49 protein-coding genes and 5 tRNA genes (1 of these 54 cut by a window edge) are annotated in these 56197 nt (G+C 66.7%); 20 read left to right on the top strand and 34 right to left on the bottom strand.

Translation table 11 applies throughout. The features are described from left to right. From mobH to AC3WT6_RS07165, 4 genes are all read left to right on the top strand, one after another. Positions 1-517, top strand: the 3' end of a protein-coding gene (gene mobH, locus AC3WT6_RS07180; protein WP_492652901.1) for a MobH family relaxase. It extends 1139 nt beyond the left edge of the window; 517 of the gene's 1656 nt are visible here — the last part of the coding sequence; its start codon lies beyond the left edge, outside the window; it ends in the stop codon at positions 515-517. A gap of 12 nt (positions 518-529) precedes the next feature. After that, on the top strand, positions 530-2566 hold the full coding sequence (traD, locus tag AC3WT6_RS07175; RefSeq protein WP_492652900.1) for a type IV conjugative transfer system coupling protein TraD: 2037 nt from the start codon (positions 530-532) through the stop codon (positions 2564-2566). Next, the gene (locus AC3WT6_RS07170; protein ID WP_492652899.1) at positions 2559-3233 is read left to right on the top strand and encodes an IncC plasmid conjugative DNA transfer DtrJ family protein; all 675 of its coding nucleotides are present in this window, start codon (positions 2559-2561) and stop codon (positions 3231-3233) included. Before traD ends, AC3WT6_RS07170 begins: the two co-directional genes overlap by 8 nt. Positions 3234-3360: 127 nt before the next feature. Next, positions 3361-4248 carry a tyrosine-type recombinase/integrase gene (locus AC3WT6_RS07165; RefSeq protein ID WP_492652898.1) on the top strand — a complete coding sequence of 296 codons (888 nt, stop codon included), beginning with the start codon at positions 3361-3363 and terminating at the stop codon, positions 4246-4248. 182 nt (positions 4249-4430) lie between these two features. Here the strand turns inward: AC3WT6_RS07165 and AC3WT6_RS07160 are convergent. The 19 genes from AC3WT6_RS07160 to leuC form a co-directional block, all read right to left on the bottom strand. Next, a tRNA-Lys gene (locus tag AC3WT6_RS07160) sits at positions 4431-4505 on the bottom strand. Positions 4506-4522: 17 nt separating this feature from the next. Further along, positions 4523-4598: transfer RNA gene (locus AC3WT6_RS07155), tRNA-His, on the bottom strand. A 36-nt stretch (positions 4599-4634) separates the two neighbouring features. Then, a tRNA-Arg gene (locus AC3WT6_RS07150) sits at positions 4635-4711 on the bottom strand. Between the two features lie 19 nt (positions 4712-4730). Next, a tRNA-Ser gene (locus tag AC3WT6_RS07145) sits at positions 4731-4818 on the bottom strand. A 44-nt stretch (positions 4819-4862) separates the two neighbouring features. Further along, positions 4863-4938: transfer RNA gene (locus AC3WT6_RS07140), tRNA-Thr, on the bottom strand. 48 nt (positions 4939-4986) lie between these two features. Beyond that, on the bottom strand, positions 4987-5640 hold the full coding sequence (locus AC3WT6_RS07135; protein ID WP_492652897.1) for an SPOR domain-containing protein: 654 nt from the start codon (positions 5638-5640) through the stop codon (positions 4987-4989). A gap of 8 nt (positions 5641-5648) precedes the next feature. Continuing rightward, positions 5649-6911, bottom strand: a complete 1263-nt coding sequence (gene folC / locus AC3WT6_RS07130; RefSeq protein ID WP_492652896.1) for a bifunctional tetrahydrofolate synthase/dihydrofolate synthase — start codon at positions 6909-6911, stop codon at positions 5649-5651. Continuing rightward, positions 6901-7770, bottom strand: a complete 870-nt coding sequence (accD, locus tag AC3WT6_RS07125) for an acetyl-CoA carboxylase, carboxyltransferase subunit beta (protein WP_492652895.1) — start codon at positions 7768-7770, stop codon at positions 6901-6903. Before accD ends, folC begins: the two co-directional genes overlap by 11 nt. Beyond that, positions 7767-8579, bottom strand: coding sequence for a tryptophan synthase subunit alpha (gene trpA / locus AC3WT6_RS07120; RefSeq protein ID WP_492652894.1), 813 nt, complete (start codon positions 8577-8579; stop codon positions 7767-7769). Before trpA ends, accD begins: the two co-directional genes overlap by 4 nt. A gap of 57 nt (positions 8580-8636) precedes the next feature. Then, on the bottom strand, positions 8637-9845 hold the full coding sequence (gene trpB / locus AC3WT6_RS07115) for a tryptophan synthase subunit beta (RefSeq protein ID WP_492652893.1): 1209 nt from the start codon (positions 9843-9845) through the stop codon (positions 8637-8639). Between the two features lie 7 nt (positions 9846-9852). Continuing rightward, the gene (locus AC3WT6_RS07110) at positions 9853-10515 is read right to left on the bottom strand and encodes a phosphoribosylanthranilate isomerase (protein WP_492652892.1); all 663 of its coding nucleotides are present in this window, start codon (positions 10513-10515) and stop codon (positions 9853-9855) included. Next, entirely contained in the window at positions 10512-11306 is a 795-nt protein-coding gene (gene truA / locus AC3WT6_RS07105; protein ID WP_492652891.1) for a tRNA pseudouridine(38-40) synthase TruA, read from the bottom strand. The genes AC3WT6_RS07110 and truA overlap by 4 nt, the downstream gene beginning before the upstream one ends. Positions 11307-11377: 71 nt before the next feature. Further along, a complete protein-coding gene (locus tag AC3WT6_RS07100; protein ID WP_492652890.1) occupies positions 11378-14302 on the bottom strand; it encodes a FimV/HubP family polar landmark protein in 2925 nt (974 codons plus the stop codon). Between the two features lie 227 nt (positions 14303-14529). Further along, positions 14530-15546 carry an aspartate-semialdehyde dehydrogenase gene (locus AC3WT6_RS07095; protein WP_492652889.1) on the bottom strand — a complete coding sequence of 339 codons (1017 nt, stop codon included), beginning with the start codon at positions 15544-15546 and terminating at the stop codon, positions 14530-14532. After that, entirely contained in the window at positions 15543-16658 is a 1116-nt protein-coding gene (gene asd / locus AC3WT6_RS07090) for an aspartate-semialdehyde dehydrogenase (RefSeq protein ID WP_492652888.1), read from the bottom strand. The genes AC3WT6_RS07095 and asd (AC3WT6_RS07090) overlap by 4 nt, the downstream gene beginning before the upstream one ends. A gap of 24 nt (positions 16659-16682) precedes the next feature. Beyond that, on the bottom strand, positions 16683-17780 hold the full coding sequence (gene leuB, locus AC3WT6_RS07085) for a 3-isopropylmalate dehydrogenase (protein ID WP_492652887.1): 1098 nt from the start codon (positions 17778-17780) through the stop codon (positions 16683-16685). 10 nt (positions 17781-17790) lie between these two features. After that, the gene (locus AC3WT6_RS07080) at positions 17791-18648 is read right to left on the bottom strand and encodes a hypothetical protein (RefSeq protein ID WP_492652886.1); all 858 of its coding nucleotides are present in this window, start codon (positions 18646-18648) and stop codon (positions 17791-17793) included. A 22-nt stretch (positions 18649-18670) separates the two neighbouring features. Further along, positions 18671-19306 (bottom strand): 3-isopropylmalate dehydratase small subunit, encoded by a 636-nt coding sequence (gene leuD, locus AC3WT6_RS07075; protein ID WP_492652885.1) that lies wholly within the window; start codon positions 19304-19306, stop codon positions 18671-18673. A 9-nt stretch (positions 19307-19315) separates the two neighbouring features. Next, a complete protein-coding gene (gene leuC / locus AC3WT6_RS07070) occupies positions 19316-20731 on the bottom strand; it encodes a 3-isopropylmalate dehydratase large subunit (RefSeq protein WP_492652884.1) in 1416 nt (471 codons plus the stop codon). A gap of 109 nt (positions 20732-20840) precedes the next feature. Between leuC and AC3WT6_RS07065 the strand changes: the two genes are divergently transcribed. The 3 genes from AC3WT6_RS07065 to AC3WT6_RS07055 are packed head-to-tail and all read left to right on the top strand — an operon-like array spanning position 20841 to position 23587. Continuing rightward, positions 20841-21707 (top strand): LysR family transcriptional regulator, encoded by an 867-nt coding sequence (locus tag AC3WT6_RS07065; protein WP_492652883.1) that lies wholly within the window; start codon positions 20841-20843, stop codon positions 21705-21707. Further along, positions 21707-22885: a BaiN/RdsA family NAD(P)/FAD-dependent oxidoreductase gene (locus AC3WT6_RS07060; protein WP_492652882.1), complete on the top strand. Its 1179-nt coding sequence runs from the start codon at positions 21707-21709 to the stop codon at positions 22883-22885. Before AC3WT6_RS07065 ends, AC3WT6_RS07060 begins: the two co-directional genes overlap by 1 nt. A gap of 12 nt (positions 22886-22897) precedes the next feature. Then, entirely contained in the window at positions 22898-23587 is a 690-nt protein-coding gene (locus AC3WT6_RS07055) for a pseudouridine synthase (RefSeq protein ID WP_492652881.1), read from the top strand. A gap of 10 nt (positions 23588-23597) precedes the next feature. On the opposite strand, the gene AC3WT6_RS07050 is transcribed toward AC3WT6_RS07055, so the two are convergent. From AC3WT6_RS07050 to nirK, 3 genes are read right to left on the bottom strand one after another with little or no spacing between them, the layout of a single operon-like run. After that, complete coding sequence (locus AC3WT6_RS07050; RefSeq protein ID WP_492652880.1) at positions 23598-24164, bottom strand: SCO family protein; 567 nt, start codon at positions 24162-24164, stop codon at positions 23598-23600. Next, complete coding sequence (locus AC3WT6_RS07045; protein ID WP_492652879.1) at positions 24161-24958, bottom strand: formylglycine-generating enzyme family protein; 798 nt, start codon at positions 24956-24958, stop codon at positions 24161-24163. Before AC3WT6_RS07045 ends, AC3WT6_RS07050 begins: the two co-directional genes overlap by 4 nt. After that, positions 24945-26456 carry a copper-containing nitrite reductase gene (gene nirK / locus AC3WT6_RS07040; protein ID WP_492652878.1) on the bottom strand — a complete coding sequence of 504 codons (1512 nt, stop codon included), beginning with the start codon at positions 26454-26456 and terminating at the stop codon, positions 24945-24947. Before nirK ends, AC3WT6_RS07045 begins: the two co-directional genes overlap by 14 nt. 125 nt (positions 26457-26581) lie before the next feature. On the opposite strand from nirK, the gene AC3WT6_RS07035 reads away from it, so the two are divergent. The 3 genes from AC3WT6_RS07035 (at position 26582) to AC3WT6_RS07025 (ending at position 29792) form a co-directional block, all read left to right on the top strand. Further along, on the top strand, positions 26582-27781 hold the full coding sequence (locus tag AC3WT6_RS07035) for an NnrS family protein (protein ID WP_492652877.1): 1200 nt from the start codon (positions 26582-26584) through the stop codon (positions 27779-27781). A 35-nt stretch (positions 27782-27816) separates the two neighbouring features. Continuing rightward, positions 27817-28224, top strand: coding sequence for a SirB2 family protein (locus AC3WT6_RS07030; protein WP_492652876.1), 408 nt, complete (start codon positions 27817-27819; stop codon positions 28222-28224). A gap of 122 nt (positions 28225-28346) precedes the next feature. After that, entirely contained in the window at positions 28347-29792 is a 1446-nt protein-coding gene (locus AC3WT6_RS07025) for a DHA2 family efflux MFS transporter permease subunit (RefSeq protein ID WP_492652875.1), read from the top strand. Between the two features lie 57 nt (positions 29793-29849). Here the strand turns inward: AC3WT6_RS07025 and AC3WT6_RS07020 are convergent, their stop codons facing one another. Beyond that, entirely contained in the window at positions 29850-31637 is a 1788-nt protein-coding gene (locus AC3WT6_RS07020) for an acyl-CoA dehydrogenase C-terminal domain-containing protein (protein WP_492652874.1), read from the bottom strand. A gap of 346 nt (positions 31638-31983) precedes the next feature. Then, on the bottom strand, positions 31984-33948 hold the full coding sequence (locus tag AC3WT6_RS07015) for a DEAD/DEAH box helicase (protein WP_492652873.1): 1965 nt from the start codon (positions 33946-33948) through the stop codon (positions 31984-31986). A 99-nt stretch (positions 33949-34047) separates the two neighbouring features. On the opposite strand from AC3WT6_RS07015, the gene AC3WT6_RS07010 reads away from it, so the two are divergent. Next, positions 34048-34455, top strand: coding sequence for a hypothetical protein (locus AC3WT6_RS07010; RefSeq protein ID WP_492652872.1), 408 nt, complete (start codon positions 34048-34050; stop codon positions 34453-34455). Positions 34456-34526: 71 nt separating this feature from the next. Here AC3WT6_RS07010 and AC3WT6_RS07005 read toward each other — a convergent pair whose 3' ends face one another. The 4 genes from AC3WT6_RS07005 to AC3WT6_RS06990 form a co-directional block, all read right to left on the bottom strand. Next, entirely contained in the window at positions 34527-36317 is a 1791-nt protein-coding gene (locus AC3WT6_RS07005) for an Ig-like domain-containing protein (RefSeq protein ID WP_492652871.1), read from the bottom strand. 198 nt (positions 36318-36515) lie between these two features. Beyond that, entirely contained in the window at positions 36516-36992 is a 477-nt protein-coding gene (locus tag AC3WT6_RS07000) for a hotdog fold domain-containing protein (RefSeq protein ID WP_492652870.1), read from the bottom strand. 26 nt (positions 36993-37018) lie between these two features. Next, positions 37019-39043, bottom strand: coding sequence for an oxidoreductase (locus AC3WT6_RS06995; RefSeq protein ID WP_492652869.1), 2025 nt, complete (start codon positions 39041-39043; stop codon positions 37019-37021). A 74-nt stretch (positions 39044-39117) separates the two neighbouring features. Continuing rightward, positions 39118-39936: a crotonase/enoyl-CoA hydratase family protein gene (locus AC3WT6_RS06990; RefSeq protein ID WP_492652868.1), complete on the bottom strand. Its 819-nt coding sequence runs from the start codon at positions 39934-39936 to the stop codon at positions 39118-39120. A gap of 500 nt (positions 39937-40436) precedes the next feature. Between AC3WT6_RS06990 and AC3WT6_RS06985 the strand changes: the two genes are divergently transcribed. Further along, a complete protein-coding gene (locus AC3WT6_RS06985) occupies positions 40437-41243 on the top strand; it encodes a hypothetical protein (protein WP_492652867.1) in 807 nt (268 codons plus the stop codon). A 711-nt stretch (positions 41244-41954) separates the two neighbouring features. Here AC3WT6_RS06985 and AC3WT6_RS06980 read toward each other — a convergent pair. Then, a complete protein-coding gene (locus AC3WT6_RS06980; protein WP_492652866.1) occupies positions 41955-42833 on the bottom strand; it encodes an SDR family oxidoreductase in 879 nt (292 codons plus the stop codon). Between the two features lie 84 nt (positions 42834-42917). Here AC3WT6_RS06980 and AC3WT6_RS06975 point away from each other — a divergent pair, with 84 nt between their 5' ends. Continuing rightward, a complete protein-coding gene (locus AC3WT6_RS06975) occupies positions 42918-43385 on the top strand; it encodes a winged helix-turn-helix transcriptional regulator (protein WP_492652865.1) in 468 nt (155 codons plus the stop codon). A gap of 16 nt (positions 43386-43401) precedes the next feature. Here the strand turns inward: AC3WT6_RS06975 and AC3WT6_RS06970 are convergent, their stop codons facing one another. Next, on the bottom strand, positions 43402-44556 hold the full coding sequence (locus tag AC3WT6_RS06970) for an MFS transporter (protein ID WP_492652864.1): 1155 nt from the start codon (positions 44554-44556) through the stop codon (positions 43402-43404). An 847-nt stretch (positions 44557-45403) separates the two neighbouring features. On the opposite strand from AC3WT6_RS06970, the gene AC3WT6_RS06965 reads away from it, so the two are divergent. Then, positions 45404-46333: a glutathione S-transferase family protein gene (locus tag AC3WT6_RS06965; protein WP_492652863.1), complete on the top strand. Its 930-nt coding sequence runs from the start codon at positions 45404-45406 to the stop codon at positions 46331-46333. Between the two features lie 38 nt (positions 46334-46371). After that, positions 46372-46884 carry a DUF1993 domain-containing protein gene (locus AC3WT6_RS06960; RefSeq protein ID WP_492652862.1) on the top strand — a complete coding sequence of 171 codons (513 nt, stop codon included), beginning with the start codon at positions 46372-46374 and terminating at the stop codon, positions 46882-46884. A 125-nt stretch (positions 46885-47009) separates the two neighbouring features. On the opposite strand, the gene AC3WT6_RS06955 is transcribed toward AC3WT6_RS06960, so the two are convergent. Genes AC3WT6_RS06955 through prmB form a run of 4 tightly spaced genes read right to left on the bottom strand, consistent with a single transcriptional unit; the run spans position 47010 to position 50500 of the window. Further along, positions 47010-47543, bottom strand: a complete 534-nt coding sequence (locus tag AC3WT6_RS06955; RefSeq protein ID WP_492652861.1) for a YaeQ family protein — start codon at positions 47541-47543, stop codon at positions 47010-47012. Between the two features lie 17 nt (positions 47544-47560). Next, complete coding sequence (locus AC3WT6_RS06950; protein ID WP_492652860.1) at positions 47561-48469, bottom strand: DMT family transporter; 909 nt, start codon at positions 48467-48469, stop codon at positions 47561-47563. Then, positions 48470-49570, bottom strand: coding sequence for a chorismate synthase (gene aroC, locus AC3WT6_RS06945; RefSeq protein ID WP_492652859.1), 1101 nt, complete (start codon positions 49568-49570; stop codon positions 48470-48472). Positions 49571-49573: 3 nt separating this feature from the next. Further along, entirely contained in the window at positions 49574-50500 is a 927-nt protein-coding gene (gene prmB, locus AC3WT6_RS06940; RefSeq protein ID WP_492652858.1) for a 50S ribosomal protein L3 N(5)-glutamine methyltransferase, read from the bottom strand. Positions 50501-50563: 63 nt separating this feature from the next. Here prmB and AC3WT6_RS06935 point away from each other — a divergent pair, with 63 nt between their 5' ends. The 5 genes from AC3WT6_RS06935 to AC3WT6_RS06915 are packed head-to-tail and all read left to right on the top strand — an operon-like array spanning position 50564 to position 56064. Next, complete coding sequence (locus AC3WT6_RS06935) at positions 50564-51175, top strand: SCO family protein (RefSeq protein ID WP_492652857.1); 612 nt, start codon at positions 50564-50566, stop codon at positions 51173-51175. Beyond that, positions 51175-52065 carry an archaetidylserine decarboxylase gene (gene asd / locus AC3WT6_RS06930; protein WP_492652856.1) on the top strand — a complete coding sequence of 297 codons (891 nt, stop codon included), beginning with the start codon at positions 51175-51177 and terminating at the stop codon, positions 52063-52065. Before AC3WT6_RS06935 ends, asd (AC3WT6_RS06930) begins: the two co-directional genes overlap by 1 nt. Positions 52066-52079: 14 nt before the next feature. Further along, positions 52080-52988, top strand: a complete 909-nt coding sequence (locus tag AC3WT6_RS06925) for an AAA family ATPase (protein WP_492652855.1) — start codon at positions 52080-52082, stop codon at positions 52986-52988. A 16-nt stretch (positions 52989-53004) separates the two neighbouring features. Continuing rightward, on the top strand, positions 53005-54057 hold the full coding sequence (locus AC3WT6_RS06920) for a DUF58 domain-containing protein (RefSeq protein ID WP_492652854.1): 1053 nt from the start codon (positions 53005-53007) through the stop codon (positions 54055-54057). A 3-nt stretch (positions 54058-54060) separates the two neighbouring features. Beyond that, the gene (locus tag AC3WT6_RS06915; protein WP_492652853.1) at positions 54061-56064 is read left to right on the top strand and encodes a transglutaminase TgpA family protein; all 2004 of its coding nucleotides are present in this window, start codon (positions 54061-54063) and stop codon (positions 56062-56064) included. Positions 56065-56197: the final 133 nt, after the last annotated feature.

Raw genomic sequence — 56197 nt, 5'->3', positions numbered from 1 at the left:
AGCCGAACCACAAGCGCCGAACAAGGAGCAGAGATTCACAGAAACGGTTCCAGGAGCAGCGTCGGGCGAAGACAGTCCCGACGACACGGAGGGTGAATCTAACGCACGCCATCCCCCCAGCGATTTCCTGAGCTGGCTGCGAGAAGGCATCGTCGGCGGGCGACTCAAGGCCAATACTGCCGATGCACGAGTTCACTACGTCGAGGAAGGCCTGTTCCTCGTCTCACCGGCGGTGTTCCGCGACTTTGCCGGGGTCAGCGGCTGGGAGTCGGCCCAGAAGAAGCTGCTGAAGCTGCGCCTGCACCGCAAGACCGCGCAGGACACCAACATCTGGACGTATCGCGTGGTGGGCGAGAAGAAGTCGGGGGCCTTGCTCCGTGGTTTGCTGCTGCCCGATCCGGAAGGCTTGCTCGGCATCGCCGTGCCTCGCGTCAATCCGGTGCTGCATCGGGCGACGGAGCCGGGTGAGCTGGCGGCAGCAGGCCGCCCGGAAGTGTTTCCAGTGGAAACACCTTGAGGCCGACTGCCGATGAGTGAGTATTTCGACAACCGGCTGCGGCCAGCCTTCGAGTTCTTCCCGGCGGTGGTGCTGGGAGCCACCGCCATCGCGCTCTGGAAAGACGCAGGCCAGCTGATTCCAGTCATGCCTGACCTTGCCAGCGCAACCGCTGGAGTATTCGGCGTCCTATCGCTCTGGCGCGGCTGGCAGGGGCTGAGAATCCTGCGCTACCGGGCCAATCTGAGGCAGCTGCCGCGCTACGGGCTCGATGCCGACGCTATTCCGGTTTCGCGCAGCAAGCTGTTCCTGGGCCGGGGCTTCCGCTGGGATCAGCGGCACAGTCAGCGATTGATCGAGACTCTCGACCCGGCCAAGCGCCGCTGGCTCGATCCGGGGCCGCTGTATCGGGTGGCCAGGGAACTAGAGCTAGCCGCAGAAGCCCGGCCCTGGCTGGAACCACTGGCGCGTCTGACGCGCCGCGACAGCCGCTGGAACCCGCTGCGCCCGCTGCCGCCAGTGGGTGGCAACGCCTGCCTGCACGGCGTGGGACTGGAAGACGAGCGCGAAGTCTGGATGGACTTGGGCGACCGCGTGGCGCACACCCTAGTGCTGGGCACCACCCGTGTCGGCAAGACCCGGCTGGCGGAGCTGCTGGTGGCCCAGGACATCCGCCGGGGCGAAACCGTCATCGTCTTCGACCCGAAGGGCGATCTCGACCTGCTCCGGCGCATGTTCGCGGAATGCCAGCGCACGGGGCGGCTGGAGCAGCTCCACATCTTCCACCTCGGCTACCCGGAGTTCTCGGAACGCTACAACCCGGTCGGTGAGTTCGGGCGCATCACGGAGGTGGCCTCGCGCATCGCCACGCAGCTCCCGTCCGAAGGCAACTCGGCCGCCTTCCGCGAGTTCGCCTGGCGCTTCACCAACATCGTAGCGAGGGCGCTGGTGGGTCTGGGCCGCAAGCCCGCCTATGCCGACATCGCCCGCTATGTGACCCACATCGAGCCGCTGCTGATCGAATATCACGAGCTGTGGTTCCGCACGAACGGCCCGGCGGATTGGCGCGAGGCGGTCGCCACCATCGCTGCAAATGTGAACGAGAAGAACCTGCCGATAGCACTGCGCGGGCGCGATCCGCGCGCCATTGCGATGGTGCGCTTTGCGAAAGAGCGCGGCCTCTACGAGCCGGTAGCCGATGGCCTGCGCAGCGCCTTTGAATACGACAAGACCTATTTCGATAAGCTGACCGCCAGCCTGCTGCCGCTGCTGGAAAAACTCACCAGTGGCCGCGCGGGCAGCCTGCTGACGCCGGACTACGGCGATCTTTCCGACCAGCGGCCGGTGCTGGACTGGATGCGCGTCATCCGCCAGCGGGGTGTGGTCTATGTGGGGCTGGATGCGCTCTCCGATACCGAGGTGGCCAGCGCGGTCGGCAATTCGATGTTTGCCGATCTCACCTCGGTGGCGGGTTCGCTCTACAAGTTCGGCGATACCCACGGCCTGCCGGAGGTGCCGGGGCATCAGCGCGGCAAGGTCTGCATCCACGCCGACGAGTTCAACGAGCTGGTTGGCAACGAGTTCATTCCCCTGCTCAACAAGGGCGGTGGCGCGGGGATGCAGATCACGGCCTACACGCAGACGGCGTCCGACATCGAGGCGGGCATCGGCGATCCGGCAAAGGCCGGGCAGATCTCCGGCAACCTCAACAGCCTCATCATGTTGCGGGTGAAGAACGAGGAAACCGCCGAGTTCCTCACCACCCAGCTTCCGAAGGTGCGCGTCTATACAAAGCTGGCAGAGAGCCGCAGCACCGACGACAACGACCCGGAGACCGCCACCGATTTCACCTCCGCCAACGCGGATCGCGTGACCGAGGTGGAGGCGGAGATGCTGCAACCTGCGGACCTGGTGCAGCTGCCGAAGGGCCAAGCCTTCGCGCTGCTCGATGGCGGACGCCTCTACAAGCTGCGTCTGCCACTGGCCGGAGCCGATCCCCTTTTGCCAGACGGCGTCGAGGCCATCCGCGCCTGGGCACGGAACCGTCACCGTAAAGCCCCAAGTGAATAAGACCCGCTGGATTGGCCTGCTCTGGTGGCTGAAATGGGCGCTGATCGTGCTGGCGCTCACCCTCGTCAGCCACCTCTTCTACACGTTGTGGCCCTACCCACAGGGTCAGGCGCGCGGCGCCGCCGCCCTGCAAGCCAATCTGGAACAGGAGTGGGCGCTGCTGGTGGAGTTGGGCGACTCACGCTTCCCGCCGCTGGCCTATGCCATCCACGACGGGCTGTATGGGGTGCTTTTTGAGGCTCCGGGCTTCGACTTCATGCTGCGCCGGGCGGTTGATCCGTCGCCGATGGCCGATGGCGACGAACTGATGCGCAAGTTCGTGCTCGGGACTCGCGAGTTCTGGGAATCCGCCGCCACCGGCCTTCAACTGTTCTCGGCGCGGCTGGCTGTCCTGGTGTTGACCTTGCCGTTGCTGAGCCTGGCTGCGCTGGGCGGCTTTGCGGATGGCCTCGTCGCCTGGTTTCTGAGGCGCACGGGTGGTGGTCGGGAATCCGGCTTCATCTACCACCGCGCCAAGCGGGCCGTGGCCTATAGCCTGGTGCTGACAGCGGCGGTTTACCTGGTGCCGCCCATCCCGATGAACCCCCGCTGGGTGCTGCCCCCGCTGCTGCTGGTTTTTGCAAGCGGAATCCGATTTGCCACCGCTTACTTCAAAAAATACTTGTAGCTGATTGCGATCAGTAGGGTTCCTATCACATCAAGAAAGGGGTGGAACCATGTTCGACGCACAACCCAGTCACAGCTTCCGCGACATCTACGTCCACTACATCCGGTTGCACCGCACGAGTCCGGCCATGCATCGCCAGCTCGATCTGGTCATCCGGCTGATGGAAGAGGACTTGGCCGTCAGCCGTCCTAGCGAGCTGAACACTGACAAGCAGGTGCTCTGGCGCGAGAAAGTTCTGGAGCGCGCCAGCGCCGTGACTTGGAACAACTACCGCCGGCATGTGCAGGTGCTGTTGCGCTATGCCGTCACCAAGAAGCTGATCGCGGAAAACCCCTGGGAGCTGTCGTCGGAGCCGGTGGAGGAGGTGTTGCCGAAGACCGTCAACATTGACCGCCTCAACGACATCCTGGCTGCCTTGGGGCGCGAGGGCGGCGATGTTGATCCGCCGTGGTTCTGGCTCGCGGTGCTGCGCACCCTCTACATGACCGGCATTCGGCGACGGCAGCTGCTGGGCCTGCGCTGGCCCGACTTCGATTTTGAGAACGGCCAGATCACCCTGCGCTCGAAGACCAGCAAGACACGGCGCGAATGGTCGGTGCCGATGATGAAGGAGCTGGCCGCCGACATCCGTGTGCTCCAGGCCAAGACCAGGGCCGTGACCGGCGAGGACTACCTGAGTCACGGGCAGGTGTTCAACGTGACTCTGTTCCTTCGCCGCCGCCGCAACCCGGCGCTGAAGGAGATGAACGAGTGGCATCTGGCCAACTTTTTCCGCGCGCTCCAGAAGCATCACGGCTTCAAGGCCAGCCCGCACAAGGTGCGCCACACCTTCGCCACCGAGCTGGCGAGGACAGGGCGGATCAAGACGCTCCAGCGCATCCTCGGCCATCGGGACGTGCGCACGACATTCTGCTACGTCCACCCGGACATGGATGAGATGCGCGACCTGATGACCAATCTCCGTGCCCGTAAGCCCGCGCGCGGCTTTGTTGACGCTACTGTCTCGCGGGAGTAGCCTGCCAGTGACCAGATCAACACTGGCGTCAAGGTGGCGATTCTGTTGAGTTTTCTAGGCTGGAGAAGCGGGCCGGAAGACTGTACGGGAAGCATGAAGGGGAGGACTCCTTCGTGCCTCAAGCTCAAAAGAAAAACCCGGCGTGTTGAGCGCCGGGTTTGAGAGTTGAAGCTGCGAAGGATTGGTGGGCTGCCAGGGACTCGAACCCCGAACCTACTGATTAAGAGTCAGCTGCTCTACCATTGAGCTAGCAACCCGCTTTGAAACTTTTATCTGGGGTGACCGACGGGGCTCGAACCCGCGACAACCAGAATCACAATCTGGGACTCTACCAACTGAGCTACGGCCACCGTAGACCGCTATTGTATCAAACCTCTTTTCAAATTTGGTGCGCCCGGAGGGAATCGAACCCCCGACCGACTGCTTAGAAGGCAGTTGCTCTATCCGACTGAGCTACGGGCGCGTACCGACAATCGTAGCAATGGCGGAGAGGGAGGGATTCGAACCCCCGGACGGTTGCCCGTCAGCGGTTTTCAAGACCGCCGCAATAGACCACTCTGCCACCTCTCCGGGATCGCAAGCCTGGGGTCACACTGCCTTGAGACTGGTGTAGCTGGTGCCGAAAAGAGGAATCGAACCTCCGACCTACTGATTACGAATCAGTCGCTCTACCGACTGAGCTATTTCGGCATCCGCCTATGATAACGGATCGCCCCTGCACTCGATAGATTCTCGTGCCTAGGGTTCCTTCTGCAGCTTGGCACCGGTGAGCCCTTCGACGATTAGCGTGGCGCGTGCGCTCTGTGCTTCCGACTCGCTCTTGAAGGGCCCTACCCGCACGCGATTCAGCGTGCTGCCACCAGTTTGAATCCGGCTGACATCGACACTGAAACCGGCACTCTTTGCTCGCTGGGCCAAGGCGCGGGCATTGGCCGCATCGCTGAACGAACCAAGCAGGATGTACCAGCGATTTTTCTTCTTTGCCGACTCGCTCGTCGAGGCAGTCGATTTTTCCTTTTCCTTCGGCGTGACCGCCGGTGGCTTGGCGGGTTTCGGCGGCGCGAGCTTGGGCACGGGTGCGCTGGTCGTAGGCTTGCTGATCGGCGCGGGGGCTACCGCAGCTGGTGACGCGGGTTCTGTCGGCGCGTCTTCTGCAACGGCCTCTTCTGGCTCCGGTGCGGCCAGTATCGTGGCGGTATCGGTAGCGGGCAGTTCACTGCCGCCCAAGGGCACCACGACGGTTTGAAGCTTGCTCTCGTCTGCCGTCGGACCGCCGAGGCCACGCAGCAGCACGCTCAGACCAAACACCACCGCCAGCAATACCAGGAGACCAAGCAGGCGCCGCTTGATGATTTCAGCAGTCGATACTTCGGGTTCGGTCGGGCTGCTCATGATGGGGTTCAGAGTAAGGCTTCGAGTGCGGCAATGGTAAGGAAGGAACCGCAGGCGAGGATCGGCAGCCCCTCCTGCGAATGACTTCGTGCCGCCGCCAGAGTGTTGTCAGCGCTTCCGCAAGCCACGGCGCTGATGCCAACCGTGTTCAAGCGGCGCGTCAGCTCGTTCGCGGACAGTCCACGCGGCGGCGGCAGATCACAGACCCAGGCCTGGGCTATGTGCGGTGCGAGGATTTCGGCAATGCGTTCCACCGGCTTGTCGGCCAACATGCCTACCAGCCAGTGCAGCTTTCGTCCGTGGTACTGGTGATCAAGGTAGGCAGCTAGCACCTCGGCGGCCTCGGCGTTGTGGGCTACATCCAGCAGCAGATCAGCGCGGCGCTCCAAGCGCCCGGCCAGGCGCAAGGCCGGCAAGGCGGCTCGAATGGCCGCGTCGCTGACCGGCAATACCGCTTGTAGGGATTCGATGGCGGCGATGGCGCCGGCGGCGTTGAGCAGCTGGTGTTCACCCGGCAGTCCCGGCAGTGGCAGATCGCGAAGCTCGCGGCCAGCCCCCTGCCAATGCCAACCTGCGCTGCTGTGCTGGGCGCCAAAGTCCTGCCGATCCCAGCGCTGCAAGGGAATCTGCAAATCGGCCGCTGCCTTCAACAGACTCGCCGGCGGCGCGGCGTCCACGCAGACGGCAGGGCGCTGTGCGCGGAAGATACCGGCTTTCTCGGCGCCGATGGATTCCCGATCCGGCCCCAGCCAGTCGCGATGGTCGAGGCCGATGTTGGTGACCAGGGCGAGATCGGCATCAAGGATGTTGACCGCATCCAGGCGCCCACCCAGGCCAACCTCCAGTACCTGCACCTCGACCGCCGCTTCGCGGAACAAGTACAGCGCGGCGAGCGTGCCGAATTCGAAATAGGTCAGCGACTCCCCTGCCCGGGCCGCCTCCACCGCCAGAAAAGCCCGGCACAGCGCCTCATCTCCGGCTGGCGCACCGTTTATCGCTACCCGCTCGTTGTAGCGGTAGAGGTGTGGCGAGGTGTAGGCGCCGACGCGGTAGCCGGCCTGTCGGTAGATCAGCGCCAGCAGCGTGGTGGTCGAGCCTTTGCCATTGGTGCCGCCGATGGTCAGTGTGACCGGCGGTGATCGGCGCAGGCCAAGGCGGTCGGCGACCCTGGCGACCCGGTTCAGCCCCAGCTCGATGGCGGCCGGATGCAGGCGCTCCTGATAGCGCAGCCAATCGTCCAGGGACCAGCTTGCGGTGGCTTCAGGCGGCAAGCGGCGGCTTGAAGTGCGTGAGCATGGACAGCAGCTTGTACAGCCGCTCGCGCATGTCGCGGCGATCGACGATCAGGTCGATGGCGCCCTTGTCCTTGAGGAATTCCGCACGCTGGAAACCTTCCGGCAGCTTCTCGCGCACGGTCTGTTCGATGACGCGCGGGCCGGCAAAACCGATCAGGGCGTTAGGCTCGGCGATGTGCAGATCGCCGAGCATCGCAAAGCTGGCGGAAACGCCGCCCATGGTCGGATGGGTCAGCACCGAGATGAACGGCAGGCCGCGCTCGTGCATCTTCGCCAGCGCCGCGCTGGTCTTGGCCATCTGCATCAGCGAGAACAGCGACTCCTGCATGCGCGCGCCACCGGAGGCGGCGAAGCACACCAGCGGGATGCCGTGATCCAGGCAGGTGTTGACGCCGCGCACGAACTTTTCGCCGACCACCGAACCCATGGAGCCGCCCATGAAGCTGAACTCGAAGGCCGCGGTGACCAGCGGCAGACCCATCAGCTGGCCGCGCATCACGATCAGCGCATCGTTTTCCTGCGAGTCGTCGATCGCTTCACTCAGGCGCTCGGTGTATTTGCGGCTGTCTTTGAAACCCAAGGGATCGACCGACTTGATGCCGGCAGCGATCTCGATGCGCGGCTCCGGGTCGAGGAAGTGGTGCAGGCGCGCGCGGGCGCCAATCGGTCGGTGGGCGCTGCACTTGGGGCAGACTTCCAGGGTGCGTTCCAGCTCGGCGCGATAGAGCACCGACTGGCAGCTCTCGCACTTGGTCCACAGGCCTTCCGGCACGCTCTTGCGGCGGACGCCTTCAGTGAGCAGACGGGAACCGGAAATCTTGTCGAGCCAGCTCATGGGGAAATCTCGTCTAGGGCCTTGCGGATGGCTCCGAGTTTAGCCGTGAGCAGCGCCGGTAGCACCTCCGGCGTGGCGGCGTGCTTTTCGATCTCGGAAACCAGGGCGGACCCCACCACTACCCCGTCCGCGACCCGGCCGACGGCGGCGGCACTGGCGGCGTCGCGAATGCCGAAGCCGACCGCCAGGGGCAGCGCGGTGTACTGCCGGATTTCCGCCAGCTTGTGGGCGACGCCGACGACATCCAAGGTCGCGGCGCCGGTCACGCCCTTAAGCGAGACGTAATAGAGGTAGCCACTGCCAACCGCGGCGACGGCACGGATGCGCGCCGCCGAGCTGGTCGGCGCCAGCAGAAAGATCATGTCCAACCCGGCGGCGCGGAACAGCGGTGCGAATTCCGGGGTTTCCTCCACCGCCAAGTCAACGATCAGCACGCCATCAACGCCGGCATCGCGCGCCTGCTCGGCAAACTTGTCGACGCCGCGATGCATGATCGGATTGAGATACCCCATCAGCACCACCGGCGTGGTCTGGTTGCTGCGGCGGAACTCGCGCACCAACTCCAACAGCTTGGTGACGGTGGTGCCGGCGGCGAGTGCGCGTTCGCAGGCCAGCTGGATGGTGGGACCGTCGGCCATGGGATCGGAAAACGGCATGCCCAACTCGATCACGTCGGCACCGCCCGCCACCAGGGCGTGCATCAGCGCCACCGTATGCGCCGGCGCCGGATCGCCACCGGTGATGAACGGGATCAGCGCCTTGCGGCCCTGGGCCTTGAGGTCGGCGAGTTGTTTCTGCAAACGGCTCATGCGGGATACGGGTGGTGTAGCCGGGCCGCGGGCGGCGGCTCTGGAAACCGGGGGCGGTCAGGTCAGCGAAATACCTTCGCGCTTGGCAATGGTGAAGATGTCCTTGTCACCCCGGCCGGAGAGGTTGATCACGATATGGCGATCACTGCCCAAAGTCGGCGCCAGCTTCTTGGCATGGGCCACGGCGTGGCTGGATTCCAGTGCCGGGATGATGCCCTCGCGGCGGGTCAGTTCGTAGAAGGCCGCCATCGCTTCGGTATCGGTGGCCGAGACGTAGTTGACCCGGCCGATGTCCTTGAGCCAGGCGTGCTCGGGGCCGACGCCGGGGTAGTCGAGCCCAGCGGAAATGCTGTGGGTGCCGATGATCTGGCCGTCCTCGTCAGCCATTACATAGGTGCGGTTGCCGTGAAGGACGCCGGGCTGGCCGGCAGTCAGGGGCGCGGCATGATGGCCGGTGGCAATGCCCTCGCCGCCCGCCTCGACGCCGTACATGGCGACCTCCTCGAACGACAGCAGCGGATGGAACATGCCAATGGCATTGGAGCCGCCACCGACGCAGGCGACCAGGGCATCGGGCAGGCGGCCGATCTGCGCCCGGCTCTGGCCGATCAGCTCGCGGCCGACGATGCTGTTGAAGTCGCGCACCAGCATCGGGTACGGATGAGGGCCGGCGACAGTGCCGATCACGTAGAAGGTGTCGTCGACATTGGTGACCCAGTCGCGCAGCGCTTCGTTGAGGGCGTCCTTGAGCGTGCGGGTGCCGCTGGTCACCGGCACTACTTCGGCGCCCAGGAGCTTCATGCGGTAGACGTTCGGCGACTGGCGCTCGACATCATCGACCCCCATGTAGACCACGCACTTCAGCCCCAGCCGCGCGGCGATGGTCGCGGAGGCCACACCGTGCTGGCCGGCGCCGGTCTCGGCGATGATCCGGGTCTTGCCCAGATGCTTGGCCAGCAGCGCCTGGCCGATGGTGTTGTTGATCTTGTGCGCGCCGGTGTGGTTGAGGTCCTCGCGCTTGAGCCAGATCTGCGCCCCACCCCAGGCCTGGCTCAGGCGCTCGGCGTGATACAGCGGGCTGGGCCGGCCGACGTAATGGGTGTAGTCGCGGTCCAGTTCGGCCAGGAACTCGGGATCGTTTTTAAGCCGCGCATAGGCTTCTTCCAGCTGGCGCAGCGGTTCCATCAGGGTTTCGGCGACAAAGCGCCCGCCATAGGCCCCGAAATGACCGCGGGCATCGGGGAACTGGGCGTAGTCGTAAACCATGTCTTTATCAGGAATCCAGCTGGGCGTCGGCGGCGCGGACCGCCGCGACGAAGGCGCGCATTTTAAGGGCATCCTTGATGCCTTTCGCGGCCTCGATGCCGCTGCTGACATCCACTCCCCAGGGGCGCACCTGCCGTACTGCCTCGGCCACCGTCTCTGGGCGCAAGCCGCCAGCCAGGATCAGCGGCCGCTGGCGCTCTTCCGGCGCCGGTAGCTCCGACCAGGCAAAGCCGGTGCCGGTGCCACCGCCGCCCTGGCGGCCATGGCTGTCGGCGAGCAGTGCCCAGGCGTCAGGATAGTCATGCTCCCAGTCCGCCCAGCGCTGCGGCTCGCCCATCGGCACCGCGCGGATGTAGGGCAGGCCTGCGCCACGCACCAGGCTGGCAGGCTCGTTGCCGTGGAATTGCAGCAGATCCGGGGCCAGCTGCGCGCGCACCGCGGAGATCACCTCGGTCTCGGGGTTCTGCAGCAGCGCGACGGCGAGCGGCCCGGGCGGCAGGGCGCGGCGGATCGCGGTGGCGGCTTCGAGGCTCAGTTGCCGCGGGCTGCCCGGCACCAGCACGAAACCGATCAGATCGACTCCCAGCTCCGCCGCCAGCAAGGCGTCTTCCAGGCGGGTGATGCCACAGAACTTGATGCGGGTTTTGCTGGGAGTACGGCCTCTGCTCATACCACTATTGTCGCCGGAAACCAGGGTTCCGGCGGTGCCGGCAGGCCGAATTCCGGCGCGTATTCGGGGCCTACGAAGTACAGGCCATCGGCCGGCGCGGTCATGCCTGCCAACCGCCGCTGACGCAAGGCCAGCACTTCGGCCAGCCATTCGGGCGGCTGCTTGCCCTGCCCCACCTCGGCCAGCGAGCCGGCGATGTTGCGCACCATGTGGTGCAGAAAGGCGTTGGCGCGAATGTCCATCACCACGAACTCATCGTGGCGCCAGACGTGCACCGCACTGACATTGCGGAACGGCGTCGGTGACTGGCACTCGGAGTCGCGGAAGGCGGAGAAGTCGCGCTCGCCCAGCAGCGCCTGTGCCGCCGCGTGCATCGTTGCCGCGTCGAGCGGACGCGGCCAGAACGTCACCCGCCCCGCCAACAGGGCCGAACGAGCGCGCGAGTTGAGAAACACATAACGGTAGCGTCGTGCCAGCGCCTGATAGCGGGCGTGAAAGCTGTCAGGCACCGGCTGCACCCAGCGCAAGGCGATGTCGTCGGGCAGATGGACATTGCCGCCCAGCAACCAGGCCAGCGGCGTGCGCGGTGCCGGGCTGTCGAAGTGCACCACCTGCCCCAGACCGTGCACGCCGGCATCGGTGCGGCCGGCGGCGAAGACCTGCACCGGATGGTCGGCGATGGTCGACAGGGCCTGTTCCAGCTCGCCCTGCACGCTGCGGATATGCGACAGCCGCTGCCAGCCGGCGTAGGCGCCACCCTGGTATTCAACGCGTGCGGCCCAACGCGGCATCGGACTTAAAGTGCTAGTGCTTGCGTGGCGAAGGCCGGCCGACCTTGTAAGGGCTGGCCGGCGCGGGGACCCTAGGCCGGCAGGCGTTCCAGCAGATTGCTGGCCTCGCTCTTCTGCACGGCGCTGCCCTGTTGCTGGACTTCCTGCAGCAGGCCGCGTGCCATCTCGTTGTCGCCCATCTCGACATAGGCGCGAGCGAGATCGAGCTTGGTATTGAACTCATCCTCGACCGAGCCGGCATCCATTTCGCGCGGCGTCAGGCTGATCTCGAAATCGGCGAGATCCAGCTCCGGCTCCGGCGTTGCCCGGGAGGCGGGCGCCAGCGAGGACTGCGGCGCATCGCCGGAGAGCGACAGCTGCAAGTCCAAGCCCGGCAGCTCGTCGACCACACCCGGCGCCTTGACCTTGGCGTGGGCGGGTGAGGAGTTCATCGAACTGTCGAGGTCGAACTCCAGCAGATTGCTGTCCAGCGCCGGCGGCGGCGAGGCACTGGCGGCACCCAGCGGGGTGATGCTCTGGCCCAGCATGAAGTCAATGGAATCCGGATCTTCCTCGGGGATGTCCTTGACGTCGCCGACCAGCGCCGGGTCCAGCTCCAGCTTGAATTCCACCGGGCTGGGAGTCACCGGCGGCACCTCAGCCAGCGGCGGAATCGCCACGTCCGGCAGCTCCAGTGGCGCCAGATCCAGCGACGGCGACTCGATCGCGACCGGCGGCGGCAGCGGCGAAGGCGGCGGCGAGATCGCGGCGGGAATCGACTGGATGGGTTCCGGCGGCAGCGACAGGTCCGGCTCGTCAAAGCCCAGGTCGAAGTCGGCCGCCAGTTCGGCGCCGGCATCGGACTTGAACAAGGCCACGCCCGGGCACAGCTGCGAGCCCATGATCGCGATCTTGCCCCACTCCGCCGGGCTCAGCCGCGGCTTGAGTTCTTCGGCCAGCAGCTGGAATTCCAGCGGCTTGCCGGCGGCGAAATAGGTTTCCGCCAGCTTCACCCGCACATCGTCGCGGTCCGGCGTCTTGCCCAGCGCCTGCTTGAGCAGCAGGATCGCCTCGTCGTAGAGCCCGTAGGCGAGATGGAAATCGGCCTCGGAAATCGGGTCGTTGGCATCCAGATTGATGTGCAGGGTTTCCGCCTGCAGCTGGGTGGTCATGTCGAAGTCGGTCTTCTTCTGACCAACCTGGGTTTGCGGCACCGCGTTGTGCAGCGTCGCCGCCATTTCCGGCTGGATCACCAGCGTCGACTCGAACGCCGAGGGCTTGGTGCCCTCGTTGCCGCTGTCGAAGCTCTGGGTGATTGCCTGCGTCTGCTCCATGTTCGGCGCCGGCGCGCCGCGAGTGGCGTCGACCTGGGTGTCTCCGAGCTTGCTGCCAGCCGCCGCCGTTGCGGCCACCGCAGCAGCGGCGGTAGCGGCGCGCGGGCTTTCGGGGGCGCTGGGCGTAGCCTTTTTGCCGCCACGACGGGCGGTCAGCGCGCGGGAGCCGACCATGCCGATCAGGATCAGGGCCAGCAGACCGCCCAGCGGCAGCGCCCAGGCGGACAGCAGTTCGAGGATGCCGCCCTCTTCTTCCTCGGCCGGCAGCGGTTGCGCCAGGGCCGGCGTGCTAGGCGGCGGCGGGGGCGGCTCGACGACCGGCTCCGCGGTCGGCGCCGTAGCGGGCGTCTCCGCCGTGGGCGCAGCCGAAGCAGAGGTCTCGGGTTTGATGGCCGCGGCAGCAGTCGTCGCCGCCGCCGTAGTCAGGCTGGGCTCGACGGCGGGCGCGGCCGGCTTTACCTCCGGCGTCGCTTCGATCCTGGCGGCCGGAGCGGGCGTGGCGGCGGATGCTGGCGGCGGCGCTGAGGGCAAGGTCTTTGCCGCTTCCGGCTTGACCGCCGAGGGGAAGGCCTCGGCCACCGACTTCACCAGGGGCTTGGTCGGTGCGGCGCTCGCCGCGGCCGGCGGTGGTTCGCTGGGTTTGATTGCCGGCGGCGCTGCCACCGGAGCGGCCGGTTTGCTGATCGCAGGCTCGGCCTTGACCTCAGGCTTGACCTCGGCCTTGCTGGGAGCGGCCTGCGGCTTCGCTGGCGGGCTGGGCTTGCTGACGACCGGTGCGGCGGCGGCTTTCTCCGGCTTCTCAGCCTTGGGCAGACCGCCAGCCGGCTTGCGTAGCGCGGCGAGACCGGCCTTGGCTTCGGCCGGCGTGTACGCCGCCATCGCCGGCAGCAGGGGAACGTTGAGTAGCGCGCCCTTGTTGACCGTGGTGCCACGCTGAATGGTCTTGGGATTGGCCAGGGCCAGGGCGTACATCACCTGGTCCATGCTCACCGAGGCGTCGGGGCGCAGGCGGCTGGCGATGCTCCACAGGGTTTCCTGGGCCTGCACCGGCCCATAGCTTGGGCCACTGATGGCCGGCGCGGCGGCGGCACTGGCGGCCTCCGGCTTGCGTACCGGCGCGGCGGCCGGCTTGGCGGCGGGACGAGGGGCCACCTCGGTGCTGGTTTCGTAGAACTCGGTTTCCGTCTTTGCCGGCGGCGGCGCGGGCTTGGGCGCTGCCAGCGGCGGCGGAGCGGCGGCAGGTGCGACCACCGCCGCCGGTGCCAGCAGCGGCGGCGGAACAGCGGGCTTGGCTTCCTTGACCGGCTTGCTAACCACTGGCAACGCCAGCTGTGGCGGGTCCAGCAGCACGGTGTATTCGCGCATCAGCTTGCCGCCCGACCAGCGCGCCTGCACCAGCAGGTTCATCACCGGCTCGTGGGCGATCTGCGAACTGGTGATCACTACGCGCGGACGTCCCTGGTCGTTCTTGATCACGAACTCCAGGCTCGACAGATAGTCGGAGCGCTCCAGCCCGGCGCGATCAAAGGCCTCGGCGGGGGCCAGACTCAGGCTCAGGGTTTCGAGGTCCTCGGCGTCGATCTCGTAGAGTGGGATCACGGCGGAGAAGCGCTGATTCAACAGCGAATCAACATTGATTTCGCCCAGACCCAGGGCCTGCGCCGCGGTCGTGTGGACGAGCACGGCCGTAGCCGCTGCCGCAGCCAGACCCCGAACCCGCGCGAATGTGCGTCGCATAACCGCTCCCTAAACCCCGCCAAGACCACATATCCGGCGCCGGGCAATGTGAGAGTAATGCATGAAAATCCGGCGCTAAGCTGTTTTATAACCTATTGTTCTCGCGCCAATCAACGACGCCGGAAGCGCTCTTTCCCGGCGCGGCTGGCACCTCCGGACCAGGGCCGGCCGATCTACAGCAGATTCCGCTCGACCAGCGCCTCGGCGATCTGCACCGCGTTGAGGGCCGCGCCCTTGCGCAGATTGTCGGTCACCAGCCAGAAACTGAAGCCGTTCGCCGGTGGCAGGTCGCGGCGCAAACGGCCGATGAAGACCGCGTCCTCGCCCGAGGCCTGGCCGATCTGGGTGGGATATTCCACTCCCTCGGACAGGCATAGTCCGGGCGCCGACTCCAGCAGGCGACGCGCCGCGTCGAGTTCCAGCGGCCGCTCGGTCTGAATATGCACGGCTGCGGCATGGCCGTAGAACACTGGCACCTGCACGGCGGTGACGCCGATCGCCAGCTCCGGCGCGTTCAGCAGCTGGCGGGTTTCCCGCACCAGATCCAGCTCTTCCTGACTATGCCCCTCGGCATCGAGCCGGCCGATCACCGGCAGGCAGTTGAAGGCGATCTGCTGGCCGAACACCCGGTGGCTGACCGGCTGGAAAGTCAGCAGCTGGCGGGTCTGCTGGGCCAGTTCCTCCACCGCCTCCCGGCCCAGGGCCGACACCGCCTGGTAGCTGGACAGCTGCACCGACTTCAAGCCGGCGGCGCGGTGCAAGGGCGCCAGGGCCAGCGCCAGGGCGATGCTCAAAGCACCTGGCGCCGACAGCCGGCGGTCACGGCCATAGTCGGACAGCAGTTCGGAATTGATCTCCGGCACCAGCAGCGGCACCTCCGGCGCGTTGCGCAAGGCACCGGCGGCATCAATCAGGCAGCAGCCGGCGGCGCTGATGCGCGCCAGCAGCGCGGCGTCCAGGTCGGCACCGTAGGCGAGAAACACCAGTTGCACGGCGTGGTAGTCGCAGCTGTCGGCCGGGCTTAGGTCCCATTCCTCGCCGCCGGCCTGCACCACCGCGCCCTGCGTCGGCGCCAGGGCGAGGGCGAGAATCTCCGCGCTGGGAAAGCGGCGGTCAATCAAGAGATCCAGCAGAACCTCGCCGACGGCGGTGTCGGCACCGAGTACGGCGACCCGGTAGCGGGCGCTCATGCCCGCTCGACGAGGATGCGCAACATGCGCCGCAGCGGCTCGGCCGCACCCCACAGCAGCTGGTCGCCACAGGTGAAGGCGCCCAGGTACTGCGGGCCCATATTGAGCTTGCGCAGACGACCGACCGGCACCTGCAGCTTGCCGCCGACGGCGGCCGGGGTCAGCTCGCGCACCGAGATTTCCTTCTCGTTGGGGATCAGCCGCACCCAGTCGTTGGCGCCGCGGATCAGGTGCTCCAGGTCGGCGAGCGGTACGTCCTTGTTGAGCTTGATGGTGAGCGCCTGCGAGTGGCAGCGCATGGCGCCGATGCGCACACAGATACCATCAACCGGGATCGGCTGCGCGGAGCGGCCGAGGATCTTGTTGGTTTCGGCCTGCCCCTTCCACTCTTCCTTGGACTGCCCGCTGTCGAGCTGCTTGTCGATCCAGGGGATCAGGCTGCCGGCCAGCGGCACGCCGAAGTTCTGGGTCGGGAAGTCGGCGCTGCGCAGGGTGGCGGCGACCTTGGCGTCGATGTCGAGGATGGCGCTGGCCGGGTCGGCCAGCTCGGGGGCGACCGCCGCGTGCACCCGTCCCATCTGCGCGATCAGCTCGCGCATGTTCTGCGCCCCGGCGCCGGAGGCGGCCTGGTAGGTCATCGCGCTCAGCCACTCGACCAGGCCCTCGCGGAACAGGCCGCCGAGCGCCATCAGCATCAGGCTGACCGTGCAGTTGCCGCCGATGTAGTCCTTGGTGCCGGCGTCGAGCGCGCGGTCGATCACCTCGCGGTTGACCGGGTCGAGGATGATCACCGCGTGGTCCTGCATGCGCAGGGTCGAGGCGGCGTCGATCCAGTAGCCCTTCCAGCCGGCCGCGCGCAGCGGGCCGTAGACGGCGCTGGTGTAGTCGCCGCCCTGGCAGGAGACGATCACGTCCAGCGCGGCCAGCGCCTTGAGGTCATTGGCGTCCTGCAGCGCCGGCGAGGCCTTGCCGATGGCGGGCGCCTGGCCGCCGACATTGCTGGTGGTGAAGAACTGCGGCTCGATGAGCGCGAAGTCGCGCTCTTCCTGCATGCGCTGCATCAGCACGGAACCGACCATGCCGCGCCAACCGACGAATCCGACTCTCAACATCGTTCTGCTTCCTGAATGGTTTGCTTAGAGGCGCTCGATGACCGCGTCGCCCATGGCCTTGGTGCCGACCTTGGCCTCGCCCGGGGCGGCGATGTCGCCGGTGCGCAGGCCCGAGGCCAGCACCTGCTGCACCGCCTGCTCGAGCTTGTCGGCGAGATCGCCACGCTTGAGCGAATAGCGCAGCAGCATGGCCAGCGAGAGGATGGTCGCCAGCGGATTGGCGATGCCCTTGCCGGCGATATCCGGCGCGCTGCCGTGGATGGGTTCGTAGAGCCCCTGCCCCTGCGCATTCATCGAGGCCGAGGGCAGCATGCCGATGGAGCCGGTGAGCTGGGCGGCGATGTCGCTCAAGATGTCGCCGAAGATGTTGTTGGTGACGATCACGTCGAACTGCTTGGGCGCGCGCACCAGCTGCATGGCGGCGTTGTCGACGTAGAGGTGGGAAACCTCGACATCGGGATAGTCCTTGGCCACCTCCAGCACCACCTCGCGCCAGAGCTGGCTGGACTCCAGCACATTGGCCTTGTCCACCGAGCAGAGCTTCTTGCCGCGCAGGCGCGCGGCCTCGAAGGCGGTGCGGACGATGCGCTCGATCTCGAAGTCGGAATAGGCCTCGGTATCGCTGGCGACGCGCGCCTTGGCGACGGTGTGGCTGCCCACCGAATAGTTCTCGAACACGGCGCTGCTGCGCTTGCCGAAGTAGATGCCGCCGGTCAGCTCGCGGACGATCAGGATGTCCAGACCGGCTACCAGTTCGGGCTTCAGCGAGGACGCGCCGGCCAGCTCCTTGTAGAGCAGCGCCGGACGCAGGTTGGCGTAGAGGCCGAGCGCGGCACGGATGCCGAGCAGGCCGCGTTCCGGCCGCTTGTCCTTGGGCAGGGTGTCGTACTTGGGGCCGCCGACGGCACCGAGCAGGATGGCATCGGCGCCGCGTGCCTGCTCCAAGGTAACGGCCGGCAACGGCTCGCCGTGGGCGTCGTAACCGGCGCCGCCGATCAGACCGTACTCCCAGCTCACGTCGAGACCGTGGCGGTCACGCAGGGCGGCGAGCACCTTCTCGGCTTCAGCGACCACTTCGGGGCCGAGGCCGTCACCGGGGAGCAGCAGAATCTTGGCAGTCATTGCGTAAGCTCTATGGCTTGTCGAGGGGATAGAGGCTGAGCGTGCCGGCGCTCAGGTTGGGAACCAGCAGGCCCTTGCCGGGCAGGATGGCGAGGTCGGCGATGCCCTGTTCCAGCGGCAGCCAGAGGCGCACCTCGCCGTCGGCCGCAACGTGAAAGAGATTGCCGAGTGCGAAATCGCTGACGTAGTAGCCGCCCTTGCCGTCGGCGGCCAGGCCGTCGAGGTTGCCGAACGGGATCGGCGCGAAGCGCGGCTGGATGGCGCGGCTACCGAGGTCGACGGCCTGCAGCCAGCTCTGCTCGGCCGGCGTCTCGCCCTGCGCTTCCCGGCCCCAGCTCGCCACCACCAGCTGGCCCTTGTCGAGCGCCAGGCCGTGCGGGGTCTGCAGGGCGGCGTCCTTGACGATCTGGCTGAAGCTATCGCCGGACAGCCGCCAGATGGCATTGCCCTGGGCGTCGGAGACGTAGACCACGCCGTTGCCGGCCACCGCGACATCGGTCAGCGAGCGCGTTCCGCTGGCCTTGAAGCGGCGCTTGACCCGGCCATTGCCGGTGTCGATTTCCAGCAACTCGTCGAGATCGGCGACGTAGAGCAGGCCGTAGTAATAGCCCAGGCCCTTGGGCGCGTTGAGGCCGCCCAGCCAGCGCTTCTTCAGCAGCCGGCCTTCCGGCGACACCTGGCTGAGATAGCCCTTGCCGTCCTTGGCCAGCAGCTCGCCATCGACGTTGGCGACGTAGATCAGCTTCTGCTGGCTGGCATAGACCGCCGACTGCGGCTGGTCGAAGCCATTGAGCGTCCAGCTGGCGGTCGGCGCCGCCTGCGCGGTGGAAACCAGCAGCAGGGCGGCGAGCAGGGCGGAGAGGCGCATGAGGAGGTCCTGGACGGGGAACTTAGGAGAACAGCCAGGGCGCCGACTTGGCGCGCTGCGCCTCGTAGACCCGGATGGCGTCCGCATGTTCCAGGGTCAGGCCGATCTCGTCGAGACCGCGCAGCAGGCAGTCCTTGCGGAAGGGGTCGATGCTGAAAGCCGCTTCGGCGCGGTTCCACTGCACCTTCTGGGCGGCGAGGTCGATGGTCACTTCCAGCTTGGGGTCGGCCGCAACCGCCTGGAATAGCGCCTCGACAGTGTCAGCCGGCAGCTGCACCGGCAGCACGCCGTTCTTGAAGCAGTTGTTGAAGAAGATGTCGGCGAAGCTGGGGGCGATCACGCAGCGGAAGCCGTAGTCGGCCAGCGCCCAGACCGCGTGCTCGCGCGAGGAGCCGCAGCCAAAGTTCTCGCGCGCCAGCAGCACCTTGGCACCCTGGTACTGCGGCCGGTTTAGCACGAACTCCGGGTTGGGCCGACGGCTGCTGACCGGAATCGCCAGGTCGCCGGCGTCCAGGTAGCGCCAGTCATCGAACAGGTACTGGCCGAAGCCGGACTTGTAGATCGACTTCAGGTACTGCTTGGGGATGATCGCGTCGGTATCGACATTGGCGCGGTCCAGCGGCAGCGCCGGGCTGGTGAGGACGGTGAAAGCTTCCATGTCGGACTCCTATTGAAAGGTACGCACGTCGACGAAATGGCCGGCGATGCCCGCCGCCGCCGCCATCGCCGGGCTGACCAGATGGGTGCGCGAACCGGCGCCCTGGCGGCCCTCGAAGTTGCGGTTGCTGGTCGAGGCGCAGCGCTCGCCGGGGGCCAGACGGTCGTCGTTCATCCCTAAGCACATCGAGCAGCCGGCCTCGCGCCACTCGAAACCGGCGGCCTTGAAGATCGCATCCAGGCCTTCCTGTTCGGCCTGCTTCTTCACCAGGCCGGAGCCCGGCACCACCAGCGCCAGCTTGACGTTGGCGGCCTTGGACTTGCCGCGCACCACGCTGGCCGCGGCGCGCAGATCCTCGATGCGGCCATTGGTGCAGCTGCCGATGAACACCTTGTCGATGGCGATCTCGCTGATCGGCGTGCCGGCCTTGAGATTCATATAGGCCAGGGCCTTCTCCATGCCGCCACGCTTGACGGCATCGGCCTCCTGCGCCGGGTCAGGCACGCGGCCGTCGACCGCCACCACCATCTCCGGGCTGGTGCCCCAGGTGACCTGCGGCTGGATGGCGCTGGCGTCCAGCTCGACCACGCGGTCGAACTTCGCGCCGGCATCGGAATGCAGGGTTCGCCACCAGGCCACCGCCTGTTCCCAGTGCTCGGCCTTGGGCGCCAGCGGGCGGCCCCGGACGTAGTTGATGGTGGTGTCGTCCACCGCGATCAGTCCGGCGCGGGCGCCGGCTTCGATGGCCATGTTGCAGACGGTCATGCGGCCTTCCATCGACAGCGCCATGATCGCTTCGCCGGCGAACTCGATGATGTAGCCGGTGCCGCCGGCGGTGCCGATGCGGCCGATGATCGCCAGCACGATGTCCTTGGCGGTGACGCCAGGGCCGACCTGGCCGTTGACGCGGATCAGCAGCGACTTGCTCTGCTTCTGCACCAGGCACTGGGTGGCCAGCACATGCTCGACCTCGCTGGTGCCGATGCCGAAGGCCAGGGCGCCGAACGCTCCGTGCGTGGCGGTGTGGCTGTCGCCGCAGACCACGGTCATGCCCGGCAGGGTCGCGCCCTGCTCGGGGCCGACCACGTGGACGATGCCCTGGCGCAGGTCGGCCAGCGGGATGTAGGGCACGTCGAACTGCTTGACGTTGCGGTCCAGCGCATCGACCTGCTCGCGCGAGATCGGGTCGGCGATGCCGGCGGCGCGGTCGGTGGTCGGCACGTTGTGGTCGGGCACCGCCAGATTGGCCAGGCGCTTCCAGGGCTTGCGGCCGGCGTCGCGCAGGCCCTCGAAGGCCTGCGGGCTGGTCACTTCGTGCACCAGATGGCGGTCGATGTAGAGCAGTGCGGTGCCGTCCGGCTCGGAGCGCACCACATGGGCGTTCCACAGCTTGTCGTACAGGGTCTGGGGCTGGCTGGCGGACATGACGGACCTCGTAGGGAGTATCGAACGCCGCGCATCCTATGCGCCGCACTCGCATAACGCCAATGAATCGTTGTCATGAAGTTGATGCCGCTAAGGCATAATCAATGGCATGGATACCCAAGCTCTGGCCGCCTTTCTGGAAGTCGCCGACACCGCCTCCTTTTCCAAGGCGGCGGAGCGGCTGTTTCTCTCCCAGCCGGCGGTCAGCAAGCGCATCGCCACGCTGGAGGCGCAGCTCGGCCGCAGCCTGTTCGACCGCGTCGGCCGGCAGGTGACGCTGACCGATGCCGGCCGCGCCCTGCTGCCCTATGCGCGGCGGGCGCTGGCCGACATCGAGGACGGCCGTCGGGCGCTCTCGCAGCTGTCGGAAAAGGTCGAGGGCCGGTTGTCGATCGGCACCAGCCACCACATCGGCCTGCACCGCCTGCCGCCGGTACTGCGCGCCTACACGCTGGCCTATCCGGACGTCGATCTCGACATCCAGTTCATGGACTCCGAGGTGGCCTGCGAGGCGGTGCTGGCCGGCAAGCTGGAACTGGGCATTGTCACCCTGCCCACCCAGCCGCTGGCGCATCTGCAATCGCGCCTGGTCTGGCCCGACCCGCTGTCGGTGGTGGTGGCGCCGGCGCATCCGCTGGCGGGGCTCAAGAAGCCGGAGCTGGCCGACCTCGCCGAACATCCGGCGGTGCTGCCTGACGAGGCCACCTACACCCACCGCATCGTCACCGCCGCGCTCACCCGCCACGGCCTGACGCCGCGCATCCGGCTGGCCACCAACTACCTGGAAACCCTGAAGATGCTGGTGATGATCGGCCTGGGCTGGAGCGTGCTGCCGCGCTCGATGCTGGATCAGGACCTGATCGCCCTGCCGATCCGCGAACTGGCACTGGAACGCGAGCTGGGCGTGGTCTGGCACGAGAAGCGCACCCTGTCCGCCGCCGCCACCGCCCTGCTCGACCAGCTTCCTTCACCCTGATGGACTACGACGTCCTCATCCTCGGCGCCGGGGCCGCCGGCCTGTACTGCGCCTTCAGTGCCGGCCAACGCGGCCTGCGGGTGCTGGTGCTGGAGAGCGCCAACAAGCCCGGCAAGAAGATCCTGATGTCCGGTGGCGGGCGCTGCAATTTCACCAATCTCGACGTCGGCTCGGGCAACTACCTCTCGGCCAACCCGCACTTCTGCAAGTCCGCCCTCGCCCGCTACCGGCCCGAGCACTTCATCGCCCTGGTCGAGCGCCACGGCATCGCCTATCACGAGAAGGAACTGGGCCAGCTGTTCTGCGACGACTCCAGCAAGCAGATCCTGCAGATGCTGCTGGACGAATGCGCGGCGGCCGGTGTGCGCATTGTTACCACCGCCGCCGCCGAGTCGGTGCGCGCCATCGACGGCGGCTATCGCGTAGAGACCGCGCAGGGCGGCTACACCGCCCACAAGCTGGTGGTCGCCACCGGCGGCCTGTCGATCCCCACGCTGGGCGGCAGCGACTTCGGCTATCGCCTGGCGCGGCAGTTTGGCCATACGGTACTGCCCACGCGCGCCGGCCTGGTGCCGCTGACGCTCTCGGGCAAGCCACTGGAGCAGTGGAGCGATCTATCCGGCCTGGCGCTGCCGGTGGAGGCCAGCGCCGGCAAGGCTAGCTTCCGCAACCAGTTGCTGATCACCCACCGAGGCCTGTCCGGCCCGGCGATCTTGCAGATCTCCAACTACTGGCAGCCGGGCGGGCCGCTGCGCATCGACCTGTTCCCGCAGGGCGAGGCCGAGCACTGGCTGGCCGAGCAGCAGCAGTCGCGACCGGCCACCGAACTGCGCACGGTACTGGCCGACGCCCTGCCCAAGCGCTTCGCCCAGCGCTTTGTCGAGCTGTATGCGCCGGCCAACAAGCTGATGCGCCAGCTGATCCCGGCCGAGCGCAAGGCCATCGCCGCCGCCCTGCACGCCTGGCCGATCACGCCCAACGGCAGCGAGGGCTACCGCACCGCCGAAGTCACCCTGGGCGGGGTCGATACCCGCGAGCTGTCGTCCACCAGCTTCGAGTCCAAGCTCGCGCCGGGCCTGCACTTCATCGGCGAGGTGGTGGATGTCACCGGCTGGCTGGGCGGCTACAACTTTCACTGGGCCTGGGCTTCGGCGCATGCCTGCGCCACCGCGCTCTGAGACAATCCGACGATGCGACTCAATAAGTTCTTAAGCGAAAAAGGCCTCTGCTCGCGACGCGAGGCCGACTACTGGATCGAGTCCGGCCGGGTGTCGATCAACGGCAAGCCCGCCGGTCTGGGCACGCCGGTCGAAGAGGGCGACGAAGTCGCGGTCGACGGCAAGCCGGTGGGCCGGCGCCAGACCGCGCACGTCTACATCGCCTTCAACAAGCCGGTGGGGGTGACCTGCACCACCGAGGCGCGGGTGCGCGACAACATCATCGACTTCATCGGCCACGAGCAGCGCATCTTCCCCATCGGCCGCCTCGACAAGGACAGCGAGGGCCTGATCCTGCTGACCAGTGACGGCGACATCGTCAACCGTCTGCTGCGCGAGGAGCACGAGCACGAGAAGGAGTACGTGGTCACCGTCGACCGGCCGGTAAGCGAGAGCTTTCTCGCCGGCCTGCGTCGCGGCGTGCGGCTGGCGGAACTGGCCACCACCACCAAGCCCTGCGAGGCCTGGCGGGTGGATCAGTACAGCTTCCGCATCGTGCTCACCCAGGGCCTCAACCGCCAGATCCGCCGCATGTGCGAGCACTTCGGCTACGAGGTGCGGCAGTTGCGGCGCGAGCGCTTCGTCAACATCCAGCTCGGCAAACTGGAGCTTGGCTACTGGCGCAACCTCGATGCCGCCGAGCTGAGACAGCTGCTGGCCTGAGCGACCGCCTTCAGTTGCCGGCTGCGGCCTGCCGCAGGGCTGCCATGAACTCCGGATCGAGCGAGCTCATCACCGAGGTCTGCTTCCGGATACGCCCCTCGGCATCCAGCAGCGAGATCACCGTCGAATGGTTGAACTCGCCATCCGGCAGCTGGCGGTAGCGAATCCCCAGGGCGGCGGCGAGCTTGCGCACGTCCGCTGCCTCGGCTCGTGCCAGGGTCCAGTGGCTCAGATCCACCTGATGGCGCCGGGCCAGTTCCAGCAGCTTGACCGGCGTGTCCCGGTCCGGGTCCAGGCTGACCAGCAGGACGCGCATCCGGCCACGCTCGGGCTCGGGCAGCTGCTGCTCCATGCGCCGGATGTTGGCGATGAGCAGCGGGCAGACCCGGGGGCAACTGCCGTAGAACATGCTGATCATCGTCGGCTGCCCGCGGTACAGGGCTAGCGTCCTGGCCTGTCCGTCCTGGCCGCTGAGGCCGATCTCGAGCCGGTAGAGCGAATCCCCAGGAAGTTCGGCTCCAGCGGCTACCGACGCCAGGCCCAGGGCCAGCAGCAAGCTCCACAGTCCCCGGATCATGGCTGGCGCCCCGGCAGGTCCCTGGCGCAGCGGAAGCCCAGGTTGGCGGTGGTGTACCGCGCCTCCAGGCTGGACAGCATGGCGATGCGCATGAGCACGGCGTAGTTCTCCTTCTGTTCCATGGACAACGCCCCGGTACCGCAGAATTTCATCAGGTCGGGATCGCCCTGCTCCCGGTTGTCGGCGCTCACCATCAGGGCGCCCGCATCCTGCACCCACTCCCAGACCAGTCCATGCAGGTCGTGGACACCGTGCATGTTGGCCTTGCCCTGAGCAACCGGTCGCGGGGCATTGCCTCCGGGCGCGGAATACCAGGTCAGCAAGCGCTGGCGCCAGGCGGGGTCCTTGCGGGCATCGGCTACCGTCTCGTCGGCGGCGGCGGCCCATTCCCATTCATACCAGCTGGGCAGGCGCGCGCCCTGAGCCTCGCAATACGCGGTGGCGGCGAACCAGCTCACCCGTATCACCGGCTGCTGTGGTGCTTCCCGCGCACCGGGGTCGGTGGGTGTGGCCCAGCCCTGCAGGTAACCGGGATCGACGAACAGCGCCGCCGCGCGGCCGCGCTGCCATTCCGGATGCGCGACGACGAACTTCTGGAACTGGGCATTGGTGACCGGCGTGCGCTGCAGCAGAAAGCTCGCGACCTCGGCCTCGCGAACCCCCGGTGCCGGCGGCAGCACTGACTCGAAGCGCCGACCCTCGATGCGAACGAAATCGCCCTGCGGACCGGCGGCGCTGCTCGCCGCGGACGCGGCCAGCAGCGCCACCAGCACCAAAAGCCTAGTGCGCAGCACCTTCGGGCCGCTTGGTGGTTGCACGCACCTTGGCGACGTCGCCGGCGGTCACCACGCCGCCCGGGTTGCCCCAGCTGTTCATCACATAGGTCAGGATGTTGGCGATTTCGTCATTGTTGAGCTGGCTCATTGGCGGCATCACCGAGTTGTACTCCTTGCCCTTGACGGTGATCTTCCCCTGCAGGCCGTTGAGCGCCGCGCTGATGGCGCGTTCCTTGTCCTGGGCGAAGTAGTCGGACTTCGCAAGCGGCGGGAACACGTTGGGCAGGCCCTCGCCATCGACCTGATGGCAGACCGAGCAGGTACCGCTGTAGAGCGTCTTGCCGGCGGCGATCTGCTGTTCCCGGGTCGGCGCGCCGCTGGTGACGGTGGCCTGGGCGGCCTCGCTCACCGCCGCCTGACCGCTGCCGGCCTTGTCGCCGAGGTAGTCGATGTCCACTTCCTTGCCCGAATAGATGCTCTTGTTCTCGGGGCCATCGACCTTGAGGATCGCCAGCGCCCCCTTGTTGAAGGCGCGGAAGATGGAGTGATCGACCAGCACATAGCTGCCCGGAACCTCCAGGCGGAAATCGGTGATCGCCGCGCCGCCGGCGGGGATCAGGGTGGTCTGCACGTTCTCCTGGTAGCGCGTGCCGCCTTCAAACTGCACCCGGTCGAAGATCTCGCCGATGACGTGGAAACTGGAGACCAGGTTTGGACCGCCGTTGCCGACATACAGGCGCACGGTTTCCCCCACGTTCGCCTTCAGCGCCTTCTCGCCGACCAGCGCGCTTTCGGCGCCGTTGAACAGCACATAGGTCGGGTTCTCGTCGATGGCCTTCTGCATGTCGAACGCCTGGTAGCCCTTCTCCCGGTACTTGCCCACCGTGTAGTAGTCGCCCTGCATGACGTAGAACTCGCGGTCGACCTTGGGCAGGCCTTCCGGCGGTTCGATCAGGATGAGTCCATACATGCCGTTGGCGACGTGCATGCCCACCGGCGCGGTGGCGCAGTGGTACACGAACAGCCCCTGGTTCAGGGCCTTGAAGGTGAACTGGGTTTCGTGGCCGGGCGCAGTGAAGCTCGACGAGGCACCGCCGCCGGGTCCGGTTACCCCGTGCAGATCGATGTTGTGCGGCATCTTCGAGTCGGGGTGGTTCTTCAGGTGGAACTCCACCGTGTCGCCCTGCCGGACCCGGATGAAGCTGCCGGGCACGGTGCCGCCAAAGGTCCAGAAGGTATAGCTGACGCCTTCGGAGATCTCCATGTCGAGCTCGCGGACCTCCAGCTCGACGATCACCTTGGCCGGCTGCTTGCGGTTGACCGGTGGCGGCACCTGGGGCGGACTGGTGAGCACCGCCTTGATCGGCTCCCCCTGCGGCGGGCCGAAATCACCCCTGGCGGAACCACCGGTATCGGCCGGCGTCGCGACCACGGCTTGCTCTGGCGTGGGCTGGCGATCACAGCCGGTGGTGACGGCGAGGACAGCGGCAAGGCTGACCACGATCAGCATTCGCATGGCGCATTCTCCTAAGATTATGTTTTTGGACCACTCACGCGCACCGCAGCCACGTCTTACGGCACGGTGCCAGAATTGTCCAATGCCTCCGCCCCACCGGCGGATGGCCACAACCAAGGCGCCCCATGCTTCCTGATCTCCGTGCCAGCAGCCCGGGCTCCGAGCCGACCGGCGGGTCGGCCGCCACGGTATTCGCCTACCCGTTCCGCATCTTCTTCCTGTCCGCCGCGGGTCTGGCCGTGCTGCTGGTGCCGGCCTGGCTGATCCTGTTGCTGGGCGGATGGCGGTGGCCGCTGGCCCTGCCCGCCCTCGCCTGGCATCAGCACGAAATGCTGTTCGGCTTTCTGCAGGCCGCCATCGCCGGCTTTCTGCTCACCGCGGTCTGCGCCTGGACCGGCACCCAGCGACTGCACGCCCTGCCACTGCTCGCGCTGTGGCTGCTCTGGCTGGTCGGCCGGCTGCTGATGCTGACCGGCGCGGCACTGCCACCGGCCATCGTGGTCACGGTCGATCTCGCCTTCCTGCCGCTGGTGATGCTGGACTTCGGCTGGCGGGTGCTGCGCGCGCGGCAGTACCGGCAACTGCTGGTGCTCGCGGTGCTGGCCGGGTTCTGGCTGATGGATCTCGGCTTCCACCTGTACCCGGGCGGTGTCTCCGTGCATGCGGCCCTGCTGCTGGCGATGCTGCTGATGCTGGTGATCGGTGGCCGCATCACCCCCGCGTTTTCCGGCAACTGGCTGCGCCTGCAGGGCCGGGATGCGACCCCGATCCGGGTGATCCCGGCCCTGGAGCGGGCTGTGCTGGCGGCGATGCTGGCCGTGCTCGCAGTCGAGCTCTGGCCGGCGGGTCCGGCGCTACGGGCCTCGGCGGCGCTACTCACCGCCGGCCTGGTGGCGATGCGCCTGCTGCTCTGGCGCGGCTGGCTGGTCGGTGCCGAGCCCTTGCTGTGGATACTGCACCTGGCCCTGGCCTGGATTCCGGTTGCGCTGCTGCTGCTGGCGGCCTCGGCCATGGGCTGGGTGGCGCCGACCGCCTGGGTCCATGCCGCCGGGACCGGGGCCATCGGGGCGTTGATCCTCGGGGTCATGAGCCGGGTCGCCCTGGGCCACACCGGCCGCCCTCTGCAACTGCCCCCGGGCATGACCGCGGCGTTCGTGCTGGTGCTGGTCGCCGGCTTGATCCGGGTGGTGATGGCGGTCGGCTTGCTGCCCTGGCGCCTCGGAGTTGCGACCGCCGCCGCGCTATGGATCGCAGCCTACCTGATCTTCCTTATCCGCTATTGGTCGGTCCTGAGCCGCCCGCGCCTTGATGGCAAGCCGGGCTGAGTGATGACCACGGCGGCCCGGCTGGCGGAAACGCGATGATCGAGTTCTATCCCCAGATCCGGCAGGCGCACATCCTGCTGGTGGCGCTGAGTGGCAGCCTGTTCCTGGTCCGGGGGATCGCGGTGCTGATGCAGGCCGGTTGGCCACAACGGCAAGCGGTGAAGAGGCTCAGCTACGCCATCGACACCGCCCTGCTCGCCGCGGCACTGATGCTGGTGCACCTGCTGCCGTCGGCGGTATTCAGCAACGGCTGGCTGACGATGAAGCTGTTCCTGTTGGTGGTCTACATCCTGCTCGGCGCCTTCGCCCTACGCAGGGCACGCAGCCAGTCGGCGCGTACCGTCTGCTTGCTGCTCGCGCTCCTGGTGTTCGCCTGGATGCTGACGATTGCCCGCAGCCACCACCCGCTGGGCCTCCTCCGGCTGTGGGCCGGCGCCAGCTGATCGCTTAAGCCGCAGAGGCCGCCTTTCGCACCATCGGCAGCTTGGAACACATGCCTTGCGTCAGAACGCGGCAATCAACCGCGAACTGCTAGGCTGACCCGCAAGCTCAAGTAAATCTAGACATGACCCAAGCCCTGCAAGGCCGCCAACGCTGGCTGGCGCTCTACCTCCTCTGCCTGGGCGTGCTGATGATCGTGCTCGACACCACCATCGTCACCGTCGCCCTGCCCTCGATCAAGGCGGATCTCGGTTTCAGCGAAACCGGTCTGGTCTGGGTGGTGAACGCCTACATGCTCACCTTCGGCGGCCTGCTGCTGCTGGGCGGACGGCTGGGCGATCTGTACGGGCAGCGGCGGCTATTCCTGCTCGGCCTGACGCTGTTCACCCTCGCTTCGCTTGCCTGCGGCATGGCTGGCAGCCAGGTCCTGCTGGTCACCGCCCGCGCCGTGCAGGGCGTCGGCGGTGCCGTCATCACCGCGGTCGCGCTCTCGCTCATCAGCAATCTGTTCACCGAGCCGGACGAGCGCGCCAAGGCCATGGGCGTCTATGGCTTCGTTTGCGCCGCTGGCGGCAGCATCGGCGCCCTGCTCGGCGGCGTGCTGACCGAGACCCTGAGTTGGCGCTCGATCTTTCTGGTCAACCTGCCGATCGGCATCGTGGTCTACCTGCTGAGCCGCCGCCTGTTACCGGCCGACGACAGCGCGGACGCCGCGCACCATCGCCTCGACGTGGCCGGCGCGATCACCGTCACCAGTGCGCTGATGCTGGCGGTGTACGCAGTGGTCAACGGCAACCAGCTGGGCTGGCTGTCGGCACAGACCCTGGGCCTGCTTGGCCTGGCGGCGCTGCTGCTGGGACTGTTCCTGTGGATCGAGTCGCGGGTTGCCCAGCCCTTGATGCCGCTGGGCCTGTTCCGGCTGCGCAATCTCGCAACCGCCAATGCCATCGGCGTGCTCTGGTCGGCCGGGATGTTCGCCTGGTTCTTTCTCTCCGCGCTCTACCTGCAACTGGTGCTGGGCTACGGCCCGCTGGAAGTCGGCCTCGCCTTCGTGCCCGCCGACCTGATCATGGCCGCCTTTTCGTTGGGCCTCTCGGCCTGGATCGTGATGCGCTATGGCCAGCGCGGCCCGGTGTGGCTGGGCCTGGCACTGGGCACGCTCGGACTCCTGTTGTTCGCGCGCGCGCCGCTGGCCGGCAATTTCTGGATCGACGTGCTGCCCGGTATGCTGCTGCTGGGCCTGGGCGCCGGCCTCGCCTTCAACCCGCTGTTGCTGGCGGCGATGGGCGACGTCGAAGAAAGCGATTCCGGCCTCGCCTCCGGCATCGTCAACACCAGCTTCATGCTCGGCGGCGCGCTGGGCCTGGCGGTGCTGGCCAGCTTTGCCGATGCGCGCAGCGCCGGGCTCCGCGCGGCAGGCGTCGAGGCGGTCAGCGCCCTGCACCAGGGCTATCTGCTGGCCTTCCTGATCGGCGCCGGGTTCACCACCCTGGCGGCCCTACTGGGGGCTCTGCTGTTGCGACCGAAGTCGGCGACCGAAACGGCAGACCTCACCCAGCCGGCAGGCTGAACGCCGGCCACAAAAAAGGCCGGTCAACAGACCGGCCTTCTGCTACCACCAGCCAACTTAGAAGTTGGCGGCATCCAGCGCCATCAGCGTGTCGGCGCCGGCGCGGATCTGCTTCAGGTTCATCGCGGTTTCCGGCAGCAGCTTGGCGAAGTAGAAGCGCGCGGTGGCGAGCTTGCTCTTGTAGAACTCGCCCTGGTCCTGCTTCTCCAAAGCGATCTTGGCCATGCGCGCCCAGAAGTAGGCGTAGACGAAGTGACCAACCAGGTGCAGGTAGGGCACCGAAGCGGCACCGACCTCGTCGGGGTTCTTCATCGCCTTCTGGCCGATTTCCATGGTGACCTTCTGGACTTCCTGGCCCAGCTCGGCGAGCGGACCGGTGAACTCCTTCATCGCCTCGTTGCCGGCCTCGGCCTTCACCAGCTCGGTGACCAGTTTGCCGAACTTCATCAGCTTGGCGCCCATGTCGGACAGCACCTTGCGGCCCAGCAAGTCCAGCGCCTGGATGCCGTTGGTGCCCTCGTAGATCATGTTGATGCGGGCATCACGGACGTACTGCTCCATGCCCCACTCCTTGATGTAGCCGTGACCGCCGTACACCTGCATGCCCATGGTGGTGCTGATGTAGCTGTACTCGGTGATGAAGCCCTTGACGATCGGGGTCAGCAGGGCCATCAGGTCGGCGGCATCCTTGCGCACCTTCTCGTCCGGATGGTTGTGCTCCTTGTCGAGCATCAGGCCGGACCAGTAGGTGAAGGCGCGGGCGCCTTCGACGTGGGCCTTCTGGGTCAGCAGCATGCGGCGCACGTCGGGGTGGACGATGATCGGATCGGCCGGCTTGTCCTTGGCTTTCGGGCCGGTCAGCGAGCGCATCTGCAGGCGGTCCTTCGCATAGGCCAGCGAGTTCTGGTAGGCGACTTCGGCCAGGCCCAGGGACTGCATGCCGACGCCCAGGCGGGCGCCATTCATCATCACGAACATGGCGTTCAGGCCCTTGTTCGGCTCGCCGACCAGCCAGCCGCTGGCGCCGTCGAGATTGATGACGCAGGTGGCGTTGCCGTGGATGCCCATCTTGTGCTCGATGGCTCCGCACTTGACGCCATTGCGCTCACCGATGGAGCCGTCGGCCTTGGGGATGAACTTGGGCACGATGAACAGGCTGATGCCCTTGGTGCCGATCGGCGCGTCCGGCAGGCGGGCGAGCACCAGGTGGATGATGTTCTCGGCGAGGTCGTGCTCACCGGCGGAGATGAAGATCTTCTGGCCGCTGATGGCGTAGCTGCCGTCGCCCTTGGGCTCGGCCTTGGTACGCAGCAGGCCCAGGTCGGTGCCGCAGTGCGACTCGGTCAGGCACATGGTGCCGGTCCAGTGGCCGGAGACGATCTTCGGCAGGTACTTGGCCTTGAGCTCGTCGGTGCCGTGCGCCAGCAGCGCCGCGTAGGCGCCGTGGGTGAGACCGGGATACATGGTCCAGGCCTGGTTGGCGCTGTTGAGCATTTCGTACAGCACGTTGTTGACCACTTCCGGCAGGCCCTGACCACCGAACTCGGTGGAACAGGCCAGCGCCGGCCAGCCGGCTTCCACGTACTGGGCGTAAGCCTCCTTGAAGCCCTTGGGCGCCTTCACGTCACCGGTGACCTTGTCGTGGTGACAGCCTTCCTCGTCGCCGCTCTGGTTGAGCGGGAAGGTCACGTTCTGGGTGAACTTCGCAGCTTCCTCGGCGATGGAATTGATGGTGTCGGCGTCGAGGCTCTCGTGCGCCGGCATGGCCTTCAGCTCGGCTTCGACATTGAGCAGCTCGTGCAGGACAAACTGCATATCGCGCAGCGGGGCGGTGTATTGACCCATGGTGAATGCTCCAGAAATGAAAGGTGGATGGGAAGGAAAAAATGAGGTGCGCGAGATTACCGCATCGTCCAGCCAGACGATACGGGGGAGTATGTTGCGTTGCGATTGGCGGGTATCCGGGGCTGCGGCAGGCTCATGCACCGGCAACCGGGCTCGAGGGGCAGACGCGCGCGTACAGCGCTCGGCATGCGCCTGGAGGCGTCGCCTGGAACTTTAACAATGCTCTTTAGAGCAATGATTTAACTGAGTTAAATTGAGCCGTGCTGCTCCGGCCGGCAACCGTATCGGGTCGACCGGCGGGAGCAAAGGCCACCCGCCCGCCGCCGGCAACCCGTCGCCTCGGCCCTCAGCCCTCGTAGCGGGGCTTGGGCTTGCTGAAGCTCTTCTTGTAGGCAGGCTTCTCACCCTCGCCGCCCTTTACCCGGCTGATGTTCAACCGCTGCCCGGCGACCCAGACCTTCTTGAGCTTTTCGAACACTTCCTTGGGCATGCCTTCTGGCAGGTCGATCAGGCTGTGATCGTCGCGGATATCGATGCGGCCCATGTACTTGCTTTCGATGTCCGCCTCGTTGGCGATGGCGCCGACGATGTTCTTCGGCAGCACGCCGTGCTGATGGCCGACCTCGATGCGGAAGGTCTCCATGTCCTCGTCGGACTTGGCTGGGCGCTTGGCGCGCGGCGCCTCGTCGCGCTCGGCAAAGGCCGGCCGCTCACGGAAGGGCTTGGCAGCCTCGCCACGCTCCGAAGGTGCGCGGAAACTGGGCCGCTCCTCGCCGCCGGCACCCGTCCCTGCAAAGGGCGGCTTGAAGCTGGGGCGGGATTCGCCGGCGGCCTCGTCCTTGCGATAGGGCTTCTTGCTGAACGATTCCGGACGCGAGCTGCGCTCGGCGGCGGCGCCCAGACGCGGCCCACGGTCGAAGGAGTGTTCGCGCACGGTCTGTGCCGGGGCGCTGTCGCCGCTCAGGAGCAGGCTCTTGCCACCCTGCGCCATCAGCGCCAGCGCGGCGGCGATTTCCTGCAGCGACACGCCCTGCTCGCGGCCGAGATCCTGCTCCAGCTGCGCCACCAGCTCGCGCATCGGCCCCAGCTTGGCGGTCTGCTTGAGGGTCTCGACGACCTGTTCCTGGAACTTGGCGGTGCGCTTGGCATTGATCGCCGAGTCGCTGGGCAGATTCATCATCTCGATGTGCTTGCGCGTGGTGCGCTCGATCATCTTCAGCAGGCCGCGCTCGCGCGGCGAGATGAACAGGATGGCATCGCCCTCGCGGCCGGCGCGGCCGGTGCGGCCGATGCGGTGCACATAGCTTTCCGGATCGGTGGGCACGTCGTAGTTGATGACGTGACTGACCCGCTCGACATCGAGTCCGCGCGCCGCTACATCGGTGGCGACGACGATGTCGAGGCTGCCGTCCTTGAGCTTGTTGACGGTGCGCTCGCGCTGCTGCTGCTGGATGTCGCCATTGAGCGCCGCCGCCGAATAGCCGCGCGCCGAGAGCTTGTCGGCCAGTTCCTCGGTGGCGATCTTGGTGCGGGTGAAGATGATCAGGCCCTCGAAGGGCTCGACTTCCAGGATGCGGGTCAGCGCATCGAGCTTGGCGTGCGGATTGACGATCAGGCAGCGCTGGCGCACCAGGGTGGCGGTCTTGGTCGAGGAGGTGATGCTGATCTCGGCCGGATTGCGCAGATAGGTGTTGGCGATGCGCTTGATCGGCGGCGGCATGGTGGCGCTGAACAGCGCCACCTGCTTCTCGGCCGGCGTCTTCTGCAGGATCTTCTCGACATCGTCGATAAAGCCCATGCGCAGCATCTCGTCGGCCTCGTCGAGCACCAGGGTCATCAGCGCGTCGAGCTTGAGGCTGCCGCGATCCAGATGGTCGATGATGCGGCCCGGGGTGCCGACGATCACATGCACGCCGCGCTTGAGCGCCGCCAACTGCGGCTGGTAGCTCTGGCCGCCGTAGATCGGCAGCACATGGAAGCCCGGCAGCTTGGAGGCGTACTTCTGCAAGGCCTCGGCGACCTGGATCGCCAGCTCGCGGGTTGGCGCCAGGATCAGGGCCTGCGGCTTGGCAAGGGTCGCGTCGATGCGCGCCAGCAGCGGCAGCGCGAAGGCCGCGGTCTTGCCGGTGCCGGTCTGCGCCTGGCCGAGCACGTCGCGGCCGGCGAGCAGATGCGGGATGGTTGCCGCCTGGATTGGAGACGGCGTCTCGTAGCCGACCGCCGCAAGGGCTTCGAGCAGAGGAGCCGGCAGGCCGAGAGAAGCAAAGGTGAGAGTAGCGCCCTCGACGGGCACTGGGGTTTCAGCAGACATTTAGGAGCGCCTCGCGCATAGCGGGCACTCGACATGGTTTGTCACTGGCCCTGGAAAAACGGCGCGTATTGTAGGCGTTAATCAACTGGAGCATCGGAAATGACGTTTCTCAAGAGCTTTGCCGCCGGATTTGCCTCGACTCTGGCCTTCCATCAGGGCTTGCTCTGGCTGCTGCACCGGTTCGGCAGTTCGCCGCGCGCGCCCTGGAATTTCGCGCCGGTGCCACCCTTCGGCGTGCCGGCGGTGATCTCCCTCGCCTTCTTCGGCGGCCTCTGGGCGATTGCCCTCGCCTGGCTGATCCAGGAAGCCCGCGGCAGCCGCTACTGGCTGTTGTGGACCCTGCTCGGCGCCCTGAGCCCCAGCGTGGTGGCCTGGATGCTGGTGATGCCGCTCAAGGGCATGAGCATGGCCGCCGGTGGCGATCCCAAGATCATGATCGGCGCGCTGTTGCTGAACGCCGCCTGGGGCGCCGGCTGCGCGCTCTTCTTGCGCCTGCTGCCACGCTGAGTCGGTCGCCACAAACGCAGGCCAAAAAAAAGGGCGCCGATGGCGCCCTTTTTCGTTCCGCAAGTACCGCCTTACTGACTGGCCACTGCGCAGGAGGAGTTGACCCGCAGCGACTGCGCCACCGTCGCCAGGCCGGCATTCATCTGCAGGCGCAGCTTGGTGTAGGGCTTGGTCACCGGCATCGACAGCACGTAGGCGTCCTGGCCGATGATGTAGGCACCCAGCAGCGTCAGGCGCAGACCGTCGAAGGTCACGGCGGTTTCCACCACGTTGTCACTGGCGTCCAGCGTGTCGATGGTCACCGCGCCCAGCAGCGCCAGCGACAGCAGCTGACCCGGCGGGCGGCTGACGATGAAGCCGGCGCGCTGACCTTCCGCGGTCACCGGAACTTCCAGCGGCGAGGCCACCTTCAGTTCGGCATAGCCACCCAGCAAGCCGACGTTGACGTTGAGCGAGGCGTAGGTGGTGCCGTCATTGTCGATCGCCAGGGTCTCGTCGCTGACCGTGCAGGCCAGGCAGAGCACCGGCAGGGTGTAGCTCGAAACCGTCGCGCCCTGGGTCGCCAGCAAGGGGCCGGTGCAGATCGCATCGGTGACGTTCAGCGTGGTGGAGACGCTGCCCGCGCCGCTGCTCGGAGCGGTCTTGAGCGTGGCGGTGATCACCGTCGCGCCCTGCACCTTGCCCAGCGCCACGCCGGTGCTGCTGACGCTGGCGATGTTGGTGCTGGAGGAAATCCAGTTGAGATCGGTGGCCGGCACGATGGCCTCGGTGCCGTCGGTGTACTTGCCGACCACGTTCAGCTGGAGGCTGGCATCGACGGCGACATTGGCCGGGACCGGCGTGATACGCGCGCCATCCAGCGACTGCAGCACTGCGGCGCCGACGGTCACATTGGCCGGGTCGCTGCTGACGGTGGCGACGCCATCGTTCTTGGTGGTGGTGGCGGTCACCGTGGCGGCACCCAGGCTGACGCCCTTGACGTCCACCGAGCCATTGGACTGATTGCTCAGAGCCAGAACGGTCGCGGCGGCGTCAGAGGAACTCCAGGTAACAGCGCCGGGGATATCCCGCGGCGTGCTGCTGTTGGTGTAGATGCCCTTGGCCACGAGGTTGATGCTGGCGCCACGCGGCACCGCATACGGCGGGCTGGCGCTGTTGTCGCTACGCAGCACCACTACCTGCACCAGCTCCGGCGCGATCACCGTGATCGCGGCGGTGCTCTCCACCACGCTGCCATCGGCGGCGGTGGCGGTGGCCTTGATCTGCGCCGGCGTGGCGCTCTGCTGCAGGGTGCTGACGGTCACCGTGCTGCCCTGCTCGGGCACGCTGGCGACGGTCGGCGCGTTGGACACCCAGCTCAAGAGCTCGGTGACGGTGTGGGTCTCGGTGCTGCCATCGGTCTTCTGATAGCTGCCGACGGCGGTGATCACCTGGGTGAGACCCAGGGGCACCGAAGCCGCGGCCGGGTCCAGCGTGATGCTCTTGAGCACCGGCGCGGCCACGCTCAGGCTGAACGGCTCGCTGGTGAAACCACCCCAGCTGCCACGGATCGAGGTAGCGCCATTGCGCAGGGCGGTGACGGTGCCGTTGCTGCTGGCGCTGGCCACGGTCGGATTGGTGCTCTGCCAGGCGTCGGCGGTCACTTCCTTGGTGGTGAACTCCGGGTTGGAGCCGGGCGGCGTCGAATACAGCGCCAGCAGCTTGTACTGCCGGGTCTGGCCGATCTGGTCGAAGCTGGTGGGCGTGGAGCTATCGACCACCACCCCTTTCAGCTGGGGGAAAAAGTCCGGGCTAGTGAGATCACTGCCGCAGGCGCTAAGAAAGCTGATCACCAAGATCAGCCAGTATTTTGTAATTCGCATCCGTGCAACTCCCTGGTAGACGTCCATTGCCTTCGACAAATTACCGACAGTCGCTTAGGCATTCAAAATGAACCGACAGTCAACCGCCAGCAGACCCGCTCTGAGCGTAGGGAGAGCAGGGCCTGGGCGATAAGTGTCAAATTTCCGACGCAATCTTCAACTTGCGCGGAAGCCTGATTCAGTGATTCGCGACGGACGTCAGCTTTTCGCCGGCTTAGCGGTTACCCAGATGCGAATTTCGGCGGTGAACACTTCCACACCCTGCGGGTCGCGCACGCTTACCGGCACCGCGATCTCCTGCTTGTCGGCGAGCACCGCCGGGAGGATGAGCACCGCCTCGGCGTACATGGTTCCCACCGCCTTGGCCTTGTAGGCCACGGTCATGCCCTTGGGAATCCAGCGGTGGCTGGCCGGAATGCTGATCTCCGCCGCCAGCCCCATCACCGCTTCCGCAAGATTGCAGAGCGCGATGGCGTGCACCGTGCCCAGGTGATTGTGGACCCGGCGCACGTGGCGCATGCGGGCACGCACCAGCCCGGGTTCAGCGTGGGTGAACAGCATCGGCAGGGTCGTGAAATACGGCGCGGCGAGTTGAAAGGCGCGGGTGAACACGCGCGGCCCCAGCGGCACGCGGACGGCGCGGTTCCAGAGCTTCAGCAGTCGGGGTTGGGACATCGGGGAATCCTCAAGACGAAAAGAAATCAGATCGCGGCCGCCAGCTCGGCGGCCTGGCGGATGGCGCGCTTGGCATCCAGCTCGCCAGCGGTATGGGCGCCACCGATCAGGTGCACCTTCACCCCGGCCGCCTCCAGCGGCGCCTGAAGCGTGCGCAGTGGCTCCTGGCCGGCGCAGATCACCACATGATCCACTTCCAGGGTGCGCGGCTGCTCCTTGACGCGGATGTGCAGGCCGGCATCGTCGATGCGCTCGTACTCGACGCCGCCGATCATCCGCACCTGCTTGTCCTTGAGCGCGGCGCGATGCACCCAGCCGCTGGTCTTGCCCAGATGCTTGCCCAGGGCCTCGTCCTTGCGCTGTAGCAGATAGACCTCGCGTTCCGGCGGTGCCAGCTGCTTCTCGACCAGGGCACCGGGCACCGACAGCGTCGCGTCCACACCCCATTCCCGATACCAGTGCTCGGGATGCAGCGTCGGGCTCTCGCCGCCTTGCACCAGGTATTCGCTGACGTCGAAGCCGATGCCGCCGGCGCCGATCACCGCCACCTTCTTGCCGATCTGCACCCGGCCCTTCAGCACATCGACATAGCTCACCGCCTTCGGGTGGTCGATGCCGGGGATGCCCGGCTTGCGCGGCTTGATGCCGGTGGCCAGCACAACCTCGTCATAGCCCTCGGCCTTCAGGCTCTCGACGCTGGCGGTGCTGTTGAGCTTCAGCCGCACGCCGCTGCTCTTCAGCTTTTCGCCGAAGTAGCGCAGGGTTTCGTGGAATTCCTCCTTGCCGGGGATTTGCTTGGCGAGATTGAACTGGCCACCGATCTCGCTGGCCTGGTCCAGCAGCGTCACCTCGTGACCGCGCTCCGCCGCGTAGGTGGAAAACGCCAGGCCCGCCGGGCCGGCGCCGACCACCGCGAGCTTCTTCTTTTGCGTAACCGGCTTCATCACCAGCTCGGTTTCGTAGCAGGCCAGGGGATTGACCAGGCAGCTCGCGCGCTTGAGCGAGAAGACGTGATCCAGGCAGGCCTGGTTGCAGGCGATGCAGGTGTTGATGGTCTCGGCCTTGCCGGCCGCCGCCTTGTTGACGAAAGCCGGGTCGGCCAAGAGCGGCCGCGCCATGCTGACCATGTCACAGACACCGCCGGCGAGCAGGCCCTCGGCGACCTCGGGCGTGTTGATGCGGTTGGTGGCGATCACCGGAATCTTCACCTCGCCGCGGATGCGCTGCGTGGGGAAGCTGAAGGCCGCGCGCGGCACGCTGGTGACGATGGTCGGCACCCGCGCCTCGTGCCAGCCGATGCCGGTGTTGAGCAGGGTGACGCCGGCGTCTTCGACCGCCTTGGCCTGGTAGACCACCTCGTCCCAGGTGTTGCCGCCCTCGACCAGATCGGCCATCGACAGCCGGTAGACGATGATGAAGTCCTTGCCGGCCGCCTTGCGCACCGCCTTCACCACCTCAATCGGAAAGCGGCAGCGGTTTTCGATGGAGCCGCCCCACTCGTCGTCGCGGCGGTTCACCCGCTTGCAGGTGAACTGATTGAGCAGATAGCCCTCGCTGGCCATGATCTCGACGCCGTCATAGCCCGCCTGGCGCGCCAGCTCGGCGGCGCGCGCATAGGCGGCGATGGTGCGGCGGATGCCCCAGCCGGACAGCGCCGAGGGCTTGAAGGGATTGATCGGCGACTTGTGTGCCGAAGACGACACCGACAAAGGGTGGTAGCTGTAGCGGCCGGCGTGCAGCAACTGCAAGGCGATCTTGCCGCCGTGACGGTGCACCGCCTCGGTCACCTGCAAGTGGCGCGGCACCTCGCGGCGCGAGGACAGCTTGGAGCCGAAGGGAGAGAGCCAGCCCTGCCAGTTGGGTGCGAAGCCACCGGTGACCATCAGCCCCACCCCGCCCTTGCTGCGCTCCTCGAAATAGGCGGCGAGCTTGTCGAAGTCCTTGGCCTTGTCTTCGAGGCCAGTGTGCATCGAGCCCATCAGCACCCGGTTGCGCAAGGTGGTGAAGCCGAGATCGAGGGGGCTGAGCAGGTGCGAGTAAGGGCTGGTCATGGGGACTGGCAATGGCGTGAAGAGGAAAGATGAAAAGCCCGATGCCCGCGCAGACAGGGATCAGGCAGGCGAGCTCACCAAGAGCGCGGCACGTAAGGGGTATCCGGCTTGCCCAGATTGCGGGCGCTGGCGACGCGCTGGTTCTTGCGGCCGATCAGGCGACGCTGCCACTTGCGCTCGGCGGCCAGCGCACCGTACTCGCTATTGCCCCAGGCCTCGTCGAACAGGTGTTTGGCGGCGGCCACCGAGTCCGGCGAGCGGGTGGCGATCTGCTCCGCCAGTGCCTTGGCGGCGGCGAGCGGATCGTCAGCGATGCGGGTGATGAGGCCCAGCGCCTGCGCCTCGGCGGCATCGAGGATGCGGCCGGTATAGGTCAGCTCCAGCGCCACGTCGCGCGGCAACACTTCGCGCAACAGTACGGTCCCGGCCATGTCCGGGATCAGGCCCCACTTCGCCTCCATCACCGATATGCGGCTGCTGGGTGCGGCGATGCGGATGTCCGCGCCCAGCGCCAACTGGATGCCGGCGCCGAAGCAGTTGCCGTGGATCGCCGCGATCACCGGCACCGACAGCGAGCGCCAGATCATGGAGACCACCTGGTAGCGGTTGGCCCAGGGCTTCCACAATGGCAGAAAGGCCAGCGCCACCTTCAGCGGCCCAGCGCCCATCACGCCCTTGATGTCGAGCCCGGCGCAGAACGACGGCCCCTCGCCGGAGAGGATCACCGCCCGCAGCGACTTGTCGCGCTTAAGCCGCCGCGCCACCGCGATCAGCTCCTCGATCAGCGCCACATCGACGCCGTTGTGCTTGTCCGGCCGGTTGAGGCGTACGTGGGCGACGCCGCCCTCGATGCTGACGAGTACGCGGCTGGGTGAGGCGGAGGCAGTGGTCATGCAAGAGTCCCTGTCAGGTAGCGACACATACTCGGAGGTATGTGCCCCGCTCGGCAAGGGCAGCAGCGACAGCGGGCGGGGGTTGGCCGGGACAGGGCGGCTGGGCGCCTTTTCGCATTTGGCCTTCTCGCCACCGGCGGATGGACACATCGAGGAAGCCCGCATTAGGCTTGGTTCATCGGTGTGTTGGGATCACATCGACATTTCGAAGAAGGAAGGGAATGGGACGGCCAATCTGTTGACACATTTGCCGAAGCAGGCATGGCGACACCTCACATCCAATGACTCAAGGGAATCATGGAGATGGCCAGATTATTCGCACCTGCGGCGACAACACGGCGCCGTGTTATGCGTCAGTTTTGACGCCTGATTAGCGTTGGAACTCTTTATCCAAGGATCATATGAAAGTCTTTATTAGTTGGTCTGGCCCAGTTAGCCACCGCGTCGCTGTAGTGTTTCGAGACTGGCTGCCTTCGGTAATTCAAAGCATAGAGCCATACGTGTCTTCCGAAGACATTGACAAAGGCGCACGCTGGTCCACTGATATAGCAGGAGAGTTGCACGCATCTTCATATGGCCTCCTTTGCCTCACTAAAGACAATATCCTCGCACCTTGGATTAACTTCGAAGCGGGAGCGCTGGGGAAAAGCATCGATAAGAGCCGTGTCAGCCCATTTCTCTTTCGGCTCAAGCGCTCGGAGGTTGAGGGGCCAATACTTCAATTTCAATCGACCATATTCGAACGCGATGACGTCTTCAAACTGCTCAAGTCAGTAAACGCTGCCTGCGCGCAGGACGCACTAGAAGATTCCAGGCTCGAAAAATCGTTTGAAGTGTGGTGGCCGCAACTTGAGAAACTGCTAAACGAAATTCAAGACGTTGTGCCCGATCCTGTGCAGCCTGCTGTCGATGTTGCGGCAGCGCAAAATGATGCGGCTTCACGAGTCCTGGAAGAAATTCTTGAACTCACACGCAACAATCACAAGTTGTTGCGCGACCCCACATCACTAATTCCGTCCGACTACTTTCAACACTTATTTCGTCGAGCCACACGGCATAGTGAGGATTCTGTAGAAATTCGCGGCTTCGAGCGTCAGATCGAGCCAGAAGCAATTCGAGATGTTGTCGAGTGCCACAGAGAAGTTATTAAGCACCTGGGTGTGATTAGGACAGACTTTGAGCGTCATCCCGGCTTCGAGGAATTGGTAATGTTACTAAGGCGCATGGACGGCCCCTTGCGCTATATAAGTCGAAAAATGGATCTGAGACTGCCGCGTGAGCCCCTCAGTGACAAAGGCGAGTTCTAACCCATCATTCCACCGGACCTGCGCGAAAAGCCGCGCAGTCCGGTGAATTCAAACGTTATACGTACTCAGGGCGTTTCGCCCAATCAGGAGATTGGAATATGAAAGATAAATGGACCGCAATTGCACTTTCGCTGACGCTCATATCATGCGCGAAGGCGCCCTTGTATCAAGCGACGGAGCCCACTAATGAGCGGGCGTACCTTAAAGTCGTGTACGACACTGACCTTGTTTTCACTAAGGTAGCCAAGTTTTCACACATTGATAGTCAGCCTCACTGCGGGAAACCAATTAAAGACATTCAGACCTTGGCCGTCCTCAACAGGGGCAACCCACTAATATCTGAGGTAAACCCCGATGGTTTACCTATCGCCGCGGGACGCCTCTTCCGTCTTCAGGGGCTCTCCATTCCGAGTAATCCAAAATATCTCTGTGGGCTTACTGTCACTTTTATACCAAAGGCAGGCACTACCTACGAAGCCACGCTTCGTCACCACGACAAGACACAGAGTCAATGCATATTGGAGTTGGCAGAAGTCTCAGAGAGTGGCAACAAGTTCCCGCCAAGTGATTTCGCGGTTGAGTCGTGCATTTTGTGACACGAGTGACGTGCGCACGTGAAGAAAAGGGGTCGGAGTAAATATCCGAAATCAGTTAGATCGGGCCGTCCAACCAGCCCGATCCTGCAAAGTCAGTGACCGCCCCTTTCCCCATTTACTTGAGAGCAGCAGCCACCGCTTCCGCCAACGTCGCCGTCGGCCGCCCAATCAAGCGGCTCAGCGCCTTGCCGTCGTCATACAGCGAGCCCACCGCTGCCTTGGCATCGCTCTCGGCCAGCAGGCCGGCAAAGGCCGGCGGTAGCCCGAAGCCTTCCAGCGCGGTCTTGTACTCGGCTTCTGACAAATTCTTGTACGCCACCGGCTTGCCGGACTGGCGCGCGATTTCAGCAGCCAACTCACTGAGCGTATAGGCGCTGTCGCCGGCCAGTTCGTACACCTTGCCCGCCTGCGTCGCGGCCGCGCTGGCGAGTACCACGGCAGCGGCGGCGGCGTAGTCCGCCCGGGCGGCGGAGGCGATGCGGCCTACCCCAGCGGCGCCGAGCACCACGCCGTGTTGCAGGGCGGCACCAACGCTGCCGGTGTAGTTCTCGGTGTACCAGCCGTTGCGCAGCAGCACATGGGGCAGGCCGGAGGCGCGCAGGTAGTCCTCGGTGGCCTTGTGTTCCACGGCGAGATTCATCGGGCTGCTGTCGGCGCGCAGGATGCTGGTGTAGGCCACCAGCTTCACACCGGCGGCCTTGGCGGCGTCGATGACGTTGCGGTGCTGCGGTAGGCGCCGGCCGATTTCGCTGGAGGAAATCAGCAGCAGCTTGTCGGCGCCGCGCAGGGCGGCGACGAGGGAGGCAGGGTTGTTGTAGTTAGCCACGCGCAGCTCGACGCCCTGGGCGGCGAGCTCCGGCGCCTTGGCCGGGTCGCGCACCAGGCCGACCAGCTTGGCGTTCGGTGCGCGGGCGCGCAGCTCGGTCAGCACGAGGCGGCCGAGCTGGCCGCTGGCGCCGGTGACGACGAGGGTTTCAGGATTGGTAGTGAACATGGCGGATTCCTTTGTTGGGTTCAGGTTGAAGACGTGGTCTCATAATGAGACCATCTTCTCTCTTTGGTAAGGAGGCAGTTTTTTGTGACCGGGTTACCTCCCAGTAACCGCCTGCCGGCGCGTCAGGGCCTAGCGGTGCGGTTTGAACAATGGAGCGCCGACGCCTTCGACGCCAGCCGCTGCCCGGTGCGCAGCGTGCTCGACCGGCTGGGCGACAAGTGGTCGACGCTGATCGTGATCGCCCTCGCCCGCCGCCCGCACCGCTTCGGCGAGATTCGCCGCGCGGTGCCAGATATCTCCAAGCGCATGCTGACGCAGACGCTGCGCGACCTGGAGCGCGACGGGCTGATCTCGCGGCAGGTGTTCCCCACCAAGCCGCCGAGCGTGGAGTACCGCCTCACCGAGTTGGGCGAATCGCTGCTGGAGCCACTGAACGCCCTGGTGGCCTGGGCGGAGGCGAATCAGGCCCGCATCGGCGCGGCGCGCGCGGCATTCGATGCTTCGGCGCTGGTGGCGGCGACGGCCTTGTCGCGCACCGAGGTCGGCGACTAGTTCGGCCGGCGCTTGCTCAGCGCAGCTCCGGCACCTTGCGCCACACCACCCAGGCACCGACGGCGGCAATGACTGCGGCTATCAGGAAGGGCGCCTCGGGCCGGATGTGGTCCCAGGTCCAGCCGGCGCCCAGGCTGCCCACCGAGCCGCCGATCCCGTAGGCGGCAGCGTTGTAGAGCGCCTGCCCGCGCCCTTGCAGGCGCGCCGGGAACAGCCGGAACACGTAGTGCATTGCGCAGGCGTGATAGGCGCCGAAGGTGAGCGCGTGGCTGAGCTGGATCAGCACCAGGGCGACGATGTAGTCGGCCAGCAGCACGGTCAGGCCCCAGCGCAGGGCGGTGGTCACCAGCGCCAGCAGCAGCAGCTTGCGGGCGCCGATGCGGGCGATGACCCGGCTCATGTAGATGAACAGCCCGATCTCGGCGACCACCGCCACCGCCCACAGCAGGCCGGCGACGCTGCGGGCGTGGCCGTGACGCTCCAGGAACAGGGTGAAGAAGTTGTAGTAGGGCGCGAACGACATCTGCGAACACAGGCAGGCGAGCAGCAACGCGATCACCTCCGGCTTGCGGATCACGGTGCCCAGGCTGATCGGCGGCGCCTCGGCGTCGGTATGCGCGGCCACCCGGGTTTCCGGCACCTGGTAGCTGGCCACCGCCATGCCGGCGAACAGCACGCCCACCAGCCAGGGCAGCGGCAGGATGCCCCAGAGGTCCAGCAGCGGCCCCAGGCTCAGCACCGAGACCACGAAACCCACCGAGCCCCAGAGCCGCACCCGCGAGTAGTCGCCGCCACTGTGCTGGAGATGCACCAGCGACACCGCCTCGAACTGCGGCAGCAGGGCCTGCCAGAACAGGTTGTAGGCCAGCATCGCCGCGGTGATCTGCCAGACGCCATCGGCGAAGGGGATGATCAGGAACAGCGCCAGCGAGGCGACGCTGGTGCCCCGCACGAGCTGGATGTGGCGGCCGCTGTGGTCGGCGATCCAGCCCCAGACGAAGGGCATCACCGCCCGCTCCAGGCCCGCCAGGGCGTAGGCGATGCCGATCTCGGTGGCACTGAAGCCACGCGCCGTGAGGTATGGCGCCCAGTAAGGCATGAACGCGCCGACCGTCGCGTAATAGAAGAAGTAGTAGCCGCCGAGGCGGGTATGGAGGGCGGCGGGGGTCATGGGCGGCGCAGTTTAGTGGATGGCCTTGGCGGCTTGGGGGCGCTGGGCCTTTGATTTATTGCGCTGGGTCTTGTTTGTGGTTCGCGCGTTCGCGCTCTGCTGGCTGCGCAGGGCTTGATAGCTTTTTTTCGCCTCTTGGCGACTCACTTTTCTTTGCTCCTGCAAAGAAAAGTAAGCAAAAGAAAGCAGTCCCCTGCGTCGCGCCCCTACGGGGTGCCCTGCGATGCTCGTGGCCGGGGGGACGCGCCCGAACTCGGCGCCCTATAGGCGCCTCAGACATGCGGGCGCTTCCATACCCCCCGACCACTGCGCTTCTCGGCGCTTACGAAGGGGAGGGCAAGTCAAAAGCCACATCAACGGCACTCAGGCTCGTCGGCTACGCCGACATCGCGCGAGCGAAGCTAGCGCCTGCGGTTGCTTCTGTCTTTGCGGCGGACGAAGGCCGCCGTGCTGTAGATGGTCCGGTCCCCTTCGTAGCGCCGAGAAGCGGAGGTCTCCGGGGGTATGGAAGCCGGCGCCTGTTTGAGGCGCCTATAGGGCGCCGAGTTCGCCGGCGTCCCCCGGAGACCGAGCATCGCAGGTTTACCCCCGCAGGGGGCGCTACGCAGGGGTGTGCTTTCTTTTGCTTACTTTTCTTTGCACAAGCAAAGAAAAGTGAGTCGCCAAGAGGCGAAAAGAAGACCTCAAACCCTACACGCCTAAAAGAGCGCGAACGCGCGAACCACAGCGCAGTACGCCAACACGAAGAAGCAAGCCCCCATACTCCTAGGGCTAAGGATCAGGGGGGAATCCCAGCCCACCCGGCACCGGCGTATCCTGCGCACCCCAACCCCGCCCCACCCGCCCAATGCGCGACCTGATCCTGCACCACTACCCCATGTCCCCCTACTCCGAAAAGATCCGCGCGATCCTCGGTTACAAGGGCCTGGCCTGGCGCTCGGTGGAGATCCCCATGGTGGCACCCAAGCCTGATCTGGCGGCGCTCACCGGCGGCTACCGCAAGACGCCGGTGCTGCAAGTCGGCCGCGACGTGATCCTCGATACCGCCCTGATGGTGCGGGCGCTGGAACGCCTATACCCGAGTCCGGCGCTGATCCCGGAAGCCCATCGCATGAGCTGCCTGGCCTATGCCGGCTACGAGCAGGCGCTTTTCTTCGGCGCGGTCGCCACGGTGTTCCAGCCCGAGGGCCTGAAGGCCATGATCGCCCGCCTGGGACCGGAGCAGATGCAGCAGTTCTCGCGCGACCGCCAGGAGCTGTTCACCGGCGGTAACGCCAAGCGGCCCAGCCCGGAGATGTACAAGACTCACTTCCTGCCGGCTGCCAATGCCATGAACGCGCAACTGGCCGGGCGCGATTTCCTGCTCGGCGACGCACCGACGCTGGCCGACTTTGTTTGTTGGCACCCGATCTGGTTTGTGCGCGACAACGCCGGCGTCGCCGCCCTGCTGGAGCCGCTACGCAATCTGATGGCCTGGGAGCAGCGCATGCGTGCGCTGGGCTACGGCTACCCGACCGAGATCAGCGCCGACGCGGCGCTGGAGGCGGCGCGCGTCAACGAGGGCTGGCTGGACTTCGACGGCCCGCTACAGGAGCCGAACGGCCTGAAAGTCGGCGAGCGCGTGGTGCTGCGCGCCAGCGACTACGGCTGCGACCCAGTGGAGGGCCTGCTGCTGCACGCCTCGGCCTACGAGCTGGTGCTGCAACGTCACGATCCCCGCGCCGGCGAACTGCGGGTGCATGCTCCGCGCGCCGGCTTCAGTCTCAGCGCCGCCTAATCCGCAATCACCATCCCCAACTCATCAAGGAACATCCCATGTCGGTTTCCATGTACCAGGCTTCCGTGCCCGTGCTGGTGCGCGTGCTGAGCAACTTCATCACCGTGCTGGAAAAGGCCAAGGCCTATGCCGAGGCCAAGAAGCTCGACCCGCTGGTGCTCACCAGCTTCCGCCTGTTCCCCGACATGCTGCCGCTGACCAAGCAGGTGCAGATCGCCAGCGACATGGCCAAGGGCGGCGGCGCGCGCCTGGCCGGCACCGACGTGCCGAAGTACGAGGACAGCGAAACCAGTTTCGATGAACTGGTGGCGCGTCTGGACAAGACCATCGAGTTCCTGCGCGGGCTGGACCCCAAGGCCTTCGAGGGCAGCGAGAGCAAGGAGATCGTGCTCGCCATGCGCAGCGGGCCGATCAAGTTCAAGGGCCAGGACTACCTGTTCAACTTCGTGCTGCCCAACGTCTACTTCCACGCCGCCACCGGCTACAACATCCTCCGCCACAACGGCGTGGAGATCGGCAAGATGGATTTTCTCGGCAAGCTGGAAGGCTGAATGGTCTCGTCCCCTCCCTCGCTTGCGGGGGAGGGTCAGGGAGGGGGCGGTTTGGCGAGGTTGACGCTAAAGCCCAACGCCCCCATCCCAGCCTTCCCCCGCCAGCGGGGGAAGGAGCTTCCGAGCTACTTGAGGGTGAGGCAATCCACCTGCGCGCTGCGGCTGCCGTCGGAGAGCCAGAGCTGGCCGTCCTGGATCGTGCATTGCAGGCTCATGTTCCGCTGCACGAAGGCCGCCAGCGGCGTGTCGCCGACGGTCTGGAAGCGCCGCACGACCAAATTGCGGGCGCGCTCCAGCTTGGGCGCGATGCCTTCCCACCAGGGGCCGGCGGCGTTGCCGTAGCAGAGCACCACCACCTGCCGCGAGCGCCCGCAGGCCTTGAGGATGCGCTTCTCGTCGGGCTGGCCGAGGTCGATCCACAGCTCGATGGCGCCGGTCAGATCCTTCTGCCAGAGATCGGGTTCGTCGGGGTCGCTCAAGCCCTTGGTGAAGGCTAGATGCTCGTGCGCGTAGAGCGCATAGGCGAGCAGGCGCAGCATCAGGCGCTCGTCGGTTTCGGAAGGGTGCTGGGCCAGCGTCAGGCTGTGGTCCGCGTAGTAGCCGCGGTCCATGTCGGCGATGTTCAGCTCGGCTTTGCAGATGGTGGCTTTCAGGGCCATGTAGTAACTCGCGGCAATCAGGCGCCGAGCGGCGCGGGAGCGGATCGTGGCACACGCACCGCCAGCAGCACGCCGGCCACCAGGAGTGCCGCGCCGATCCAGGTTTCCAGCGGCCAGGGCACACCGCTCCAGATGCGGCCGTAGAGTAGCCCGGCCAGGGTCTCGGCGACGATCATCGGGCCCAGTTGTGCCGCCGGCAGATGTCGGCTGGCGGCGTTCCAGAGGCTGTTGGCGAGCAGCGAGCCGAACAGGCCCATCAGCAGGCTCACAGCGAGAAAGCGTGGCCAGTCCAGCCCCTCGAACACACCCTGCCCGCTCACCGCGCCCAGCGCCAGCGCGAACGGCAGCGCCGCAGCGCCCTGCATCGCCGACCAGGTCTGGCCGTCGAGCGCGGCGTGGTGGCGGAACAGCCGGGCATTGGCGAGCGCGAACGCGGTCCACAGGCCCAGCGCCAGCACCGCCAGCAGCACGCCGCCGGCGACATCCGGTGCCACGTAGTTGCCGACCTGCGGATGCGCCAGGCTGGTGCCAGCGATGGTCAGCGCGAAGCCGGCGAGCTGGTAGGCATTGGGCCGCCGCCGCTCCAGCAGGCAGGCGGCCAGCGGGATAGTCACCGGCAGCATGCCGATGATCAGCGTCGGCAGCACCACGCCGGCGCGTTGCAGCGAAGCTGAGAGGCAGACGAAATACAGCAGGTTGCCGAGCAGGCTCAGCACCAAGGCATCGCGCCAGGCGCTGCCTCCCTGCCGCAGGCGGCCGCTCGCCGCCAGCAGCACCAGCGCGGCGACTCCATACGCCAGGTAACGGCCGGCCGCGACCAGCGCCGGCGGCGCATCGGTAGCCAGCAGCGGCCCGATGAAGGAAAAGCCCCAGAGCGCACCGGCGCCGCAGGCGTAGGCGACGCCTACGCCGGAGATGCGTGACATCTAGCGCGGCTCGCCGGGAATCCGCGGCGTGGACGGCACCACATCACCGTTCTGCGCGCGCTGGCGCAGGGCGTGGTCGATCAGCACCAGGCCCAGCATCGCCTCGGCGATCGGCGTGGCGCGCAGGCCGACGCAGGGGTCGTGGCGGCCGGTGGTGATCATCTCGGTGGCCTGGCCATCCTGGTCGATGGTCTTGCCGGGAATCTGGATCGAGGAGGTCGGCTTGATCGCCAGCCGCGCGTAGACGGTCTGGCCGGTGGAGATGCCACCGCTGATGCCGCCGGAATGGTTCGACAGAAAACCTTCCGGCGATAGCTCGTCGCGGTGCTCGCTGCCGCGCTGATCGACCACGCCAAAGCCGTCGCCGATCTCCACCGCCTTCACCGCGTTGATGCCCATCAGCGCGTGGGCGATGTCCGCATCCAGGCGGTCGAATACCGGCTCGCCCCAGCCCGGCGGCACGCCCTGCGCCTCAACGTATAGCAGCGCGCCGCAGGAGTCCTTGGCGCTGCGCAGCATCTCGATGTGCGCTTCCAGCTCCGCCAGCTTGGCAGGATCGGCGGCGAAGAAGGGATTGCCGTTGACCACCGACCAGTCGCTGCGCGCCACCTTGATCGGCCCCATCTGTTCCAGGCAGCCGCGAATCTCCACGCCGTAGCGGGTCTTGAGCCACTTCTTGGCGATGGCGCCCGCCGCGACCCGCGCCGCGGTCTCACGAGCGGAGCTGCGCCCGCCGCCACGGTGGTCGCGGATGCCGTACTTCTGGATGTAGGCGTAGTCGGCGTGGTTGGGCCTAAACACCTGCTTGATCTTGTCGTAGTCGTAGCTGCGCTGGTCGCTGTTCTCGATCAAGAGCGCAATGGGGGTACCGGTGGTCAGGCCCTCGAACACCCCGGAGAGGATGCGGACCCGGTCCTCTTCCTTGCGCTGGGTGACGAACTTGCTGGTACCCGGCTTGCGACGGTCGAGGTCGGGCTGGATGTCGGCCTCTTGGAGAGGCAGCCCCGGCGGGCAGCCATCGACGATGCAGCCCAGGGCCGGGCCGTGGCTCTCGCCGAAAGTGGTGACGGTGAAGCTCTTGCCAAAGGTGTTGCCGGACATGCGCTAGTTCCCTTGCAGCCAATCTTCCAGATCGGCCTTGCCGATGACGAACACTCCATCGCCGCCGCGCTCGAACTCCGGCCAGGACACCGGGATGTCGGGGAAGCGGGCGTTGAATTCCTCCTGCGAACCGCCGATCTCGCAGACCAGCAGGCCGCCCTCGCTCAGGTGCGCCGGCGCTTCGCGCAGGATGCGTTCGACCAGATCCATGCCATCGCTGCCGGCGGCCAGGGCCAGGCGCGGCTCGTGCTGGAACTCCGGCCCCAGGGCATCGACCTCGGCCTCCGGCACATAGGGCGGGTTGCTGACGATCAGCTCGTAGCGCTGCCCCTGCAGGGCCTCGAACAGGTCCGAGCCCAGGGCATGCACCTGCTCGCCGCAATGATGGCGGGCGATGTTGAGACGGCAGACTTCCAGCGCCGCCGGCGAGAGCTCGGCGAGATCGACGCGCGCCTCCGGGAAGGCCTGCGCGCAGGCAATGCCGATGCAGCCGGAGCCGGCGCAGAGGTCGAGGATGCGCAGGGGCTCCACCGTCAGCCAGGGCTGGAAGCCCTGGCCGATCATCTCGCCGATCGGCGAGCGCGGAATCAGCACGCGCTCATCGACAGTGAACGGCAGGCCGCAGAACTGGATCTCGCCGATCAGATAGGCGGCCGGGCGGCGGGTTTCGATGCGCTCGCGCAGTAGCGCCCAGACGCTGGATTTCTCCTCGGCGGTGAGCGCGGCTTCCAGGTAGATCGCCGGCAGATCGGCCGGCAGCTTCAGCGCCCAGAGCACCAGGTGAAAGGCCTCGTCGAGCGCGTTGTCGGTGCCGTGGCCAAACACCAGGCCGGCGCGGGCAAAGGCCGAAGCGCCCCAGCGCACATAGTCGCGGACGGTATGCAGTTCCGGCGGCGGGGAACCGGCGGCGGCGGAGATGGTCGAGAGCATTCCCGTATTATCACCGCTATCCGCCTCTCGCCGGGCGGGCCCGCCCCAACTCAGCTCCCTTTCATGCCCCGAAACACACTGTTCGGGCTCATCGCCGCGGTCGCCGCCGCGCTGGGCCTGGCCGTAGGCGCGATGCTGCTCCAGCCCAAGAGCACCAGCATCGCCTCCGGCACCCTGCTGCAAACCCCGCGCGCCCTGCCCGCCTTCAGCCTCACCGATCAGGACGGCCAGGTGTTCGACAACGCCCGCCTCAATGGTCACTGGACCCTGGTGTTCGCCGGCTTCACCTATTGCCCGGACATCTGCCCTGGCACGCTGACGCTACTGAAGGCGGTCAAGGCCAGGCTCGGCCCCGATGCGGAGAAGGTGCAGGTGCTGTTCCTGTCGGTGGACCCGGCGCGCGACACACCGGAGCGGCTGAAGACCTATGTGCAGTTCTTTGACCCCGGCTTTCTGGCCGCGACCGCGCCCGACGCCGAGCTGGAAAAGCTGGCGCGCGGCATGAGCTTCGTATACGCCAAGGTGCCGGGCGCCACGCCCGAGAGCTACACCATGGACCACTCCACCGCGCTGATGCTGGTGAACCCGCAGGGCCAGCTGGCCGGCTTCTTCACTGCCCCGCTCAAGGCCGACAGCCTGAGCGCCGACCTCAAGACCATCCTGGGAAACGGCTAATGGCGAACAGCGATGCCAGCTTCGGCGACCGTCTGTTCGCCGCCATCCAGCAAGTGCTGCCCACCCGGGCACTGTCCAGCGGCATGCATGCGCTCACCCGCATCCGCACACCCTGGTTCAAGAACGCCTTCATCCGCATCTTCATGCGCGGCTTCGACATCCGCCTCGACGAGGCTCAGATCCGCGAGGTGGAGAAGTTCGAGCATTTCAACGCCTTCTTCACCCGCGCCCTGCAACCCGGCGCGCGCCGCATCGACGCAGCGCCGGAGGCCTTCGTCAGCCCGGTGGATGGCGCGGTCTCGCAGTTTGGCGACCTGCTCGGCCGCAGCACCGGGCCGGGCGCCGAGCTGATCCAGGCCAAGGGCCATACCTATTCCGCCGAGACCCTGCTCGCCGGCCGGCCGGACTGGGCAGCGGAGTTCGCCGGCGGCCAGTTCATCACCATTTATCTCGCGCCCTACAACTACCACCGCATCCACATGCCGGTGGCCGGCAAGCTGCGCGAGTGGGCTTACGTGCCGGGGCGGCTGTTCTCGGTGAATCACGCCACCGCCCGCGCCCTGCCCGGCGTGTTCGCCCGCAACGAGCGTCTGGTGGCGATGTTCGATACCGAGTTCGGGCCGATGGCGATGGTGCTGGTTGGCGCGCTGTTCGTCGGCTCGCTGGAGACCACCTGGGCCGGCGAGGTGAGCCCGCCGCACGTCCGCGAACCGACTCCGGCGTTCTACGCGCCGATGCGGCCCATCGAGTTCCAGAAGGGCCAGGAGATGGGCCGCTTCAACATGGGCTCGACGGTGATCCTGCTCACGCCCAAGAAGCTCAACTGGGAAGCGCTGCAATCCCGCCAGCCGCTGCGCCTGGGCGAGCGCCTCGCCCGCATCAAACCTTAAAAATCGCTCTGCGCATGAACTCCGAACTGCAAGCGGTGCTGAACGCTCTGGGCCGCATCGTCCTCGGCAAGGACCGTCAATTGCGCCTGGCGCTGGCCTGCCTGCTGGCGCGCGGCCACCTGTTGATCGAGGACGTGCCGGGCGTCGGCAAGACCACCCTGGCGCTGGCACTTTCGCGGGTGCTGGGCCTGGCCTTCCAGCGCGTGCAGTTCACCTCCGACCTGCTGCCGGCCGACATCCTCGGCGTCTCGGTGTTCGAGCGCGAGCATGGGCACTTCCGCTTTCATCCCGGGCCGATCTTCTCGCAGGTAGTGCTGGCCGACGAGGTCAACCGCGCCAGCCCCAAGACCCAATCGGCCTTGCTGGAGGCGATGGAAGAGCGTCAGGTGAGCGTCGAGGGCGCGACCCGCGGCCTGCCGGAACCCTTCTTCGTGCTCGCCACCCAGAACCCGGCCGACCAGATCGGCGTGTTCCCGCTGCCGGAATCGCAGTTGGACCGCTTTCTGATGCGGCTGTCGATGGGTTTCCCCCCACGCGAGGCGGAGCGCGCGCTGCTGCTGGAACCAGACCGCCGCAGCCTGCTGCTGCAAGTGGAACCGGTGCTGGACGCGGAGCGCCTGCTCGCTCTTCAGGCCCAAGTTACTCAGGTACTGACTTCGCCGGCCCTGGTCGACTACCTGCTGGCGCTGATCGAGTACAGCCGCAATCACCCGGCGCTCAAGCAGGGCTTGTCGCCGCGCGCCGGCTTGGCCCTGCGCCGTGCCGCGCAGGCCTGGGCGCTGCTTGATGGTCGCGGCAGCGCGGTTCCGGAAGACGTGCAGGCAGTGTTTCCGGCGGTAGCCGGCCATCGCCTGCTGGCCACCGAGCGCGAGCGCGGTGCGCCGACGCCGGAGGCCATCCTCGACGCCGTGGCAATACCTTAAGGACGCGACCGCCGCCATGCGCCTGCGGCCCCAGCTCAGCGTCCAGCCCGAGGCCTACAACCGGGACGGCCGTGATCCCTTCCTGGCGCGCCTGGCGATGGTGCTGTTCCACCCCTTGCGCAGCCTGCGCCGGCGGATCAATGCCTGGGTCGCGGCGCGCGTACAGCGCCAGCCGGGGCCGGTGAGCGTGCCGCGCCACCGCGTCTACATCGTCCCCACCCGTTTCGGCTACGGCTACGGCATCCTGCTGCTGGTGATGCTGCTGGGGGCGATGAACTACACCAACAGCATGGCCTTCGCGCTCACCTTCCTGCTCGCCGGCCTGGGCCTCTTGGGCATGCACCACACCCACGGCAACCTGCTCAACATCCGCCTGCATGCCGGGCGGGTGACCCCGGTGTTCGCCGGCGAGCTGGCGCAGTTCGAGGTGCGGGTGGAAAACCCGACTCCCAGCGCCCGCTACACGCTGATGCTGGGCTGGCCCGACGAGGAGCCGGCGGCGACCGTCGATGTGCCCGCCGGCGGCAGCGTCAGCGTGCTGTTGCCCTTGCCGGCGCCGCGACGCGGCTGGCTGCCGGCGCCGCGCTTCGCAGTTGCCACCGAATTTCCGCTCGGCCTCTTACACGCCTGGACCTGGATCGAGCTGGACATGAATGCCCTGGTCTATCCCGCGCCGGCCCCGGCCGGCCGGCAACCGCCACAGGCCGGCGGCGACTACGGCTTTGCCGCCAGCGAGCGGCCGGGCGTGGACGAGTTCGTCGGCCTGCGCGGCTACGCGCCGGGCGACATGCCGCGCAGCATCCACTGGAAGAGCTTCGCCAAGTTGGAACTACCGCAGGTGAAGCGCTTCGGCGAGAGCGTGTCGCGCGAACGGGTACTGGACTACCAACTGCTGACCGACCTCGGTGTCGAGGCGCGTCTTTCGCAGCTCTGCCGCTGGGTGCTGGAGGCCGAGCAGTCGCGCGAGCCCTATGCCCTGCGCCTGCCCGGCCTCGCCATCGACGCCGGCCTCGGCACCAGCCAGCGCGAGCATTGCCTGCGCGCGCTGGCGCTGTTCCAGGGCGGTTGAGCCATGGCTGCCCTGCCCGCCACCACCGCCCGCACCTATCTGCACAGCACCAGCCTGTTGCGACTGCTGGCGGTGATGCTGCTGGTGCTGGCACCGCACTTCGCGCGCCTGCCCTGGGGTGAGACGGTGGCGATCCTGGCGGTGTTCGTCTGGCGCGCCGTCGCCGCGCGGCGACGCTGGCGGATGCCCGGCAAGCTCTTGCGCGCGGCGCTCACGCTGGCGGCCTTCGTCGGCGTCTACTGGAGCTACGGCCGCATCAACGGCCAGCACGCCGGCGTCGCCCTGCTGGTGGTGATGGCCGCGCTCAAGCTCACCGAGATGGACCAGCGCCGCGACGTGATGGTGACGGTGTTCCTGATGTACTTCATCTGCGTCACCCACTTCCTGTTCTCGCAGGAAATCTGGACGCTCCTGTACCTGCTCGCGGCCGCGGTGTCGGTGACCGCGATCCTGATCGAGGCCAACCACGCCGGCGAGCCGTTGCCGCTGCGCCTGACCCTGCGCCGTGGCGGCAGTCTGGTGCTGCAATCAGTGCCGCTGATGCTCTTGATGTTCGTGCTGTTCCCTCGCGTGCCCGGCCCGCTCTGGGGCCTGCCCTCGGACGCCGGCGCCGAGCGCAGCGGCCTGTCCGACCGCATGTCGCCGGGCGACATCGCCAGCCTGATCCTCAACGACGAACTGGCCTTCCGTGTGCGCTTCGAAAACCGGGTGCCGGAACCACGCGAGCGCTACTGGCGCGGGCCGGTGTTCTGGGACTTCGACGGCCGCGAGTGGAGCGAGGGCCTGGGCGCGCTCAGCCAGGAGCCGCTGCAACTGGAAGTGCGCGGCGAGCCGCTGGCCTACGAGGTGGTGCTGGAGCCGCACCGCGCGCTCTGGTTGCTGGCCCTGGAGATGCCGGACATCAGCAGCCTGCCCGCCGGCGCCAAGCTCACCCAGGATGGCCGCCTGCTCAGCCGCAATGCCGTGCGCGAGCGCCAGCTCTATCGCATGCGCTCCTACCTCGACTACCGGCTGCAAGGGGAGCTCTCGGAACGCGCCCGCCGCTACGCCACCCGCCTGCCGCCCAAGCGCAACCCGCGCGCCCAGGCGCTCGCCAGCCAGTGGCGCGCGCAAGGCCTGGACGATGCCGCGATCATCGACACCGCGCTGCGGATGTTCCGCGAGCAGGACTTCTTCTACACCCTGAAACCACCGCTGCTGGGCCAGGACCCGGTGGACGATTTCCTGTTCAACACCCGGCGCGGCTTCTGCGAGCACTACGCCAGCGCCTTCACCAACCTGATGCGCGCCGCCGGCATCCCGGCGAGGGTGGTCACCGGCTATCAGGGCGGCGAGCGCAACGGCATCGGCGGCTACTACCTGGTGCGACAGTCCGACGCCCATGCCTGGTCGGAGGTCTGGTTGGCGGGCGAAGGCTGGCGGCGGGTCGATCCCACCGCCGCGGTGGCGCCCAACCGCATCGAGCAGAACCTGGCTTCGGCGCTGTCGCTGGAAGAGTCCCTGCCGCTGGGCCTGCGCCGTGGCGGCGCCGACGCCTGGGTGCGCCTGCAGGACAGTTGGGACTACGCCAACGCGCAGTGGAACCGCTGGGTGCTGGCCTACGGGCCCGAGTTGCAGGAGCAGATCCTCAGCCGCTTCGGCCTGAGCGGCTGGCGCGACCTGATGTTGAGCCTGACCATCAGCCTGGCCCTGGCGCTGGGCCTGTTCGGCGCCCTGGCGCTACGCCGGGCGATGCCGCTACAGCCGCGCGACCCGGCGCTGCTGGCCTGGCGGCGGGCGCTGCGGCCGCTGGCCCGCGTCGGGCTGGAGCAGCGGCCCTCCGAAGGGGCTGCGGAGTTCGCGGCGCGGGTGGCGGCGCAGCGGCCGGAACTGGCTACGGCAGTTGGGGAATTGGCTCGGCATTATCAGCACGCGCGGTATGGCGGCATGGAGCCGGCGGATGGGGCGACGCTGGCCGGCTTGCGGGCAGCAGGGGTGGTTTTGAGGCGGGAATTGCGGAAGAGCTGAGTTGAGTTCGGCTTGGCTTGGCTTGGTAGTTCGCGCGTTCGCGCTCTGCTGACCTTGCAGGGCTTGATAGCTTTTTTTCGCCTCTTGGCGACTCACTTTTCTTTGCTTGTGCAAAGAAAAGTAAGCAAAAGAA

The organism is Stagnimonas sp. FW305-C-60, assembly GCF_058782965.1.
The sequence above is the reverse complement of the archived record's forward strand: the minus strand, read 5'-3'. Positions and strand labels throughout refer to the sequence as shown.

Coding starts and splice junctions, on each gene's coding strand:
- trpB (WP_492652893.1), bottom strand. CDS start 9,845: ATGGTTTACGACTACGCCCAGTTCCCCGATGCCCGCGGTCATTTCGGG.
- AC3WT6_RS07025 (WP_492652875.1), top strand. CDS start 28,347: ATGACCCAAGCCCTGCAAGGCCGCCAACGCTGGCTGGCGCTCTACCTC.
- AC3WT6_RS06935 (WP_492652857.1), top strand. CDS start 50,564: ATGCCCCGAAACACACTGTTCGGGCTCATCGCCGCGGTCGCCGCCGCG.
- AC3WT6_RS06990 (WP_492652868.1), bottom strand. CDS start 39,936: ATGACCACTGCCTCCGCCTCACCCAGCCGCGTACTCGTCAGCATCGAG.
- leuD (WP_492652885.1), bottom strand. CDS start 19,306: ATGGAAGCTTTCACCGTCCTCACCAGCCCGGCGCTGCCGCTGGACCGC.
- AC3WT6_RS06960 (WP_492652862.1), top strand. CDS start 46,372: ATGTCGGTTTCCATGTACCAGGCTTCCGTGCCCGTGCTGGTGCGCGTG.
- leuB (WP_492652887.1), bottom strand. CDS start 17,780: ATGACTGCCAAGATTCTGCTGCTCCCCGGTGACGGCCTCGGCCCCGAA.
- AC3WT6_RS06965 (WP_492652863.1), top strand. CDS start 45,404: ATGCGCGACCTGATCCTGCACCACTACCCCATGTCCCCCTACTCCGAA.
- AC3WT6_RS07015 (WP_492652873.1), bottom strand. CDS start 33,948: ATGTCTGCTGAAACCCCAGTGCCCGTCGAGGGCGCTACTCTCACCTTT.
- AC3WT6_RS07050 (WP_492652880.1), bottom strand. CDS start 24,164: ATGATCCGGGGACTGTGGAGCTTGCTGCTGGCCCTGGGCCTGGCGTCG.
- asd (WP_492652888.1), bottom strand. CDS start 16,658: ATGTTGAGAGTCGGATTCGTCGGTTGGCGCGGCATGGTCGGTTCCGTG.
- AC3WT6_RS07080 (WP_492652886.1), bottom strand. CDS start 18,648: ATGCGCCTCTCCGCCCTGCTCGCCGCCCTGCTGCTGGTTTCCACCGCG.
- AC3WT6_RS07110 (WP_492652892.1), bottom strand. CDS start 10,515: ATGAGCAGAGGCCGTACTCCCAGCAAAACCCGCATCAAGTTCTGTGGC.
- AC3WT6_RS07165 (WP_492652898.1), top strand. CDS start 3,361: ATGCATCGCCAGCTCGATCTGGTCATCCGGCTGATGGAAGAGGACTTG.
- trpA (WP_492652894.1), bottom strand. CDS start 8,579: ATGAGCCGTTTGCAGAAACAACTCGCCGACCTCAAGGCCCAGGGCCGC.
- AC3WT6_RS07005 (WP_492652871.1), bottom strand. CDS start 36,317: ATGCGAATTACAAAATACTGGCTGATCTTGGTGATCAGCTTTCTTAGC.
- AC3WT6_RS06950 (WP_492652860.1), bottom strand. CDS start 48,469: ATGTCACGCATCTCCGGCGTAGGCGTCGCCTACGCCTGCGGCGCCGGT.
- AC3WT6_RS07035 (WP_492652877.1), top strand. CDS start 26,582: ATGCTTCCTGATCTCCGTGCCAGCAGCCCGGGCTCCGAGCCGACCGGC.
- AC3WT6_RS06955 (WP_492652861.1), bottom strand. CDS start 47,543: ATGGCCCTGAAAGCCACCATCTGCAAAGCCGAGCTGAACATCGCCGAC.
- leuC (WP_492652884.1), bottom strand. CDS start 20,731: ATGTCCGCCAGCCAGCCCCAGACCCTGTACGACAAGCTGTGGAACGCC.
- AC3WT6_RS07060 (WP_492652882.1), top strand. CDS start 21,707: ATGGACTACGACGTCCTCATCCTCGGCGCCGGGGCCGCCGGCCTGTAC.
- aroC (WP_492652859.1), bottom strand. CDS start 49,570: ATGTCCGGCAACACCTTTGGCAAGAGCTTCACCGTCACCACTTTCGGC.
- AC3WT6_RS06970 (WP_492652864.1), bottom strand. CDS start 44,556: ATGACCCCCGCCGCCCTCCATACCCGCCTCGGCGGCTACTACTTCTTC.
- truA (WP_492652891.1), bottom strand. CDS start 11,306: ATGCCGCGTTGGGCCGCACGCGTTGAATACCAGGGTGGCGCCTACGCC.
- traD (WP_492652900.1), top strand. CDS start 530: ATGAGTGAGTATTTCGACAACCGGCTGCGGCCAGCCTTCGAGTTCTTC.
- prmB (WP_492652858.1), bottom strand. CDS start 50,500: ATGCTCTCGACCATCTCCGCCGCCGCCGGTTCCCCGCCGCCGGAACTG.
- AC3WT6_RS07030 (WP_492652876.1), top strand. CDS start 27,817: ATGATCGAGTTCTATCCCCAGATCCGGCAGGCGCACATCCTGCTGGTG.
- AC3WT6_RS07020 (WP_492652874.1), bottom strand. CDS start 31,637: ATGGGTCAATACACCGCCCCGCTGCGCGATATGCAGTTTGTCCTGCAC.
- AC3WT6_RS06925 (WP_492652855.1), top strand. CDS start 52,080: ATGAACTCCGAACTGCAAGCGGTGCTGAACGCTCTGGGCCGCATCGTC.
- AC3WT6_RS06920 (WP_492652854.1), top strand. CDS start 53,005: ATGCGCCTGCGGCCCCAGCTCAGCGTCCAGCCCGAGGCCTACAACCGG.
- AC3WT6_RS07095 (WP_492652889.1), bottom strand. CDS start 15,546: ATGAGCGCCCGCTACCGGGTCGCCGTACTCGGTGCCGACACCGCCGTC.
- accD (WP_492652895.1), bottom strand. CDS start 7,770: ATGAGCTGGCTCGACAAGATTTCCGGTTCCCGTCTGCTCACTGAAGGC.
- nirK (WP_492652878.1), bottom strand. CDS start 26,456: ATGCGAATGCTGATCGTGGTCAGCCTTGCCGCTGTCCTCGCCGTCACC.
- AC3WT6_RS06995 (WP_492652869.1), bottom strand. CDS start 39,043: ATGACCAGCCCTTACTCGCACCTGCTCAGCCCCCTCGATCTCGGCTTC.
- AC3WT6_RS06980 (WP_492652866.1), bottom strand. CDS start 42,833: ATGTTCACTACCAATCCTGAAACCCTCGTCGTCACCGGCGCCAGCGGC.
- AC3WT6_RS06915 (WP_492652853.1), top strand. CDS start 54,061: ATGGCTGCCCTGCCCGCCACCACCGCCCGCACCTATCTGCACAGCACC.
- AC3WT6_RS07000 (WP_492652870.1), bottom strand. CDS start 36,992: ATGTCCCAACCCCGACTGCTGAAGCTCTGGAACCGCGCCGTCCGCGTG.
- AC3WT6_RS07065 (WP_492652883.1), top strand. CDS start 20,841: ATGGATACCCAAGCTCTGGCCGCCTTTCTGGAAGTCGCCGACACCGCC.
- AC3WT6_RS07055 (WP_492652881.1), top strand. CDS start 22,898: ATGCGACTCAATAAGTTCTTAAGCGAAAAAGGCCTCTGCTCGCGACGC.
- asd (WP_492652856.1), top strand. CDS start 51,175: ATGGCGAACAGCGATGCCAGCTTCGGCGACCGTCTGTTCGCCGCCATC.
- AC3WT6_RS07135 (WP_492652897.1), bottom strand. CDS start 5,640: ATGAGCAGCCCGACCGAACCCGAAGTATCGACTGCTGAAATCATCAAG.
- AC3WT6_RS07010 (WP_492652872.1), top strand. CDS start 34,048: ATGACGTTTCTCAAGAGCTTTGCCGCCGGATTTGCCTCGACTCTGGCC.